At 32.7% G+C, this 57671-nt stretch carries 41 protein-coding genes (2 of these 41 cut by a window edge); 21 read left to right on the top strand and 20 right to left on the bottom strand.

Annotation, left to right across the window (positions count from 1 at the left end; genetic code table 11):
- The 5 genes from carB to asnB (H0V01_02445) all read left to right on the top strand — a co-directional run.
- Positions 1-1348 carry the final stretch of a carbamoyl-phosphate synthase large subunit gene (gene carB, locus H0V01_02465; protein MBA2582234.1) on the top strand. 1469 nt of this gene lie to the left of the window's left edge, so only the last 1348 of its 2817 coding nucleotides appear in the window; its start codon lies beyond the left edge, outside the window; it ends in the stop codon at positions 1346-1348.
- Between the two features lie 115 nt (positions 1349-1463).
- On the top strand, positions 1464-1646 hold the full coding sequence (locus H0V01_02460; protein MBA2582233.1) for a hypothetical protein: 183 nt from the start codon (positions 1464-1466) through the stop codon (positions 1644-1646).
- Between the two features lie 77 nt (positions 1647-1723).
- Positions 1724-4216 carry a YfhO family protein gene (locus H0V01_02455; GenBank protein ID MBA2582232.1) on the top strand — a complete coding sequence of 831 codons (2493 nt, stop codon included), beginning with the start codon at positions 1724-1726 and terminating at the stop codon, positions 4214-4216.
- On the top strand, positions 4213-5505 hold the full coding sequence (locus tag H0V01_02450) for a glycosyltransferase family 4 protein (GenBank protein ID MBA2582231.1): 1293 nt from the start codon (positions 4213-4215) through the stop codon (positions 5503-5505). Before H0V01_02455 ends, H0V01_02450 begins: the two co-directional genes overlap by 4 nt.
- A gap of 2 nt (positions 5506-5507) precedes the next feature.
- Positions 5508-7349, top strand: a complete 1842-nt coding sequence (gene asnB, locus H0V01_02445; protein ID MBA2582230.1) for an asparagine synthase (glutamine-hydrolyzing) — start codon at positions 5508-5510, stop codon at positions 7347-7349.
- An 83-nt stretch (positions 7350-7432) separates the two neighbouring features.
- Here asnB (H0V01_02445) and H0V01_02440 read toward each other — a convergent pair whose 3' ends face one another.
- Together H0V01_02440 and H0V01_02435 are read right to left on the bottom strand one after the other, a co-directional pair.
- On the bottom strand, positions 7433-8587 hold the full coding sequence (locus H0V01_02440) for a glycosyltransferase (protein ID MBA2582229.1): 1155 nt from the start codon (positions 8585-8587) through the stop codon (positions 7433-7435).
- Entirely contained in the window at positions 8587-9471 is an 885-nt protein-coding gene (locus H0V01_02435; protein ID MBA2582228.1) for an FkbM family methyltransferase, read from the bottom strand. Before H0V01_02435 ends, H0V01_02440 begins: the two co-directional genes overlap by 1 nt.
- A 58-nt stretch (positions 9472-9529) precedes the next feature.
- Here H0V01_02435 and H0V01_02430 point away from each other — a divergent pair, with 58 nt between their 5' ends.
- The 5 genes from H0V01_02430 (at position 9530) to H0V01_02410 (ending at position 14786) form a co-directional block, all read left to right on the top strand.
- Complete coding sequence (locus H0V01_02430; protein ID MBA2582227.1) at positions 9530-10996, top strand: polysaccharide biosynthesis C-terminal domain-containing protein; 1467 nt, start codon at positions 9530-9532, stop codon at positions 10994-10996.
- 76 nt (positions 10997-11072) lie between these two features.
- Positions 11073-11912 (top strand): hypothetical protein, encoded by an 840-nt coding sequence (locus H0V01_02425; GenBank protein MBA2582226.1) that lies wholly within the window; start codon positions 11073-11075, stop codon positions 11910-11912.
- 65 nt (positions 11913-11977) lie between these two features.
- Positions 11978-12973, top strand: coding sequence for a TRAP transporter substrate-binding protein DctP (gene dctP / locus H0V01_02420; GenBank protein ID MBA2582225.1), 996 nt, complete (start codon positions 11978-11980; stop codon positions 12971-12973).
- A gap of 5 nt (positions 12974-12978) precedes the next feature.
- Positions 12979-13512, top strand: a complete 534-nt coding sequence (locus H0V01_02415) for a TRAP transporter small permease (GenBank protein ID MBA2582224.1) — start codon at positions 12979-12981, stop codon at positions 13510-13512.
- The gene (locus H0V01_02410) at positions 13512-14786 is read left to right on the top strand and encodes a TRAP transporter large permease (protein MBA2582223.1); all 1275 of its coding nucleotides are present in this window, start codon (positions 13512-13514) and stop codon (positions 14784-14786) included. The genes H0V01_02415 and H0V01_02410 overlap by 1 nt, the downstream gene beginning before the upstream one ends.
- A gap of 90 nt (positions 14787-14876) precedes the next feature.
- Here H0V01_02410 and H0V01_02405 read toward each other — a convergent pair whose 3' ends face one another.
- From H0V01_02405 to H0V01_02390, 4 genes are all read right to left on the bottom strand, one after another.
- Positions 14877-18104 (bottom strand): M1 family metallopeptidase, encoded by a 3228-nt coding sequence (locus H0V01_02405; GenBank protein ID MBA2582222.1) that lies wholly within the window; start codon positions 18102-18104, stop codon positions 14877-14879.
- A gap of 141 nt (positions 18105-18245) precedes the next feature.
- On the bottom strand, positions 18246-19175 hold the full coding sequence (locus H0V01_02400) for a YihY/virulence factor BrkB family protein (GenBank protein MBA2582221.1): 930 nt from the start codon (positions 19173-19175) through the stop codon (positions 18246-18248).
- Entirely contained in the window at positions 19176-20021 is an 846-nt protein-coding gene (gene nadC / locus H0V01_02395; GenBank protein ID MBA2582220.1) for a carboxylating nicotinate-nucleotide diphosphorylase, read from the bottom strand.
- A 1-nt stretch (position 20022) separates the two neighbouring features.
- Positions 20023-20409, bottom strand: a complete 387-nt coding sequence (locus H0V01_02390; protein ID MBA2582219.1) for a DUF4783 domain-containing protein — start codon at positions 20407-20409, stop codon at positions 20023-20025.
- A gap of 103 nt (positions 20410-20512) precedes the next feature.
- On the opposite strand from H0V01_02390, the gene rlmH reads away from it, so the two are divergent.
- On the top strand, positions 20513-20986 hold the full coding sequence (rlmH, locus tag H0V01_02385; GenBank protein MBA2582218.1) for a 23S rRNA (pseudouridine(1915)-N(3))-methyltransferase RlmH: 474 nt from the start codon (positions 20513-20515) through the stop codon (positions 20984-20986).
- 208 nt (positions 20987-21194) lie between these two features.
- On the opposite strand, the gene H0V01_02380 is transcribed toward rlmH, so the two are convergent.
- The 3 genes from H0V01_02380 to H0V01_02370 form a co-directional block, all read right to left on the bottom strand.
- Entirely contained in the window at positions 21195-22766 is a 1572-nt protein-coding gene (locus H0V01_02380; protein ID MBA2582217.1) for a gliding motility-associated C-terminal domain-containing protein, read from the bottom strand.
- Between the two features lie 469 nt (positions 22767-23235).
- Positions 23236-24330 (bottom strand): glycosyltransferase family 4 protein, encoded by a 1095-nt coding sequence (locus H0V01_02375; protein MBA2582216.1) that lies wholly within the window; start codon positions 24328-24330, stop codon positions 23236-23238.
- Positions 24327-25517 (bottom strand): glycosyltransferase family 4 protein, encoded by a 1191-nt coding sequence (locus H0V01_02370; protein ID MBA2582215.1) that lies wholly within the window; start codon positions 25515-25517, stop codon positions 24327-24329. Before H0V01_02370 ends, H0V01_02375 begins: the two co-directional genes overlap by 4 nt.
- Positions 25518-25598: 81 nt before the next feature.
- Here H0V01_02370 and H0V01_02365 point away from each other — a divergent pair, with 81 nt between their 5' ends.
- A complete protein-coding gene (locus H0V01_02365) occupies positions 25599-26924 on the top strand; it encodes a hypothetical protein (protein ID MBA2582214.1) in 1326 nt (441 codons plus the stop codon).
- Positions 26925-26946: 22 nt separating this feature from the next.
- Here H0V01_02365 and asnB (H0V01_02360) read toward each other — a convergent pair whose 3' ends face one another.
- From asnB (H0V01_02360) to H0V01_02325, 8 genes are all read right to left on the bottom strand, one after another.
- Entirely contained in the window at positions 26947-28827 is a 1881-nt protein-coding gene (asnB, locus tag H0V01_02360) for an asparagine synthase (glutamine-hydrolyzing) (GenBank protein ID MBA2582213.1), read from the bottom strand.
- Between the two features lie 3 nt (positions 28828-28830).
- Positions 28831-29703: a glycosyltransferase family 2 protein gene (locus H0V01_02355; protein MBA2582212.1), complete on the bottom strand. Its 873-nt coding sequence runs from the start codon at positions 29701-29703 to the stop codon at positions 28831-28833.
- A gap of 178 nt (positions 29704-29881) precedes the next feature.
- Positions 29882-31015, bottom strand: coding sequence for a glycosyltransferase family 4 protein (locus H0V01_02350; protein MBA2582211.1), 1134 nt, complete (start codon positions 31013-31015; stop codon positions 29882-29884).
- Between the two features lie 120 nt (positions 31016-31135).
- Positions 31136-32008: an FkbM family methyltransferase gene (locus tag H0V01_02345; protein ID MBA2582210.1), complete on the bottom strand. Its 873-nt coding sequence runs from the start codon at positions 32006-32008 to the stop codon at positions 31136-31138.
- Positions 32009-32020: 12 nt separating this feature from the next.
- On the bottom strand, positions 32021-33127 hold the full coding sequence (locus H0V01_02340) for a hypothetical protein (protein ID MBA2582209.1): 1107 nt from the start codon (positions 33125-33127) through the stop codon (positions 32021-32023).
- Positions 33127-34953, bottom strand: a complete 1827-nt coding sequence (gene asnB, locus H0V01_02335; GenBank protein MBA2582208.1) for an asparagine synthase (glutamine-hydrolyzing) — start codon at positions 34951-34953, stop codon at positions 33127-33129. The genes H0V01_02340 and asnB (H0V01_02335) overlap by 1 nt, the downstream gene beginning before the upstream one ends.
- Positions 34954-34963: 10 nt before the next feature.
- Positions 34964-36103 (bottom strand): hypothetical protein, encoded by a 1140-nt coding sequence (locus tag H0V01_02330; protein MBA2582207.1) that lies wholly within the window; start codon positions 36101-36103, stop codon positions 34964-34966.
- The gene (locus tag H0V01_02325) at positions 36100-37449 is read right to left on the bottom strand and encodes an oligosaccharide flippase family protein (GenBank protein MBA2582206.1); all 1350 of its coding nucleotides are present in this window, start codon (positions 37447-37449) and stop codon (positions 36100-36102) included. Before H0V01_02325 ends, H0V01_02330 begins: the two co-directional genes overlap by 4 nt.
- Before the next feature lie 239 nt (positions 37450-37688).
- Here H0V01_02325 and H0V01_02320 point away from each other — a divergent pair, with 239 nt between their 5' ends.
- The 6 genes from H0V01_02320 (at position 37689) to H0V01_02295 (ending at position 48533) form a co-directional block, all read left to right on the top strand.
- Positions 37689-40883: a PKD domain-containing protein gene (locus tag H0V01_02320; GenBank protein ID MBA2582205.1), complete on the top strand. Its 3195-nt coding sequence runs from the start codon at positions 37689-37691 to the stop codon at positions 40881-40883.
- A gap of 3 nt (positions 40884-40886) precedes the next feature.
- On the top strand, positions 40887-41468 hold the full coding sequence (locus H0V01_02315) for a non-canonical purine NTP diphosphatase (GenBank protein ID MBA2582204.1): 582 nt from the start codon (positions 40887-40889) through the stop codon (positions 41466-41468).
- 234 nt (positions 41469-41702) lie between these two features.
- A complete protein-coding gene (locus H0V01_02310) occupies positions 41703-44378 on the top strand; it encodes a D-alanine--D-alanine ligase (protein ID MBA2582203.1) in 2676 nt (891 codons plus the stop codon).
- A gap of 118 nt (positions 44379-44496) precedes the next feature.
- On the top strand, positions 44497-45267 hold the full coding sequence (locus H0V01_02305) for a PASTA domain-containing protein (protein MBA2582202.1): 771 nt from the start codon (positions 44497-44499) through the stop codon (positions 45265-45267).
- A 7-nt stretch (positions 45268-45274) separates the two neighbouring features.
- Positions 45275-47476, top strand: a complete 2202-nt coding sequence (locus H0V01_02300; GenBank protein ID MBA2582201.1) for a T9SS type A sorting domain-containing protein — start codon at positions 45275-45277, stop codon at positions 47474-47476.
- A gap of 61 nt (positions 47477-47537) precedes the next feature.
- Entirely contained in the window at positions 47538-48533 is a 996-nt protein-coding gene (locus H0V01_02295; protein ID MBA2582200.1) for an RluA family pseudouridine synthase, read from the top strand.
- A gap of 37 nt (positions 48534-48570) precedes the next feature.
- On the opposite strand, the gene mqnE is transcribed toward H0V01_02295, so the two are convergent.
- Together mqnE and H0V01_02285 are read right to left on the bottom strand one after the other, a co-directional pair.
- Complete coding sequence (gene mqnE / locus H0V01_02290; protein MBA2582199.1) at positions 48571-49746, bottom strand: aminofutalosine synthase MqnE; 1176 nt, start codon at positions 49744-49746, stop codon at positions 48571-48573.
- A 106-nt stretch (positions 49747-49852) separates the two neighbouring features.
- On the bottom strand, positions 49853-52006 hold the full coding sequence (locus tag H0V01_02285) for a T9SS type A sorting domain-containing protein (protein ID MBA2582198.1): 2154 nt from the start codon (positions 52004-52006) through the stop codon (positions 49853-49855).
- A 318-nt stretch (positions 52007-52324) separates the two neighbouring features.
- Here H0V01_02285 and H0V01_02280 point away from each other — a divergent pair, with 318 nt between their 5' ends.
- Positions 52325-53014, top strand: a complete 690-nt coding sequence (locus tag H0V01_02280) for a response regulator transcription factor (GenBank protein ID MBA2582197.1) — start codon at positions 52325-52327, stop codon at positions 53012-53014.
- A gap of 17 nt (positions 53015-53031) precedes the next feature.
- Here H0V01_02280 and H0V01_02275 read toward each other — a convergent pair whose 3' ends face one another.
- Positions 53032-55908, bottom strand: a complete 2877-nt coding sequence (locus tag H0V01_02275) for a PD-(D/E)XK nuclease family protein (protein MBA2582196.1) — start codon at positions 55906-55908, stop codon at positions 53032-53034.
- 117 nt (positions 55909-56025) lie between these two features.
- Between H0V01_02275 and H0V01_02270 the strand changes: the two genes are divergently transcribed.
- The gene (locus H0V01_02270; GenBank protein ID MBA2582195.1) at positions 56026-57378 is read left to right on the top strand and encodes an MATE family efflux transporter; all 1353 of its coding nucleotides are present in this window, start codon (positions 56026-56028) and stop codon (positions 57376-57378) included.
- A gap of 106 nt (positions 57379-57484) precedes the next feature.
- Positions 57485-57671, top strand: the 5' end (the start) of a protein-coding gene (locus tag H0V01_02265) for an insulinase family protein (protein ID MBA2582194.1). Its footprint extends 2708 nt past the window's final position; 187 of the gene's 2895 nt are visible here — the first part of the coding sequence; the start codon lies at positions 57485-57487; its stop codon lies beyond the right edge, outside the window.

Below are 57671 nucleotides of genomic sequence, written 5' to 3'. Positions count from 1 at the left end.
AAAACAAAAGGGTTATGCTGACAGGCAAATTGCCCACTTGTTGGACTGCCTGGAGAGTAAGGTTTGGGAGAAAAGAAATGAATTGGGAATCAAGCGTGTTTACAAAATGGTAGATACTTGCGCTGCAGAATTTGAGGCCCAGACTCCTTATTTCTATTCTACCTTTGAGGAAGAAAATGAAGCAATTCCATCGGACAGGAAAAAAGTTATAATTCTTGGTTCAGGTCCTAATAGGATTGGGCAAGGAATTGAATTTGATTATTCTTGCGTGCATGGAGTATTTGCTGCTAAGGAATGTGGTTATGAAACCATAATGATAAATTGCAATCCTGAAACCGTATCTACCGATTTTGCTACAGCAGACAGGCTTTATTTTGAACCTGTTTTTTGGGAACATATCTACGATATAATTTTAAATGAAAAGCCTGAAGGAGTTATAGTGCAACTTGGTGGACAGACAGCTTTGAAACTAGCGGAAAAACTAGACAGGTATGGTATTAAAATTATAGGAACCAGTTATAAAGCATTGGATTTAGCTGAAGATAGGGGAAGCTTTTCAGCATTGTTAAAGCAGAACAATATTCCTTACCCTGATTTTGGTGTTATTGAGAGTGCTGAGGAGGCGGTAGAGCTTTCAAGGAAGCTTAACTTTCCTTTACTTGTTAGGCCTTCTTACGTTTTAGGTGGACAGGGGATGAAAATTGTTATCAATGAGGAAGAGCTTGAACAGCATGTTGTTAATATACTGAAAGACATTCCAGGAAATAAAGTACTTCTTGATCATTTTTTAGACAAGGCAATAGAGGCTGAATCTGATGCAATTTGTGACGGTACGGATGTTTATATTGTTGGAATTATGGAGCATATAGAGCCTGCAGGAATCCATTCTGGTGATTCTTATGCGGTTTTACCCCCTTTTAATTTAAGCGAAAATGTAATTAACCAAATAAAAACCTATACAAAAAAAATAGCCTTAGCTCTTGAAACAGTAGGCCTAATAAATATTCAATTTGCTATAAAAGATGAAGTGGTTTATATTATTGAAGCCAATCCAAGAGCTTCGAGAACCGTGCCTTTTATTGCCAAAGCCTATAATGAGCCTTATGTAAATTACGCTACAAAAGTTATGCTGGGACATAGCAAAGTGAAGGATTTTAATTTCAATCCACGTATGGAGGGATATGCAATTAAAATACCTGTATTTTCGTTTGATAAGTTTCCGAATGTGAATAAGGAATTAGGTCCAGAAATGAAATCTACAGGAGAAGCTATTCAATTCATAGACAATCTGCAAGATGAGTTTTTTGTGAAGATTTATTCAGAACGGAATTTATATTTAAGCAAGTAACAGACATTGAATTTTAGTCGCTTAATAGCATGGCTGAAATTCGAATTATTTTAATGAGATGGCATTTATAAAGACAATATTAATTTTTCTAACGATTTATTTTTTATTTAAACTCGTGGTAAGAACACTCCTGCCATATTTACTAAAAACATATATCCAAAAGAAGCAGCAAGAGTTTCAGCATCAGAGTTTTAATTCAAACAAGAAGCCTGAAGGAGAAATCACGATAGAATTTAATAAAGAGAAAAAAGCCAAGCGCAGTGATGGAGATTATGTGGATTATGAAGAAATCAAATAATAAATGAATCTCAAATACCTTTAGGTGTTTGAATTAAAAAACAAGAAAAAAGATTTAAAACGAATAAATTAGAATAAATGAATCTAAAATACTTTCAGCCGCATTTATTAGCTATTGTAACTTTTTTAATAGTAACAATGGCCTTTTTCGGGCCTTTATTACAAGGGAAACACCTTAAACAGGAAGATACAATGCGTTGGGAGGGAATGGCCAAAGAAATTATTGATTTCAGAAAGTCGGAAGGTGAGGAACCTTTATGGACAAATTCCATGTTTAGTGGAATGCCTGCCTTTCAAATTTCAGTTCTTTACCCTAATAATTTAATTTCCCATATTGATCAGGCGCTTGCAAAAATTTTTCCAGGTCCTTCAGAAATTATTTTCATTGCCTTGTTGACTTTTTATTTCCTGTTGATTTCATTTGGTTTAACGCCTCTGGCAGCTGTTGCAGGTGCTTTAGCCTTTGCTTTTTCATCGTATAATGTGATTATTATTGAAGCAGGACATAATACCAAGGGCTTTGCAATTGGCTACATGGCTATTGTGGTGATTGGGGTTGTGATGGCTTTTAGAGGTAAATATTTGTTGGGTAGCGCCCTGGCGGCCCTTGGTGTGGCTTTTCAGGTTAATGCAAATCATTTGCAAATTACTTATTATACCCTTGTTTTGTTGTTGGTTTTTGGCATTGTTGAAACAGTTAAAAACATTAAGGAAAAAACGTACAAACATTATTTTAAAGCAGTGTCTTTTCTTTTTATTGCTGCTGTTATTGGAGTTTTACCAAATATAACCTCCTTATTAATGACATGGGAATATGGAAAAGAAACAATTAGAGGTAAATCAGAATTAACATTAAATGCGGATGTTAAAACCTCCGGTCTTGACAAAGATTATGCAACCCAATGGAGCTATGGAATTGGAGAAACAATGACTCTTATGGTGCCTAATTTCAAAGGTGGGGGAAGTGGACAAATAGGAAATGATAAAAGTGTGATGAAAGTTGTAGATCCACAAATGAAGCAATATGTTTCCGGGATGGATAGGTATTTCGGAGATCAACCCTTTACTTCAGGCCCCGTTTATTTTGGAGCTATTGTTTGTTTCTTATTTATACTGGGTCTTTTTATTGTTCAGGGCCATCTAAAATGGTGGTTGTTGATTGCCACTTTGCTTTCAGTTATGTTAGCATGGGGAAAAAACTTTATGCCTTTAACTGATTTTTTTCTGGATTTTGTCCCAGGATATAATAAATTCAGAGCAGTTTCCATGACCCTTGTAATTGCTCAAATTGCCATGCCATTATTGGGGTTTCTTGCCATTAAAAAAATAATGGAACAGCCAGCTATTATTAAGGAAAAGCAAAAACAATTTTTAGTGGCATTCGGACTAACAGGTGGTTTGTCATTCCTTATGTATTTTATGCCAGGAATGTTTAATGATTTTTTCAAAGAAGGGGAGAATGCTAACCTTATGCAACAGTTAATTTCCAACAAATGGCCAGCTGACCAGGCAAATCTCCTGTTGGATAATTTAGAATCAGCAAGAAAAAGCATTTTTACCTCTGATGCTGCTAGAAGTGGGATTTTCATTTCTTTAAGTGCTTTGTTAGTATGGTTGTTTTCGCGCGGCCAATTAAAAAGCTTATATATGCTATCAGGATTGCTTGCCCTTATTACAATTGACCAATGGACAGTTGCCAAGCGCTATATGAATGAGGATAATTTTACGCGTAAAAATGTAAGAGCACAGACCTTTGAACCAAGTGAGGCCGATTTGCAGATATTACAAGATCCTGATCCTCATTACAGAGTTTTAAATGTTACTACAAGTACATTTAACGATGCAGCTACTTCTTATTTTCACAAATCGGTAGGAGGTTATCATGGAGCAAAGCTTAAAAGATACCAGGAGTTAATTGAATATCATTTAAGTCAAAACAATATGGATGTTATTAACATGTTAAACACTAAATATTTTATTGTTCCTGGACAGGATAAACGTCCTGTGGCGCAAAAAAATCCAGCACCTTTAGGGAATGCATGGTTTGTAAATGAGTATGAAATGGTAGCAAATGCAGATTCTGAAATTACCGCATTATCTTCCTTTACGCCCTCTGAGGTTGCGATAGTTGATCAGCGTTTTGATGCATACCTTAAGGGTTTGCAATTGAAAAATAAAGATGAAGGAAGTATTAAATTAACAAAATACCAGCCCAATTATTTATCCTATGAATCCACAACATCTGCTGAACAACTGGCCGTATTTTCTGAAGTTTATTACGATAAAGGCTGGAATGCCTATATTGATGATAAACTCGTAGATCATATTCGGGCTAATTATGTATTAAGGGCATTGAGGGTTCCTGAAGGAAAGCATAAAATTGAATTTAAATTTGAACCTGCATCTTATATTGTAGGAGAAAGAATAGCTCTTGCAGGTTCTATTTTTGCCTTTTTATTTATTGGATTTGCATTATATAGTGAACAGAAAAATGGAGCAAAAATAAAAAATGATCATTTAAGGGATAATGCGGAGAAAGAAAAACAAGCAACAGCTAAAATAAAAGTGTGAAGAAAGTCCTTGTAATTACATATTATTGGCCACCAAGTGGGGGAGCGGGAGTTCAAAGGTGGCTGAAGTTTGTAAAGTATCTTCCTGAATTTCAAATTGAGCCAATTGTGCTTACAGTAGATGAAAATGAAGCTTCTTATGCATTAGTGGATCATAAATTAACACAAGAGATTTCTCCTTCATTAAGAATAGTTAAAACAAAAACATTTGAACCCTTCGAGATTTACAAAAAAATTTCAGGAAAAAAAGAAATTCCTTTTGGAGGGTTTGCCAATGAAGGGAAAGCAGGATTTAAATCTAATTTTTTTCGATTCATAAGGGGAAACTTGTTTATTCCAGATGCAAGACGTGGTTGGAATAAATATGTGATTAAGAAAGCTTCTGAAATTATAGTAAATGAAGGAATTGACACTGTTATAACTACATCTCCTCCTCATTCAACACAACTTGTTGGTCTTTATTTAAAAAAGAAATTTAACATTAATTGGATTGCCGATATGCGCGATCCCTGGACCGACATCTACTTTTACAAGGAGCTTAACCATACAGCAATTGCCAGGAAAATAGATGCAGCTTTTGAGAAAAAGGTTTTATTGAATGCTGATAAGGTAATTGTGGTAAGTGAAGATATTAAAAGGATTTTTACAGAAAAAGACAAGAAAATTGATCCCTTAAATATTGTAGTTATTCCAAATGGCTTTGATGCCGAAGATTTTACAGCAGGCCAAAAGGAGGATAATGAATATTTTACAATAGCCTATACAGGTTCAATGACCTTAAAATATAGGCCACAAGCATTTTTTAAAGCAATAAAAAATTTAGCAGATTCAACTAATGGAAAAATAAAATTTATACTGGCAGGAAGCCCAGACCCGGATGTGGTTGAAGAGGCAGAAAAGGCAGGAATAAAATCAATCACAGAGTTTAAAGGATATATTAGCCATTCAGGATCCATTGAAATTATGCATAAAGCAGCTGTATTGTTCCTGTCTATTCCTGATGTAGAGAACAATAAAGGAATTTTAACTGGAAAATTATTTGAATATCTTGCAAGTCAGAGGCCAATTATTTGCACAGCCCCTAAGAATGGAGATGCAGCTAAAATTATAAATGATTGTGATGCAGGAGAAGTAGTTGATTATGATGAACAAAAAAAAATGGAGCAATTGCTTCAAAAACACTATCAATACTGGCTTTTAAAAAGTGGAGGCGAAACAAGGAAACAACACTATTTGAAGTTTTCAAGAAAAAATTTAACAGCTAGTTTGGCTAAAATCATTAAAAAATAATTATGTGCGGAATAGCAGGCTTTATTGATACTTCCTTAAGCACTTCAAAAGCAGATCATCTTATTAAAGAAATGCTTATGACTATAGCTCACCGTGGCCCTGATTTCAGTGGTCATTGGAGCGAGTTTCCCGTAACTCAAGGTCATAACCGACTAAGTATTATTGATCTTACCGAAAACTCTAATCAACCCTTACATTATGAGGATTATGTAATTTCTTTCAATGGAGAAATTTACAATTACCTGGAGATTAAAGAGGAGCTTTTAAGCCTTGGCTATAAATTCTCTACACATTCCGACACTGAAGTAATTCTTGCAGCATATAAAGCCTGGGGAGAAGATTGTGTTCAAAAATTCATGGGAATGTGGGCCTTTGCAATTTGGGATAAAGTAAGAAGGGTGCTTTTTTGTTCAAGGGATAGGTTTGGGATTAAGCCTTTTTATTATGTTTCCGGAGCCGGTGCTTTTTATTTTGCATCTGAAGTAAAAGCAATTAAAAAATCCCCATTATTTGATGGCCAGATAAATAACAGACAGGTAATTCGCCTTTTACAATTAGGTTGGGTTGATTATAAGAATGAGACCTTTTATGAATCAGTAAAATCCTTGCCAGAAGCATCAAATCTGATTTTCAAAAACGGCAAAGTAGAAATTAAACGATACTGGGATTTATCACAAAAGCAAATAATTTCTGAAGACAATTTTGAAGGAAGAAAAGAAAAATTTAAATCCCTTTTTGAAGATTCTATAAAAATGCATTTCAGAAGTGATGTTGAAGTTGGGGCAGCACTGAGTGGAGGGATTGATAGTTCTTCCATAGTGTCTGTGGCAGCCAAAATGTTTCCTGAAAAAAACATTAAAGCGTTCAATATATTTTATGAAGGTTCAGGTGCGGTTGATGAAAGACCTTTTGTTTACGAACTAGTAAAAAAGTATAAAAATATTGAGCCCTATTATTATTCTCCAAAAGATGATGAACTGGCCGATGCCCTTAATAAGGTTTTATTCCATCAGGATGCGCCAATTTCAGGCTCATCAGCGATATCACAATATTTTGTAATGAATCTTGCAAAACAAAATAAGGTTACTGTTTTGCTTGATGGGCAGGGGGCTGATGAGTACCTAGGGGGTTATATGCATACTTTTAACCGGATTATTGGAAGTCATTTCCATAATAGAGAGTTTTTCAAAGCCATTAAGCTTCTTCAGTTGCATAAAAAAGAACATGGGTTGTCAGGCAAAGAAGTTGCAATGACTTTGTTGAAATCCATTTACACCTCCAGTCATAATGAAGCTGGTGTTTTTAATTTTGAATTAAACCGAATCAAATCTTTATTGAATAGTAAATTCAAAGATATGAGTGGAATAATTGATCTTTTGGATGCACACCCAAATAAAATCGACAATTTTTTTTATAATCTGCTTTTTTCAACCAGCCTTCCATCTCTGTTACATTATGAAGATCGAAATTCAATGGCCTTTTCATTGGAATCAAGAGTTCCATTCCTTGATCATAGACTGGTAGAATATGGCTTTTCACTTCCATTGGAAGATAGGATTAGGGGTGCAGAAACAAAATATATTCTACGGAAATCATTAAGTGGAGTTTTGCCGGATGCCATTCGAGACAGAAAAGATAAAAAAGGTTTTGTAACCCCAGGGGAAAACAAATGGTTAAGGGGCCCCTTGAAGCATTTGCTGGATGAAGATTTCTCCAAACTTGAATATTGGTTTTCAAGGAAAGGTCTTTATGAAACCATTAAAAGGTATAAAGATGGTGACAATTCCAAAGCTAAACTAGTTTGGCGTATAGTTGTTTTGAATATGTGGTTGAAGAATAATTAATTATTGCTTAGATAGTTTCTGAGACTAATTACAGATTTTGAATATTAAATCAGAAGAGTAATATTCACATTCAAAATAAACGCTTAACCCTTAATCTTTTCTTGGTATAAGTTCACTAGCATTTGACTTATGTTTTCCTTTGAATAATTTCGATTTACAAAACTGTGCATTTCTGTTAAATTGTAGGAATTTAAATTCATTAAAATGCTTTTCATGGCATGGGCAATTTCTTCTATATTGTCTGTCTCACAAAGAATTCCATTGTTTTGGTTAATGAAATCCTCTGGTCCCCCACATTTTGTAGCTACAACAGGTACACCACAAGCAATGGCTTCCATATAAACAATGCCAAATGTTTCGAATTTACTGGGTAATGCAAAACATTTTGATTTGTGTAAGTAATTTCTAATTTCTATTCTGGTTAAATTGCCTGGGAAAATTATTTTTTCTTGTATAGCTAACTGAGTAGCTAATTCAATTAAATTTTCTTTCTCAGGCCCATCGCCTCCTATAACTAGTTTGTATGAAGGAATTGCAGGAGCAATTAATGCAAATGCTTTTATTAGAATATCTTGCCCTTTTGTTTTTATTAAGTTTCCCAAACTGAAAATCATATCTTCTTTGATTACGGAATAATCAGGTTTAAAAAAACTAGTATCAATCATATTTGGAATAATCCTTACTTCTTTATTATGTGTGTTTTTAATCACTTCCTTTTTTAAAGCAGAGCTCACTGTTATTATTGCAGATGATTTATCATAGGCTTTTGATATGGCCCTTAATTCATATCCATTGTATTTTTTTTCTACAAAATAGGAGGTGTGCTCAGTGATAATATAGGGTATTTTATATTTTTCATGTATTTTCATTGCTGCATAGCCTGACCATAGCCCAAAATGAGCATGAATTAATTGAGGTTTACCATACTTTTCAATATATTTTTCAAAAAGTTTTAATGAATTTAATGGAATATAATATTTAGGAAAGTAGTGAAGAAATGGAGTTAAATTTAATGCTGATTTTTTAAAAACCGGAATATCTTCCCTTGTATAAACTGTTTCTTCTGATTTTGCCAGAAATGGCTGTTTTACTATCTTGTTTAGCTTCTTAAGTTCTACGGTAATTACCCCAATTTTAATTTCTTTTTCTTTAAGGGCAATGGCTTGTTGTTCAATAAATATTCCAGGCAAATTGCTCTTCTGGTCAGGATATGCATTTGCAATTATAAGTACATGCATTATTTCTCTATTATGATGCCGGCAGGTAAATCCTTTTTTGCGTGTTTGAATAATAGAAGTCCACCTTCTTTTGGAACAAGTATTGGTTTAACCTTATCTGAAGAGATTATCTCAAAAGGGAAATAGTTAAATTTTTCCATGTAAGCATATACTTCTTCCTTATTCGTGTTTACTAAATTCAGCTTTTCATCCAATATTTCAATTAAAATGAATGGCTGGAATTCTGATAATACATATTTCATCCCCTTTAATACATGAAATTCACTTCCTTCAACATCTATTTTGATTAAGTCTATTTTATGAATTTCTTTATTGCTTTGAACAAATGAGTCTAAGGGCAAAGATTTTGCAATTTCTTTTTGACCCGAAAAATTGTGGTGGAGGGTAATGCTTGAAGTTCCGGTATTTAAATCATCAGCAACGAATAGTTCAATTTCGCCTTCAATATCAGAAATGGCAATGTTATTTATAAAAATGTTTTGGAAATTATTTAGCTGGATATTGTTTAATAACTTATTGAAAGTTGCTTTCACTGGTTCAAATGAATATATTTTTCCTTGTATTCCAGTTAGTTTTGAGGCAAGGAGACTATAGTATCCTATATTAGCTCCAATATCAAGGATTATAAACCCTGGTTTTATTATTTTTTTCCAAAAATAAGTTTCGGTTTTTTCAATCTCATAAATTCCAAAAAAATAAATTTGCTTTTGAATCCAATCATTCAGATTTACATTTACATTTATATTATCGTCAAATTTCACAGTTGCAGACACGTTCTTTGTTAATGAAAGCCTGTCTAATAGGTTTAAAATAGGTATTTTTCCTTTTCGAATTGGGAAATGCCTGAAATAGAATTTGAAAAAAGAAAGAATAAGTTGTTTCATTTAGTTAACTGCTTCGGAAATAATTACTACAATTGTAAGAAAAAATTGTAAAAGAACTGTGGGAATAATAAAAAAACAAGGAATACAGAACACAATAGTTACTTATTTTGGAATAATCCTGGGCTTTGCAAACTTACTTGTTTTCCAGCCCCTATTTTTAACAACAGAAGAAATAGGCTTAACACGCGTTTTGTTTTCTTTCTCTTCCCTTATTGCTGTGTTTCTTCCACTTGGCATTGGAAATATAACTGTTAAATATTTTCCTAAATTCAGGAATGCAGAGAAAAAACACCATGGCTATTTTGGTTTTATGTTGCTTTTTCCGGTTGCCGGTTTTTTAATAATCACAGCTGCACTCTATCTTTCCAGAGATTTTTTTATTGGTCAGTACATTGATCAATCAGCCCTTTTTGTTGAATTTTTTGATTATATATTCCCATTGTCGCTGTTCCTGGGATTAATAAATGTGCTTAATATTTATGCTTTTTCATTGTTTCGAACCACCTTTCCATCCGTACTCAATGATGTTGTTTCTAGAATTTTCACAATTCTTGTAATAGCAGCCTATTTTATTAAACTACTTAACCTAGAGCAGTTTGTTTTTTGTTTTGTATTTGTTTATGGCTTGCAGTTAATACTGCTGCTTATTTACATTTTTATTATTGACAAACCCGGTTTTAAAGTTGACTTTAAAATGGTTAAAAGTCAAAACTTAAATGAGATTTTACAATATGGATTTCTACTCTCTTTTGCCTCAATAGCTTCTCTAGGACTGAAATACCTGGATAGCATAATGATTGCTCGTTTTTTGCCTTTAACGGCAGTTGGTATATATACCATAGCAGCTTTTATACCCACAGTAATAGAAGCACCTCTTTTCGCTTTGGATAAAATAGCCGGAACAAAAATATCACAAGCCTTGTCAGTTAATAATCGAATAGAAATTCAGGAAATCTATTATAAATCCTCCCGTTATATGCTTTTAGCGGGAGGATTGCTATTTATAGGAATAAATATAAATATTAGTTCCCTGCTTTCTTTGCTTCCTGCTGATTTTGCACAAGGGGGAATGGTTGTACTCATTATAAGCATAGGCACTTTTTTCACAATGGCAGGAGGTTCAAATACTGCAATTATTTTCAATTCTGACAAATATAAATTTGGTGCTTTCCTGTTGATATTATTGGTTGTAATTGCCTTTGTAAGCAATGTTGTTTTAATTCCAATTTTGGGTATTGAAGGAGCGGCATTGGCTACTGCCATTTCCAGTTTTATTTACAATCTTTTAAAATATTTGTTTATTTGGAAGCAATTTAAAATGCAACCCTTTGATTTTAGCTCGCTTAAGGTTTTGAGCATTATTTTCCTTGTATTTTTTATTGGGTATTTTCTTCCTTTTTATTCCAATGCTGTTTTAACAATAATATATAAATCTATTCTTGTTACACTGATTTATGTTCTACTTGCGTTCTTTTGGAAAGTGGATAAGGAGTTAAACGACACTGTCAAGTCTTTTTTTAGATAAAGCCTCGTTTTTTTTAAACTTTTAACTTTAAAATTTAATTATTAATTTTAACCCTGAATAAAAAAAACAAACAAATATGCATTTAAAAAGTATTTTTCTGACACTAGTTTTATTGATTTCCTTAAATCATTCTCCAACTAAGGCTAATCCAAATGATAATCCAAACAAAGCTAAAGCCTTTGAGCTATTCAACCAGAGACAGGATAAAATTAAATTGGAGGAATCTATCCGTTTAATTGAAGATATTTTATTAAAAGGAAATGATTATGAACTTTCTGTTTTATTATCCAGAGCTTACTACTTTTTAGGAGAACATGCTGAAAACAATGTTCAAAAATTGGAAATATATGACAAGGGCGTTAAAGCTGGGGAGGTAGCAATGAATCAAGTTGAAATGTTTGCCAAATCTTTTAACCTTTCAAAAAAGGAGGAAGATGCAATTAAATTGGTAACCAAAGAAAATCTGGATGCTATTTATTGGACTGCTGCAAATATAGCCAAATGGGCTAAGTTTGCGCCTTTTACTAAGAAAGTGGCATCTAAGGCCAGAGTTAGATATTTATGGGATAGAGTAACTGAATTGGATCCGGACTATTTTTACGGAGGTTCTTACCGTTTTTTTGGGGGTTATTATGCCTTAGTCCCAACTATAACGGGTGATCAGGATCCCATTAAAGCCAAAGAAATGTTTGAAAAAGCGATTGCTGCATCTCCTGAATATTTGGAAACAAAGATTCTATTTGCAGAAGCCTATTGCACACATGCCAAAATAAAGGATCGCGAGTTGTTTAAAAAATTGCTAAATGATGTGGTGTCGGCTGATATTTCGGGCTATCCAGCTATTTATGCGGAAAATACAATTGCAAAAATCAAGGCTGAAAGACTTTTGAAAGATGAAAAAAGTTTGTTTGAATAAGTGAAAAAGCAATGAGAATTTCAAAATTGCTTATTCTCAAATTAATTATTTAATACTATTTGTTTATGAAAACATTCCTGGCCCTAATAGTTGTTGTTGTTTTTACAACCCAAGAATTCAAAGTTAAATTCGGAAGTGTAATTCCCAAGGATAGTCCCTGGGAAACCGGTTTGAATGAATACATCACTTATGCAGAGGGTAAAGCCCAAGGGGCTTTAAAGTTTAAAACCTATTTAGGTGGACAGCTTGGAGGCGAGGTTGAAATGATAAAAAGTGTAGCAATGGGCACACTTGAGGCTGGAGGATTTACAACCGCAGCCCTTGCAGAAGCTCTAGGAATTCCAGAATTACAAGTGTTTGAACTGCCTTTTCTTTTTGAATCTGATGCAGAAGCTGACCATGTAATGGACGCAATGTTCAAGCCCATGTCTGATATTTTAGAAAAAAAAGGCCTCATGCTGGTAATGTGGGGATCCAACGGTTGGAGGAGTTTTGGAACACGCCATAAACCAATAACAAAACCTGAGGATTTGAAAGGATTAAAAATGCGTTCCCAGGAATCAGATGTTTATATTAATTTTTACAAGTCACTTGGAGCTACCCCTGTGCCAATTTCAACTCCGGATGTTCTCGTTTCTTTAAAGTCAGGAATGGTTGATGGTTTTGATCAAACACCGATTTTTTCAATATCTACAGGCTGGACAACTGCAAGCAAACATTTTACTTTATCCAATCATATTTATCAACCAGGTGCTATTGTAATATCAAAGAAGTTCTATGATAAACTTCCCCCACATGCTCAAACTGCAATTATTGCCTCTGCTGCAAAAGTAAACCTTCAAAAAAGATCAAATAAATATGTGCGTGATGATGATGCAGAAATGGTAAACTCAATGGAGGAGATTTCAGGAGTTAAGTTAATCAGGCTTACTGATGCCCAAAGAGAGGAGTTTAAAAAAGCAACAAAGCCCGTTTATGCTATTATGGAAAAAAAGATTGGAACAGGTATTATGCAACGCATGAACAATGAAATTCAGAAATACAGGCAATCTAAAAAATAGAATATATGTCCTTAACAGGTTATTACCTGAAAGCGAATGCAAAATTTGAAATTTTCGAAAAATATTTTGCTGTTGCTGTTATTACTGCCATTGTAGTTATAGTTTTTGCCGGTACTGTTTCCCGGTATGCATTAAAAGAACCCTTATTCGGTGTTGACCGACTTGCTACTTATCTGATGGTATGGCTGGGTTTTATTGGATTTCAAATTGCGACATCCAAATTACGCCATGTTGAAATTGAATTTATAAAAGCCAAAGTAAAGCCTAAAACAAAATATTTAATGAATATTGTTACTTGTTTTTTGGCTTCAGTTTTCCTTTTTATTATTTGCTTACTTTCCTATGAATACATGCAAATTAGTAAAGAGATGAACGATATTGATGTTGTTCTGGGTATTCCAATATGGTGGATAATACTCATTGTACCGCTTAGTTTTTTGCTTTCTGCTATTCGATATGCCTTTTCAAGTCTTTTATGGTATGATGTATATTCCGGGCGAAGACAGGAAGAAGAAATAGTTCAAAAACAAATGATTTGATGGAACTGCTAATTGTTTTAGTTGCCCTATTGGTGCTGGTTTTTTTAGGCGCCCAGTTGTTTTTAGTCATTGGTGGAATTTCCCTGCTGCTTTTTTACCTTTATATTGATATCCCAATGTTTGCTGTAACCAAAACTATGTTTGATTCAGTAAATAAATCAGCGTTACTGGCAATTCCTTTGTATGTTTTTGCCGGGGCCATCATGGCGCGAGGAGTAATAGCAGGGCGATTGATCGATTTAGCCTTAAGCACTTTTGGATGGATGAAGGGTGGTTTAGCTGTTGCCAGCGTGATTGCTTGTATATTTTTTGCCGCCATTTCCGGTTCTTCCCCAGTAACCCTAATTGCAATTGGAACAATTATGTACCCAGCATTAATAAAAAATGGTTATCCCGAAAATCTTTCACTGGGAGCATTAACTGTTTCAGGTTCCCTTGGTATACTCATTCCCCCAAGCATTCCGCTTATTGTTTTTGCTATGGTAACCGGTGCCAACGTAAATAAATTATTCATAGCAGGTATTGTTCCTGGTGCAATTGCAGGGGTATTATTGATGATTATGTGTCTTTATTATGGATTTAAGCTTAATCTGCCTACGGTAAAGTTTTCTGCAAGGCTTGCTGCTGTTAGTTTTGCCAAGGGAATACCGGCTATTATGATGCCTGTAATTATTCTTGGTGGTATTTATGCTGGAATTTATACCGTTACCGAGGCCGCTGCAGTAGCTGCAGTTTATGCCATTATTATAGAAATGTTCGTGTTTAGAGAAATGAAAATTAAGGATTTAGTTCAAACTCTTTATGATTCTGTTATTGTTCTTGGAATTATTTTTATAATAATTGCCATGGCAACTGTCTTTAACTATTTTCTCACCCTTCAGGATATTCCATTCATGCTTGTTGATTTTATGACTGAAATGGTTACTTCTAAATACATGTTCCTGTTTCTTACAATTTTGGTTCTTTTAATAGCAGGACTATTTATGGATGTAATTTCCGCTATACTTATTCTTGCCCCTTTACTTGTTCCAACAGCCTTGTTTTATGATGTTGACCTGATTCATTTGGGTATTATTTTTATTCTCGCCCTTGAAATAGGCTATATGACACCTCCAATAGGAATTAATCTTTTTGTTTCCAGTGGTTTATTCAATAAGCCCTTTAATCAGGTTGTAACAGCTTCTCTTCCATTTATGCTTTGCCTGGTTTTAACCCTTGCTCTTGTTACTGTATTTCCAGATTTGGTGCTGTATTTTGCAGCTTTAGTGAAATAACAAAAACTGTTTTTGTCATTTAATTGTCATATTTTAAATGCTCAATGGTAAAAGGAGTTTTGAGCTACTTTTGTTGAGAAATAAAATAATTTAAAAAGCCCTGCTCACAGCAATTACCCATCTAAATCGAATGTAGTCTAAAGGTTCAATTGGTTCTGGATCAACTGCAGGAGTTCTATTAATAAAGAAAGGAACGTCAAAGCGAATGGTCAAAGGGTTTACCATTTGCAGTGGTCCCCATTTTTTAATAGTAAGGGCTGTGCCAATTCCTGCATCAGCTCTAAGGTAATCAAACCTAAGCCTTTCTCCCGGCAAGTTTGTATTAATCACTCCAGCATCAGCAAAAAGATATGAATCAATTTTAAAAGTATTTCTTAACCTTCTTGGCATAAGTGCAATTAATCTATCAAATTCAATTTCAATATTGAATGCCGCACCTGTAAGTCCTTTGTATGCCAAAACTAAATCCGTTTCATTATTTATTGCAGGAGCAACATATCCGGAATATCCTCTCAGGTTCAATCCGCCACCATGATGGAAGTGATTCGTAGTTACTCCGAATCCACCCCATTCGGGAGGGAAAATGCCTGCCGAACGCGTATATTTATTTTCCATTAATTCTTCAGGATTAGCACCGTATAAATACAAGGCAGATTCTCTGGGCAATGATCTTGCTGCGCCAAACTGAGCAAAAGTCCTTGTGTTTATATCAAATTTTCCCAATTTGTTGTAGTTTACCACATTTAAGGAGAGTATAGAATAATCATAATCCCCAAAAGCCGAGCTTTTTAAATTCAAATTGATCATTCCTTTACCTTTCTGATAAAAGTAGTTGTGATCCATTCCAAAATTAATGGTGTTATTGAATTTATTAGGAATCCATTCATTTGGAAATAAAAGGTAATAAGTATCACTTGTATCAGGCCTTACCATTGTTTTAAAATAGCTATAAACCCTGTTGTTCCCATGCTTGTTAAATCTTTCAACACCAGTGGTAAGCATGCGTAAACCATCAAGGGAGCGAGCAGACAAAAAGAAATTGCTTTTCTTAATTAATTTGTCAATTGAAGTTTTATAAGATAAACGAAAATTAATTAAATCATAATCATTTGGTGCAGGGCTGGCCATTTGCTGATTTTGTAAAATGCCAGTATTATACCAGGCAGACAAATCAAAAATATGATGTTTATTAAAATAATTTCCGTTTACATGAAAACCCGCTTTTATTCCGTCATAACCATTGTACCATACATCCGGACGAGCAAAAAGTTCATATTTTTTCCAACTCGGAGCATTGTATATCTTATGATCAAGTTTTAAAGAAACAGGAGTTTTTTTGCTGTTGTTTAGCATATAAACATCTGCAAGTCTTTCTGTAGGATCAATTACTATATTTTTTATTCCCCATGGAATACTTACCTGCGCTGTGTAATTTGGTTGTAATATATCCCATCCAATCCATCTGGGGAGAATTGTAGCAGTAGTTTGCTTTTCAAACCAATTATTAGGAATGTGAAAACTATAAACAGAGTCGTTTTTTGCAATTACATCAAAGTCTAAAGGCATTTGCATCCTCTCTTTTCTTTTAAAAGTAATCAGGTAGTTGTCTTTCCCATCTCCCTTTTTTATAGATTTTACTTTGTAATCAATCTTTTTTGTGGTTTCTAACCACTGGTCAAAAAACCAGTTCAAATCCACTTTAGTATAATTAATAATTGAATTACGAAAGTCCTCAGGATAGGGGTGAGCAAATTTCCATTGGTTAAAATAATGTTGCATAGCATTCCAAAACAAGCTATCCCCTAAAACATATTGCAGGTTGTAAAGCATGGTGGCTGTTTTATAATATACTTGCCTGTATCCTCCACCGTGCCTTAAAGCTCCGCCAAATTGATCAGAATGTGTATTTAAGCAAGCATCATCAGATGTAAGTATGGCATCTGCCATATAACCTGAATATACATTTCTGTCCATTGTGTTTGCTGGCTCCTTGAATTTTCTAACATAAGGAGATGCTGGGGGCGAAAGTGTCATTTCCTCCCCCTCGATTCGCCTTAAGCTCCATGAGGTTAGAAATTGAGTAAAGCCCTCATCCATGAAAGCCCTGTAGGTTTCATTACTTGCAACCATGCCATAAAACCAGTTATGGGCTATTTCATGAGCCAATAAACCATGATTATCAGGTTCGAATCCTCCATCTAAAGTCAACATAGGATATTCCATTCCATCCTGTGCATCAGCTACAATCATTTTAGGATAGGCATACATTCCAATATCCTCAGAATAAACCTGTATAACTTTGGCTGCAAATTCTGCTGCATTCTGCCATCTGGATGCATGGGGCTCCTGGGCAAGTGCAATAGTTTTTATACCATTCCATTCAGCTTCACCTATTCTATAAGTTGGGTCAGAGGTAAAAGCAAAATCATGAACGTTTTCAGCATGAAACTTCCAGGTCTTTCTTATGGTGCTGTCGTATGGAATAATCACTGAAGGAGTTTCATAAAGTGGTTTATCCTTAAAATTCCGGATATCTAACTTTTTAAGCAATTCGGAAGGAAGAACTTCATTCCTGTTTATTAAATTACCAGTGGCATCTAAAATAAAATTATTGGCAAAAGTAAGTTCAACATCATAGGTTCCAAAGTTTCCATAAAACTCCCTACCTAAATGTTGATCGGGCGACCAGCCAAATTTATTATCATAAACAGAAATTCGGGGATACCAATGCACTCCGTCATAGTGCTTGTAACCATAAGCATTAAATATTTTCATCCTTCTTCTTACATCCCCTCCCTTGTCGAAATAGGTTTTAAAATCAATATTAAACTTTATTGATTCTCCACTTTTTAAACCTTTTGGCAAATAAACTTTCAAAACTGTATTATCCAATTCGGTTTTAACCTCCTTGCCATCAACAGTAATTTTCGATATTTGGGTGCCTAACCTCTGGCTTTCGTATTTGCCATATTTGGGATTTACCTTATTTTCCTTGTGAAGTTTATCATAATAAGAATCAGGCTGAAATGCATTTTGAAAAAGATGAAAAAAAACAAAATTAAGTTCGTCCGGAGAATTATTCCAATATACCAATTCTTCAACAGCAGTAATTATATCTGTTTTCTCATCAATATTGGCCTTAATGGTATAATGTACATCCTGTTGCCAGTATGTTGGGTGAGGTTTTCGATTCTGCCAATAATAAGGATTGTCAGCATTCCTGTAAGTGTTAGGAGGCTGAAGGGCATCGTAAGTTTGTGAGAAAACACTTGTATGAAAGATTATTATTATAGCTAAGGATAGTAAAATTTTCTTCATTATGCCTGTGGGTTAAGATATTTACAGAGGCGAAGTTAATTTTTTTTTTTATCTAAGGGAAAACAAAAAGAAAAGAAATAAAATACTGTATATTATACCTGGAAATGGTATAATAGAGTAAAATAAAGGGAAATTAATACATTATTCCTCCCTATCTAACCTTCCTTGTTTAATGCTGGCATTCAATTCAAAACCAATAAGCAGGATAAGTGAATTAAACTGCATCCAAAGGAGGATAACAATAATGGTTCCGATAGAACCGTAAAGTTTATTGTACTGTCCGAAATTATTGACATAATAGGCAAAACCAATAGAAGTGAGTATAGAAAGCAGGGTGGAAAGTGAGGAGCCTGCAGAAATAAATCTAAACTTTGATTTTTTGCTCGGTCCAATATAATACATAAAGGAGAAACAAAAGAAAAGTAAGGCTACAATTACAAGCCATTTTCCTATATGTAGCAAGGATACATGGTAGTTATCCTGTAAAATTCCCTTCTCTAATAGGTAATTTAAAGTTAAACTGCTGAAAACAATGAAGGTAATGGCAATTAAGATTAATATCGTAATAATAAAAACAAGGGCAACAGAAATAATAAATTGCATGAGTGTACTTCTTGTTTCAGCAATATAAAAGGAATTGTTAAATGCATCAATCATTGAACTAAAACCATTGGTGGCAAAATAAACCGCAAGAAAAAAGCCAATGGAAAGTAGTCCTCCTCTTTGCCTGAGTACCAAATCTTCTATTGTTATTTTAATTGATTCATAGGCATTGTAAGGCAGAATGTCTTTCATTAAAAGCAGCAACTGATTTTGAAAATCATCAATGGGGATATAGGGAATTAGTGTGAAAAGAAATATGAGCCCTGGAAAAATGGCAATAAAGAAATTAAAAGCCAGAGCAGAGGCGCGGGTTGTTAGCGAACTTTTTTTGACACCCTGAATAAAAAACTTAATAACAGAATAAAGTGGTGTCCCGTCAAAGCCAGGAAGGATTAGGTGTTTACTCCAATCAATAGCAGCAGAAATTGTTCTGAGGCCTTTTAGGTAGTTGAAAATTTTTTGTTGCATTTATTTTATTGCCTTTAGGCTTAAATCAAGACTCTTAATATGGTGGGTAAGTGCACCTATAGAAATGTAATCAACACCTGATAAAGCATAATCCCTTATAGTTTCTTCGGTAATGCCTCCTGATGCTTCAGTTTCATATTCTTTATTTATCATCGCAATGGCTTTTTTTAAATCCAAGGGTGAAAAATTGTCCAACATTATTCTGTCAATTCCTCCTTGATTTAAAACCTGTTGGAGTTCATTTAAATTTCTGGTTTCAATTTCGATTTTTAAATTTTTACCTGTCCTCTTTAAATAATTATGTGTTAAATCAATTGCCTGTTTAATTCCTCCGGCATAATCAATATGGTTGTCTTTTATCATAATCATATCGTAAAGGCCAAATCTGTGATTTTCACCTCCACCGGCCTTAACAGATAATTTTTCAAAATAACGCATTCCCGGTGTGGTTTTTCTGGTATCTAAAACGCGGGTGTTTAAGCCTTCAAGCTTATTGACAATATTTCGTGTCTGAGTTGCTATTCCACTCATTCTTTGCAGGCAATTTAAAGCAATTCGCTCTGCTTTTAAAATAGCTTGTGTTTTTCCTATAACTAAAAACGCTATATCACCTGGTTTAATTATACTTCCATCTTTTATATAGGGAATAAACTGGATGTTTTGATCAGCATAAAAGAATATTTGTTCTGCAAGTTCCATTCCTGCCAATATCCCTTCTTCCTTGACAATAAGATTTGCTTTTCCAGTTGCTTCAAAAGGAATACATGCCAAAGAGGTGTGATCTCCATCCCCTGAATCTTCTTCAAAAGCACGTTTAATAAAATCCGTAATAGAAAAATGCTCCATTTTATTCCTCTTCAAATCTAAGTTCCTGAATAAAATAGGAATCGCTACTTTTTTTAAGGAAATAATTGATTCTGAAGGTTCCGTTTGCTGTAGTGAGTTGTCCTATAATATATTGGGCTCCGGCCTTGGAGGTTCCATTGTGAACTTCAACATAATTTTTTGGAGGGTTTTTTGTAAAAAAATCCTTAACTATGATTTCAGCTTGTGTTTTGCTGTAAACATCTTCCTTGTTAAAAACTTTAAGCTCAACATTTGGACTGAAATATTTGGATAGTTCCTTCGCGTTTCCAGATTTAAAAGCCTGTGCAATAGCCTCAGAATTCAAGGTTTGGGCTTTTATTGTTAAATGAGAAACAAATAAAATTGATATAAGAATAATGTTTTTCATGATTAAGACTGTTTTAACGTTTTCTTTTCTCAAATTTTAAGCCAAAGCTTGTGTTTTCTTTTACTTTTGTGAAAGTACAAAAATAATATATTGAGTTGATATAATGAATATAGTTTTAATTGTTGTGGGAAAAAATGATGAACAATGGCTGGAGCAAGGCTTTTTAATTTATACAAACAGGCTAAAGCATTACATTAATTTTGAAACACTTATTCTACCTGTAATAAAAAACGCTAAAAACCTTTCAATTGATATATTAAAGAAAAAAGAGGGGGAGATGATACTAGCAAATTTATCTTCTTCTGATATTGTTGTCCTTTTGGATGAACATGGAAAACACTATTCCTCCCTTGACTTTTCAGGTTACATAAATCAGAAAATGAATTCAGGAATAAAAAGATTTGTGTTTGTAACAGGCGGTCCTTTTGGTTTTTCACAGGATGTTTACAATAGGGCAAATGAAAAAATATCCCTATCGAAAATGACTTTTTCCCATCAAATGGTTCGACTTTTTTTTGTTGAACAATTGTACCGGGCCATGAGTATTTTAAAAGGGGAGAAGTACCATCATGAATGATACGATATAACCGTTAGGATGCTAGGGGATGAAATTATGAAACTTCAATATGGACAGCAAGCATATAGGAACGAAAATCCCTCGAGCAGAGCTTATTTCTTCAAACCCTGGTGCCTTCAATATTAAAAGCATGTGTTCTCACTTCAAGCCACCTGTTTTCAGGTAATGCTAAAATAGAATTTTTTAATTAGTTGTTTTTTTGTTATTATTATCGCAATAAAGAGACTGTGCCTTGAAAAAAATGTGGAGTTATTTCGTCACAAATCTCTATTTTAGATTGTACTACATAAAAATATACTCCTTCTGGAGATTTATTTCCCGAAGGAGTATCGCCCTTCCAGTAATCATCAATTCCACCTTGAAAAATCAAGGTTCCCCATCTAGTATAAATTTTTAAATCTAAATTTATTAAAACACCTTCATAATTAATTATAAATGTATCATTTATACCATCATCATTAGGTGTAAACACATTAGGTATTTGAAAATCATATTTATTCTCATCACTAATTATAAGTTCCACAGTTATAATTGAATCGCAACCGAAAGCTGTTGGAATAGTATCAAAATAAGTTCCTGAAGCTGTCCAGGTATAACTTCCGCTTGGGGATGTAAAACTTATACAGGTCGTTTTATATATTGTTACAGGGCTATTATTAATAATAAGATTGATTATTAGGATTGAATCACAACCTAAAGAAGTTTGAATAGTATCAAAATAAGTTCCTGAAGATGTCCAGCTATAGTTTCCGCTTGGGGAAGTAAAACTTATACAAGCCGTTTCATTCAGTGTTACAGGGCTATTATCAATAATCAGATTGATAATTAGGATAGAATCGCAACCGAATGAAGTTGGAATAGTGTCGGTAAATGTACCAGAAGTAGTCCATATATAGTTTCCACTTGGAGAAGTGTAACTGACACAGGCTGTTACGCTAATGGTTGAAATGACATTATTAATAGTCAAGTTGACAGTAATAATAGAATCACAACCGGAAGCACTGGAAATAGTATCAGTATAAGTACCTGAAGAAGACCAATAATAGTTGTTACTTGGCGAAGTGTAGTTGGCACAAACAGTTTTATTAATGGTCACAAAACTGTTGTCAATTACAATTAGATTTATTGTTATAACAGAATCGCATCCTGAATTATTTGGAATAGTATCAATATAAGAGCCTGTGGAGGTCCAAATATGATTACCGCTAGGAGAGGAGTAACTGGCACAAGCTGTTTCATTTATAATCACAGAACTATTGTCATTGATAGTTAGGTTTATAGTGATGACAGAATCACAACCAAAAGCAGTAGGAATTGTGTCAATATAGGAGCCTGAAATAGTCCAGATATAGTTGCCACTTGGTGAAGTGTAGCTATTACAAGCCATTTTATTAACAGTTACACTACTATTATTGATCGTCAGGTTAACAGTTAGGATAGAATCACAACCAGTAGAACTTGAAATAGTATCCATATAAATACCTGAAGAAGTCCAGACATAATTACCACTAGGAGAAGTATAACTGTTACAAGTCGTTGCATTTATAGTTGAACTGCTTATAGCAGCACAAACGCCATTCCAACCATTTACTAAAATACCATTATTAATTAGTAAACCATTCACAGCAAGAGAATTTGTCGCTAAGGACCCATTGATAGTCACTTGACCATAGATGCTAACTCCTTTTAATCGAGCACTCCCATTAATAATTACAAAAGATCCAGCATCAACATTAAGGGTAAAAAGTCCACATACCTCTGAGTTAGTTGAAATGCTCAAAAAATTGTTGATCAAACTAAGATTTGATGTTAATTTAACCTTGTGAATGATAAAAATAGAGTCTCCTGCTGTAGGTAAAGTTCCACCTTGCCATATATTTGGGTTGTCCCAATTTCCATTACATACTGTATAAATAGTATTACCGAAAGAATTGGAAACAGTAATAAAAAATACACATAAATTAAAACTATCAAAACCACTTTTTCTTTTTCAATTCTCATCTATCAAATTTAATCTTTTTATTAAGTTGATATACTTAATTGAACATACTTCAATAAAAAATGGAAAACAAAGGAAGGTAATTATTGGAAAAGAAAAGATTCAGAAGATTGCATTTGCTTTGTATTAAAAAATCACTTAATTTTTCAGAACCAATTGAATCACTTTTACTTGAATTAGTTATTGCTAAAAAAATTTTTTTAACTACACCATCCTGAAAAAGAACAACATAGGAATTGAATTCGAAATTCTATAGTTTTTTTGGCAGGTTGAAAACCTTATTAAATACTTCCAAATACCGCTCTTTTTGTGATTCAACCGAGTATTTTTCGATTACTGTTTCTCTTCCTTTTCTTCCGATTTCTTTTCGTAATTCTTCAGATTCGATAAGCTTAGATAGTTTTTCAATCCATTGAACATCATCTAAAGCAATGAAACCGTTTACTCCATCTTCAATTATTTCAGCATTAACACCAACAGGAGACATTACTGCAGGAATTTCAAGAGCCATATATTGCAGGCCCTTAAAACCACATTTACCTTTTGCCCACATATCGTCAGGTAAAGGCATTATTCCAATATCAATTTTTGAAAGATTCTCTATTTCTGTTTCTTTAGACCATTTAATAAATTCAATTTCTAAATCAGATGTCTTTGACGGTTTATTTGAGATAAGAAGAAAATTTACCTTTTGATCGTATTTTTCCTTTAATCGTTTAAGTATGGGGATAATAAGTTCAAAATGCCTTACTGTTGTTTCAGATCCAGTCCAACCAATTGTAATTCCTTTTTTATTCTCATGAACAAAAGGATGATGGTAAGAAGTGTCAATGGTAGTGGGAATAACACTTACATTATCATTAAATTTTTTAGCATAAGAAGCTAAATAATTGTTTCCTGCAATTACATGTCCTGAATATTTTATAATATGGGCTGTTTTTGAAGGTGATTTAAGCCAACCAAGTTTTTCGTTGGCATCAGATACATCATGAAGCCAGATGGAATCATCAAAATCATAGATAATTTTTTTATCGGAAAGATGAGCATACCATTTTTCAAAAATGGCAGGACCGATAAAACAAGTTTCCCTGTGGATAAAAATCAAATCATATTGATGAAGTTTAAAAAGGAGCAAAAAACGTTTTGTAATTCCCATGCAAACGCCCCATGTTTTCATGAATTTATTTCCTGGAGAATAAAAAACACTCCAGGTTTTTTTATTTAAAAAGGATTCAATTTTACAGGTAATTCCATTTTGCTCAAAAAAGTCCAGGTATTGCTCGAATCTGAACCTTTGGCTAGGAGCCTCTTTTTCGGGGTAGGGGGTTAAAAAAAGGATTTTCATTTTAGGCCAAGCTTTTTGTAAATGGTGTTATATGTTTCGATTCCTTTTTCTAAAGAAAACAATTCTTTAGCAGTGCTTCTGAGCTTTTCAACAGGGATTTCTAAAAGTGAATCAATTTCTTCTGCAACTTTTTTCAATTCATTTTCCTCAAAACTTTTTACAACAATGCCACAACCTGTTTCTTGAATTATTTCATCAATATCTCCGGTTCCTGAATTTGTAATCAATGGAATACCTGTAGCTATTATCTCTCCCATTTTTGTTGGTGAGGATGCTTTTTTTGAAAATACTGGTTTTATGAAAAAAATTGAAACATGGCTTTTAGATAATAAAGCTGGAACCTCTTTTCTCTCAGCAGGTTTAATTCTTATTAAATGCTCTGGAATATTTAATTCCCTGGCTTTAATTAAAATTTTTTCAGCAGGATCTTTTGTGATAAATAAAAAATTTGCCTGGGGTTTAAAAACCAACAAATGTTTAAAGAAAACAAGCATCTCTGTAAGCATATACCAAGTGCCTAATGAGCCAAGATAAGTAAGAGTGAATTCCTTGAATTTTTCAGTATTTATATCATTTGAGAATAAATTGAGGTCCGTACAGCAAGGTATTACTGAAATGTTTTCTGAGGGGATGTTTAACCCTTCCCATTGCAGTATTTCTCTTTTAGCAGCATGAGTTAAACTCACTATTTGATCGGCATTAGCAAGAAATTCATTCTCTTTTTCTTTAAAATAATAATATAAGAATTTATGAATTGGATTTGAAAGCCTCCAAATATCCCCTTCCAATCTTTCATCTGCCCAAAATCCGCGCATATCAAATATGAATTTTGTTCCATATTTTTTTTTCAATTCCAAACCGATTAAAGAGACCATATAACTTCTGCAATGGACAATATCAAAACCTTGGTTTTTATAGGTGGTAAAAACCTTTTTTTTTAAACTCAGAAATGTTAAAGCTTGGGAAAATATCGGATATTTATTTGAATAGGGAATAGGAATCCAGAATATGTTATTTGAAATAATTGATTCAATGTTCTTTCTCCCTTTTTGAAAAGTTGATGGTTTCTCGCAGCTAATTAAAGTTATTTTATATCCCTTTCCCGACAAACCCATAAGATATGGCAGTACTTGAGATTGACCCAATTGGTCTGTCATCCCGTCATAAGAAATATAGAGAATATTCATTCGTTTATAATTATCAAGAACAATAATAATAATAATCTATTACATTTGTTAGTAGAAAAAACAGCTTTAAATTATTAATAAATGGTTTTTACCTTTTGGGATGTTTTACTAACGCCTTTTTATTTAGGTTTAATTCTAGCTGTTTCCTGGTATATTAGAAAAAAAAATCAACACAATCCTATTTATCAATATTACATCCCCGGGCTATTAGCAAAATTGTTCGGGGCATTAATGTTAGGTCTTATTTACAATTTTTATTATACAGGGGGAGATACTTTAAATTATTTTCTTTCTGCAAGGGCACTGATTAATCTTATGTATTTCAATTTCTCTTGTTTTTGGGAAATTGTTACAACTGGTTATACAATAGAAACCAATGCATGCTTCAATTATGATACTGGTTATATTATTTATGCTCCACGTGACTATCATGCTGTTTTTGTGGTTAAATTTTTAACTCCATTTGTTTTTTTGGGCTTAAAAAGCTATTTAGTTTCTTCCTTTTTATTGGCTTGGTTGTGTTATACTGGAATTTGGAAATTATATCAAGTCTTTTGTTCAGAATTTCCTCATCTGTATAAAAAGTTTGCTATTGCCATTTTGTTTGTTCCTTCAGTTGTTTTTTGGGGTTCAGGCATATTAAAAGATACAATAACTTTAGCTGCCGTTGGATGGTTTACATATGCCTTTTATACCTCTGTAATTAAAAGAGAAGATTTGGCAAAAAGTATAGTCTTTCTGGTAATTAGTAGTTGGCTTATTTTAGCAATTAAACCCTATATATTATTTGCGCTATTACCAGGTTGTTTAATCTGGATGTCTAATCAAATATCATCAAGATTTGAAAGTAAAATAATGATTGCATTAACATCCCCGTTTTTGATTTTAATTGGTTCAGCCATGGGGTATTTCGCATTGTTGCAAATGAGTGATTTGCTTGGATTATACGCCATGGATAGTGTTATGGAAAGAGCAACCATTACACAGAATGACATGAAACAGGATTATTATGGGGGTAATACATTTGATATTGGCGATTTTGATGCAAGCATTGGAGGTATGTTTTTAAAAGCACCCCAGGCTTTATTTGCAGCGTATTTCCGGCCTACATTGTTAGATGTTAGAAATCCTGTTATGTTAATTTCTGCTCTTGAGAACACCTACATAATGTTCCTGACGATATTTCTTTTGATAAAGCTGAAATTTATAGGGTTTTTTAGTATAATCTGGAAAAACCCCCTGATGTTGTTCGCAGTTTTGTTTTCCCTTTTCTTTGCATTTTCAGTGGGCATATCCATATCCAATTTCGGTTCCCTTGTTCGATTGAAAATTCCGGCAATACCATTTTTTGTTGCAAGTCTGTTTCTTCTTAATGATTTTTATCTCAAGGCAAAAAAACCAAACTAAAGAAATTTAGTTCACTCTTTGTTCAATTGTGGTTTTGTTTTAACCACTTATGGAGGGTAATAAGTAACCAAATCCTCTGGTACAAATAGTCTTCCCCATTTTTAAAACGAAAAATAAGCTCTTTTACCTTAAGATGATTAACAATACCAAAATGTTTCACTGTTTCTTCTGATAAATACATTTCTATCAAATTACTAAATAATCCCCCTTTCAACCATTTTCCCAATGGAATAGAAAACCCTTGTTTTGGACGGTTAAATAGTTCTTTAGGAAGGTATTGATACAATATTTCCTTTAATAAATATTTAGAAACACCATTTTTAATTTTCAATTCAGGTGAAATATTTAAAGCAAATTCAACAACCCTATGATCAAGAAAAGGAACCCTTGTTTCAACTGAATATTTCATGCTTGCCCTGTCAACCTTGGTTAAAAGGTCATCTTGCAGATAATATTCCAAATCAAATAAGGCTTGTTTTTCAGATGCCTGCAACTTCCTTTTATTTAGTTTTATATAAGGGTTTTCATTCAAGTCCCAGGAAATGTTTTTGTAATTCTTTTCTAATAATGAAGTAATCTCTTTATCTGAAAAATTATATTGCTCCTGAGAAAATATATGCCTCATAATTCGAGCATTACTTGAATAATTAAATAGATTAACAGCCCGCTTTAATCTATTGTTACTAGTTTTATTTAGAACAGGATATAAGGACTTACCTATATTTCGGACTATTGAATTATCTAATCTTTCTGCCCATTTATAGGAGCCATAACCAAAAAACAATTCATCACCCCCTTCTCCCGAAAGTGTTACGGTAACTGAACCTTTAGCTAATTTCGATATAATCATTGCCGGAATTGCAGAGGAATCAGAAAAAGGTTCATCATAAACTGAAGTTAATTCTTCAAAATATCCAAATGCTTCTTTCTCAGAAACAATCAGATCAGAATGGCAAGTCTTAAGCTGTTGGGCAACTTTTCGGGCATAAGGTGTTTCATTGCTCTTATTGTTTTCAAAACCAATTGAAAAAGTATTAATTTGAGTGGAAGATAAACCTGCTGCTTGAGCTGCTATTAAACTTGAATCAATTCCACCACTTAAAAAAATTCCAACCGGAACATCGCTTTTTAATTGATATTGCACCGAACTTACAAGAAGATCACTCAATAAAATAAGAGCCTTTTTTTCCTCATGGATTACCTCGTCAGTAAGTTGAGAATATAGGTTCCAGTACTTAATTGATTCGGAACCTGCTGAATTTATTTTGAGATAACAGCCGGATTGCAATTTTTTTATTTCATTGTAAATGGAATGGGGAGCAGGGATGTAACCTAGATTGAGGAAATTGAAAATAGCTGCTTTGTTAAGTGTTTTAGGGATAAAATCCAAGGACTGAATAGCTTTTAATTCAGAGGAAAATACAATTGTATCTTCATGTAAGCAGTAATAAAGAGGTTTTATTCCTAGCCGATCTCTGAAAAGAAATAATTCTTTATCAATGGTGTCATAGATTGCTATTGAAAACATGCCATTTAATCTATGAACAAATTCAGGGCCCCATAAAACAAAAGCTTCCAGAATTACTTCAGTGTCAGAGGATGAATTGAAAAGGATAGTATCCTCTTGTGAAGTATGCGTTTTTATTTCATTTGCAATATCCCTGTAATTGTAAATTTCACCGTTGTAAACCATCACAAACCTTCCATTATGCGAGGTCATGGGCTGGTTTCCACTTGCTGAGAGATCAAGAATACTTAACCGGGTATGACCCAAAAAAATCGAATCATCGGAAAAAACTCCTTGGGAATCAGGACCCCGATGAATCAACAGATCGTTGAATTTTTTGAAATCAACTTCCGGAAGGCTCCCCTTAAATGCATAAAATCCAGTTATTCCACACATATGTTAGGATATTATCAGGTGTTTTAATATTCCCAAAAACCTTCTGGTTAAGATTGTTTCAGGACAAATTTTTATTGAATTATATAAATAAAACAATCCCCTTATTTTATTTTTAGAAAGCATTAAATGCAGCGCAATGTATGAATCGCAATATGCTTCCATTGTATTTCTATAACGAGAAAAAACTCTTTTAACATCAATATCTGAAAAGGCAGAATTAATTGCCAATTCCTTTCTTGTTACTAATTCCTTTTCTGAGAAATTAAAAACACTCCTATCATTGTGATTAAACAAACAAGCTGAAATGTCATTTCCTGTAATTAATCCATATTTAGAAAAAATCCTGAGCCATAATTCCCAATCTTCTGATCCTGATAAAAGCCTGTTTTCGTTAAACAATTTTGCTAAAAACGCATTCTTTTCAACAATTATCCCAATACAACTTAAAGGATTCCCTTTAGCTAAAAATAGTGGAGAATCAGGATTTGGAATAAATATTTTTTTTGTATTGTTTTTTGATTTAATGGCATAAGGCAAATGAAAAAAAGAATTTTGCGGATTTTTTTGGATCAATTCAAATGCATTTTTTAAATAGTTGTTATATAAAAGGTCATCTGAATCTAAAAAAGTCAAGAATTTTCCATTTGCCTTTTTCGCTCCATAATTTCTTGCGGCAGCCCTTTCGCTATTTGAAATTTTAAAGTATCTGATTCTTTCATCAATTATTTTTTTAACAGTTTCTTCTGTATTATCAATACTCCCATCATCTACAATAATTATTTCAAAATCCTTGAAATTTTGATTAATTGCAGATTCAATTGCCTTTTGAATAAAACTTGCCCGATTATAAGTTGGGATAATGATTGAAAAAAACATTTATTTCATTTAACTGTTTGTACAACAAAATTATTACAATGATGGAGATTATGAACATTTTTAGTTATTTTCTGTTTTTGGTTTTTTTATTTATTGCTATCCATTTTTCTTCCCTGAGGATTATTTACCAACAATCAAGGGTGTGATAATAAAACAAATCTTTAAATTAATTTTCTTTTTATTGGTTATTACTGCTATACAATTGGGTTAATGAATCAATAAATCTTTCAATGTTAAATGGGTTTATTGATATAAGTCCTTTATTTGTAAGATCAATTGCTAATTCTTTATCTGATAAAATAAGTTCAATAGCTTTATATATTTGATCAGAATTTGCATAATCAACAATAAGGGCATTTTGTTTATGGGTAATAAATTCGGGCGCTATTCCAGAAAGGGTAAACACAGAAGGGATTTTTGCTGCTAATGCCTCTACATATGTTTGGCCAAATGCTTCGACTTGCTTATTGATTGGGACATGAATAAATAAATCAAAGCTTTTATATAAGGCAAAAATATCTTCTTCGAAAATTATTTCCAGGTAATTCTCAGTTGGTATTTGTTTCAATAAAAGTTTTATTTCTTTTTCATATGAACCCTTAGCGTTTGCTAAAATCAGTAGTGCATGAGGATATTTAACAAGAATGTTTTTAAATGCAGGAATTATATATTGAATACCTTTTAGATTCAAATATCTTGATATAACTCCAATTACTGGTCTCATGGAATCCTTTAGGTTATACTTTTCTCTTATTTTGTTTATGCGTTCCTCCGAAACACTATTAAACCCTTTTAGGTCAAATCCATGACGTATTAAATGTATTTTTTTCTCAGGAACTTTTTCTAAATCAGTTAAAACAAGTTTAACATTTTCGCTAATTGCAATAATATCTGTTGAAAGATAATTGATAAGCCGATCTATTTTAACATGTTTAGGGTGATATTGGTGGTGAAAGGTTGAATGGTGCCTTGTGTGTATTCTTTTGGGAACCCTTAAGATAAACGAAATAAATATTCCGAGTAAGTTGGCTTCATATAAATGGGTATGTACTACGCTTGGCTTTATTTTTCTCAACATAAAAAAAAGTCGGGGCAATACAAAGAAAAAATCAAGTTTTGAACTAAATTTAATGAAATTAGATGGTATATTGTTTTGCACCATGAAATGATGCAACTGAGGAACTTTGTTATTTAAAAAAATAAAGTAAAATTGAATCTTTTCCGTGGATGTTAAAGTTGCAATCCATTCAAATGCCAATGCTTTATCAATACCAGAAATAATTTTAACTACGGTTATTTTATCATTTTTCATGGAAGCAGATTTTTTATAAAAATCCATCATTTTTTTTTGAAAGTGTTGTCTTCCTATTAATTAAAGCGTTTTTCTGCAATAAAATTATTGGGAATTAAACTGTTTTTTTGTCCTGTTTTTTTAACAATTAGAGGTACTAATAATATCAAAATGACAATCTTTAAAATTATAATTGCTGTTAATTGGCTTGTTTGATACAGCTTCTACACTAGTGTAATTGTTTTTTTCTAAAAAGTCGAGAAGTTCTTGAGCAGATGATTTTTGATCTCTAAGGTTATTGTCATCAATTTCAATAAACAAAGTTGGTTTAAATTTTTGAATGGTTTCTTTTGCTCCTATTAATACTTTCATTTCGTACCCTTCTACATCAATTTTCACTAAATCAACCTTTTTTAAATTAAAATCAAAAAACACATCATCCAACCTTTTTACACTAACCTGTTTTTGCCCTTGCGTTAATTTCTCGTTGATCCTATTTCCACTAATGTTTGAATCTATAAGGCTTTCAATAAAAAAAGAAGAATTATTATCTCCAAATCCAATATTGTGAACCTTGAGATTTTCAAAACTGTTTAATTCTAAATTTTTCATGCATAATTGGTATGTTTCCGGGTCTGGTTCAAAGCCAATAACTCTGCCTGCCGCTTTAACTTTGTCTGCAAATAATAAAGCAGTATTTCCAATATTAGTACCGATATCCAAAACACTATAATTCTCCTCAACTAATTTTAATAATGCATCTTGCGATTGGTCCTTGTATCCAAAATAAATGTAATGGCCTAAATAGTCATGTAAATCAACTGATAATTTTATGTTGTTATTAAGGCGTGCAATTCTATATGTGCCTTTTTTGTATTGATAATTATTCGGAGCCATTTTACCTATAAATGAATCGTGTTTTTTTCCCCTTATTAAACGAGAATAATATCTATCCAAAGAAGTAAATATTAAAACAGTTCTAAATAAATCAAAAATTTTATTTCCTTTTACCATAATTTTTATTGTTTAATTCACATTCCAAGCGTCCAATAAAATTTTATTGTTGTTTTCAATAGTATGATGTTTTTCAACCCATTTCAAGTTGTTTTTGGCAATTTCTGATTTATTCCTGTTTCCATTTGAAATTACTTCTTCAAGAACCTGTTCAAAATTCAAAGTATTTATATTAATTACCGGGCATTCATCAAAGGAATATTTTTTCAAATCATCCTCAATATAACACAGTACATGATTTCCTGTCAGTAATCCCTCTATGGATTGCAAACCATACCAACCAATAATAATCTGATCTATTACTATATCCGATTCAATGAAAAGCTTAAACAATTCATATCTTGAAACCGAATATAGTTTTTTTGAATTCATAATATTTTCTCCAGGCAACATCAATTGGATTTTATTTTGATTTTTGTTTTTGAATTCAGACAGTTTTTTATGGATTGAATTAGTTCCTTTTACAGCTGTGTTTGATGGAGCATGGAGGATATTATAAGTTTTACAGTTTTCCTTGATTTCCACCTTGCCCACTTCAGTAAAGAATTTATCTAAATCAATTACCACAGGATAAAACTTTGCAGTAGGAATAATTTTTAATAAATCAGGAGTTGAAACTAAAATTTCATCTGCATATTTTAAACTGTCTTTTATTAATTTATCCTGCCATTTCAATGTTAAGGGAATTGGTTTTTTCCCTTTTAGGAATTCGTCAATATTTTTTTCTTTCCATATTAAATAATTCGGGTTTCTAATATCCGCGCCAACAAAATGCATTATAATTCTCTTACCTAATAATTTGTATATAAAAAATTCAAATCTTCTTAATTTTCTTGTAAGGATGGTTTCGCCTGAAAAAAAGTGAAAAATATCATATTTGAATAGACTAAAAATAAAAAATATAAAAGAGTATGAATATAGGATCCAGGGATGTGTTTTGTCAATAGGACAAGTGTATGTATATTGAGTTTTGTAGTGTTCTTTTGGAAGAACGTATTTTGAAAAAGAATCTGCCTGGAGCTGACCATCAAGGTTTTTCTCAATAAAATTTGTGTAAACTTCTATTCTATAACCAATATCAACCGCAGCAAAAAGTATTTTTTTTCTTTTTTTTAACATTAATTAAAAGATTTTTTCAGTAAATAAATCATCAAGTATGACCAGTTTAGCATGTCTGATTCTTTTGTAATTATTCTGTCCTTTTTTAAGTCTTCCGCAGCTTCCTTAAACAAGCTCTGAAAAGCATTTTTATTTAACCATTCTTGTTGAGGAGGTTCATAACCTATTTTATCTTTTCTCCATGTTATTTCATCGGGGAGAATGCCTTCCATGCTTTTTCTTAGAATATACTTTGTCCAGCCATTATTTATTTTAAAATCATCATTCAAGCTAAATACAAATTCTACAAGTTTATGTGACAAGAAAGGGAGTCTTACTTCAATGGAGTTTGCCATTGAATTTCTATCCGCATATCTCAACAAATTGGCCAGGTCAGTTTTGAGCGTTGACTGGTATAGTTGTTTCTTGAGATGAGGTGGTTTGTATAAAGGATTTCTTCCAGACTGATATTGTCTTGTGATTTCAGGATTTAAACCCATAAAATAATCCGAAGAAGGATTTTTATACCTACGCATAATATCTCCATATTTTTTATAAGCAGCATAGCTATATGTTTTTAGCTTAAAATCAAAATTTTGTTCTAAGCTATCAAAATTATGAAGAGATTTTAAATGTTGATTTACCTGATGAAATTTATTTCTGTTTTCACGATATAACTGCATTAAATAAGAAGGCCAGTAATTTGAATAGCCTGCAAGATATTCATCCGCACCTTGCCCATCCAAAAGTACTGTTACTTTATTTTCTCTGGCAAGTTTCATTACCTCGTATTGTGCTGCAATGCTGGTACTGCCAAAGGGCATTTCCTGATGGTACATTATTTTTTGAAGATTCTCTAACGCTGATTCAGCAGTTGGGTAAACATAATGTGGTTCAACCTTGCTATTTTTAATTACCATTTCCATAAATTTCCCCTCATCTTTTTCGAAATTATGAAATCTTGCTGAAAAGGTTTTTTGAATTTGGCCCGTTCCTTTCAATCGATCAATCATCATTACTATACTGGAGGAATCAATTCCTCCTGACAAGCTGCTTCCAACAGTCACATCGCTTCGAAGCCTTCTGGTAATGGATTGGGTGAATAAAGAGATGAATTTTTCTTTAGCTTCTTCTATTGAATAATTTACCTGGTAATTTAAATCAACATCCCAATACTTTCTTCCAGTCATATTATTATTGCTGTCAATAACTATATAATGTGCTGGAGGGAGCTGATGAATATCCTGAAAAAAGGTTGTAGTTGGATTATTCGGATCTTCAATAATACTATACAGAAAATAATTGTAAATATGTTTGTTGTCAATATTTCTTTTACCAATAAATTGAAAAAGGGCTTTCATTTCCGAAGCAAATGAAAAAGTACTTTTATCACGGTGATAAAAGAAAGGCTTTTCACCAAACCTGTCCCTTGCACAAAATAAAGTTTGTTCCTTTTCATCCCAAATTGCAAAAGCAAACATCCCATCCAAATCTTCCAGCGCCTTTTCTTTTTTATACTCATAAAGAGCAAGTAACACTTCTGTATCAGAATTTGATACAAATTTAAAACCTTGTTTTATTAAGTTTTCTCTAATTTCTATATAATTATATATTTCTCCATTAAAAGTAATAGAATACCGACCATTACAATAATGCATGGGCTGCTTTCCTGAATCAGTTAAATCTATAATTGAAAGCCGTTTATGCCCTAATCCTACCTGCTGTTTTTCATTTAACCAGATACCTTCTCCATCAGGGCCTCTATGATCAAGTGTATCAATCATTTTCTTTAAAGATACAGCTTCAATTTTTTTGTTGAAAGATAATATTCCGGAAATTCCACACATGCTTTTGAAATTATTTATTATTAATTAAACTTTCTACAATATCATTCATTTTAACAAAATTCTTTTCAGCAGAAATATTATTAGCTGCAATGTGAGCATTATTTTTAAAATTGGATATTTTATCTTCATTTAACTCATTTATAACTTGTGCCATGGCTTTCGGAGTATATTCTTTTGATACTACACCTAAATTATTAGTACGCACTAAATTAGCCATTTCCGGAGATGGTGATACCGCTATACATAATCTTGCTTGAATAAACTCAAATATTTTATTTGGTAGGGCAAATTTGTAATTTAAATTTACAGGGGGTAAAAGAAAGACTCCTATATCATAGGGATTTAACAAATTGCAAATTTGACTAAATTCGACAGGTGGTATGAAACGAATATTTTTATTTTTTTTAGACAATTTCCTTAATTCGTTTATATACTTTAAATCACTTCCTGTTAATATGAAATCAATAGTAAATCGATTATCTAGAAAAGACATCATTTGGATCATTAATTCTATTTTCCTTGAACGTATTGCTGCTCCATGATGAACTAATTTAATATTATTTTTTTTAGTAATAAAAGGCTTTAGTTGTATTCTATTGGATGCATTGGTAATAATCTGAGGTAAAATGCCTATGTAATTAAAGTATTCCTGGGCTATTCCATCGCAAACAGTCGAAAAAACTTGTGCATGAGGAATATATTTTTTACATAGATGACTTATATACTTTTGATACAAAACTCTCCATTTCCAATTATCTTCGAATTCCCTTGGATGAAACTCATGAGCATCAAACCATACTTTAGCATTTGTTTTATCAGCAATTTTTAAAGCTAAGGGTAATGTCATAATATCATTTGAAACAATCACATTAAACTGTTCCTTTATTATTTTCTTGTAAAAAGAAATTTTTCCTGCATCCCAATAATAAAGATCATATCTTCTAAATAAAAATTGTACAAATCTTTTCATCTTTCTTTTTAAAGAAAAAGGTGGCGCAGAATAAATAGGAAAAAATTGTACATTTTTTTCTTGTACAGATGAATATCCAGCTATTGAAATTTCATTATCACTTTTGAGAGCAGAAATTTGCCTTATAACCCTAGGGTCGCTATTAAGATTTGAATATGATAGAATTAAAATCTTTCTCATTTAGGAGTTTTGAAAATGTTTAATTTTAAATTAGCAGAAAGTTTCTTTTTTACTTCTACAAAATCCAGTTTTTTAACTATTAATAAATCAGATAAACTTGCATTGGTATAATTGATATAAATTACCAAAGGGTATATAAAGCCTAGAGTATAGCTTAAGACATTAGTAATAGAGGCGCCAACTGTTCCGAAAGAATTTATAAGAAAATAATCACCTGTAATGGTCAAAATAAATACAATAAAGGCAAAAATAAGATTATGTTTAACCAAACCTCGACCACTAAAAAAAGAAAGAACAATATTAGTTGCAGCAAATGGTATTAATCCAAAAATTAATATTTTTAATATAGTAGAAGCCTCAGAAAACTCATTACCATAAATAAATGGAATAAATAGATCAATTAAAGGTAAGCTAAAAGCGATAATAACAACAATCATGAAAATAGTTGTTCTTGTTAATTTATTTATGTTAATAGTTGACCTGCTTAATTCATCTGTTGCATTATAAGGAATAAGAATTGTTGAAATCGAGACTGGCAAAACCCAAAACATTCTTGTTAAGTTAGTTGCGAGAGAATAAACTCCTAATTGGCTTTTGCCTAAATAAAAGTCTACAAATGAAATGTCGATTTTATAAGTTAAAAATTGAAATAAATTTGCAAGGTATGCTGTTAAAGAGAACGCTATTAAAAATTTAAAATCTTTAAAATTTAAAAATGAAATATTAAAAGAAATTGGAGTTTCCTTAAAAAAAAAATATAAGGTAATAATCAGTATTATTATCTGGGTAAAGGTGTAAAAATAAAGAAAATCGTTAAATTGAATCTGGACAGTGGGTGAAACATAAACTTTTATAAAAAAATATCCTCCAAAAAGTATAATATTTAAAATTGAAAATAGGATAGAAAGTAATTGTTGTAATTTGAAAATTTTCAAACCTGCCATAACAGCATTTATTATACTTATAAAAAGGTAAATGGTAAATCCTAATATCATTAAAGCGTTTGCTGTAATTGATTCATTGGAAAAAAGGAAGTTTGAATGAAATAAAAATTCAGTCCAGAAAAAAATAATATTAACAAAAATAAGTCCTAGCGAAAAAAGCAAACAAGTGTAAAATATTTTGTCTATGGGAAATTTGTTTGAAGAAATTGCATATAAAATACTATGATTTATACTTAAACTTAAGAATATAGAGATAAAGGTAAGGGAAGTTACAAAAACAGCAAATTCACCCCTTCCTGCTGGCCCTAATATTTTAGCAATTATTATAGAAATGAAAAACCCAGAAATAATTCCTGTTGATTGGACTATAAACTGATTGATTATATTTTTACTTATTGACAATCTTAAGAGGGTTAACTATCAGTTTTGTTTAACAATTATTATAGAGGTTTTAGCAAAATTACTATTAAAATATCAATGATAGTGGTTTTTAAAGTGAAAATTGACTTTTTCTTTTATAACTCTTATATACTTAATATAGTGTATATATTATTTTAAGCTATATTTGTAATAAACAATTTTTTAAGATTAAAAAAAAGATGAAAAGGTAAGGTAACCAGTTTTGTTTAAATTTAAATTTAATGTTTCTATTTGAGTTTCCTAATAAGTTTTTTTTGACAATAACAGGAGTTTTATTCTTGTATTTTTTTAATGTTTCAGCGCTTTTTTCTCAGCCAAATACAATCTTTGGCTTATCTTTATGGTTAAGATCAGATAGTGGAATAACATTAAATGGTTCTGAAGTTAGTAGCTGGAATGATATGTCTGGGAACAACAATCATGCTATTCAAAACGACCCTGCAAGCCAACCTAAATGGGTTACTAATATTGATATGCTTGCAGATAATTCTGCACTGCGTTTTGATGGGAATGATTTTTTAACTATTAATTCATCTTCGGTAGTAGGTTCTATTTTTGTAGTTTTTAATTGGAATGGAGCATTATCAAATTACCCAATAAATATCGGGATACTTACTCAACAAGTTTTTACTTCTAATACAGTAGCCTTGGGAGTGAAAGGCTCTTCAACTAATTTGTATGATGTTCAAGCAGATATTAGTTTTAATATCTCAGATTATAAAATTAACAATGTTCAAACAATCAACTCTTCTCCTATAGAAAATTATAAAATAGCATCAGCTGTTACTAGTTCTAATCCAGTCACATTCGCAGATTTTATTGTTGGACGTCTTTGCCAGTTTCCTTCCTATTTAACAGGTGATATAGCTGAAATTATTTTATATGATCACCCGCTTAATCAGGTTGAACATGATGAAGTTTTTAATTATTTAAAAAATAAATATGCCCCCCCTGTTAATTTAGGTTCGGATATTGTTCTAAAAAATTTTTGTGATACAGTTCTATCTGCTCCAAAACATTTTATAGATTATTTATGGTCAACAGGCAGCACGGCGGATTCAATAATCATCTCTACACCAGGTAAATACTGGTTAACCGTAACCGATGTTTTCGGCCTACAATCATTAGATACCATTGAGTTTTCATACAATTATAATATCAATCAGATCGCAGATACAATTCTTTGCCCTGGTCAAACACTTCTTTGGAATACCAATTTGGATAAAACAAGTTTTACTTTTATTTGGCCTGATTTATCTTCAGATAGTTTATTAAATATTAATCAAGCCAGTCAATATTGGGTTAATGTAACTGATACTTTTGGTTGTTCGTTGACCTCAGATACTATCGATGTCGTTTTTGACAATATTCAACAACAAATCTCCCTTGGCTCCGACACTGTCCTCTGCCAAGGTAATGTAATTAAATTAATTCAAGGAGAGTCCCTGGTTCAATCATATATTTGGAATGATAATTCCAATCTGCCATACTTTGAAATTATGAATGCCGGACAATATTGGGTTCAGGTATCCAGCAATAACGATTGTATTGCCTCAGACACCATTAATGTAACCATCCAGGGAATTGCCCCTGAAGCTCTATTCAGTTTCAGCAATGTGTGTCTTGGTGATTCTATGCGTTTTATTGATGGTTCCGTTCCTCCTTCTGGAGAGACTATTGAACTATGGAATTGGGATTTTGGAGATGGAAACTTATCCATAGATAAAAATCCCGTACATTTTTTTAATGCACCAGGAAATTACCTTGTAAAATTAGTTGCAACTACTGCAACAGGATGCCAGGATGAATATCTGCAAACTGTAATGGTACACTATTTACCAAAAGTGGGTTTTAGTTCTCCTTTGGCTTGTTCAGGATTTGAAGTTCAATTTACAGATACAAGTTCAGCTTTAAATAACACAGTTGTTCAATGGAATTGGAATTTTGGTAATGCACCCTCTGGTCTGGAAAATTTTTCAAATGATCAAAATCCATTTCATGCATATCAGCTTCCCGGAGTTTATAATGTTAAACTAATTGTTACAACCCTTTTCGGATGTGTTGATTCCACAATCAAACCAATAGTAGTTTATGAAAGTCCAATAGCTGATTTTACTTTTCAATCCGTTTGTTCGGGTACTCCTATTGATTTCATTAATAATTCATCCCTAACATTACCTTCTATTATTAGTTCTTATAATTGGGATTTTGGCAATACAGCCTCAAGCAGTGCAAATCCTTCGTTTCTTTTTGATGCTCCGGGTATGCATAATGTTTCGCTTGTGGTTTCGGCAAATAATGGTTGTGTTTCAGAAATTCAAAAAGCGGTGGAAGTTTATCATAAACCAACTGCATGGTTTGAACCTGTTGATGTATGCGTTAATTCAGCAGTTGAATTCAAAGATTTAAGCATCATTGCAGATAATTCAATTAATTCATGGATTTGGAATTTTAACGATCTTCAGAGCTTTTCAATAAAAAACCCAATAGTAAATTTCGAAGAAGTAGATGTTTATTTCGTTTCTTTAAAAGTTAATACTATAAATGAGTGTAAGGATTCAGTTGTAAGGGTGGTTAAAATACATCCACTTCCAATTCCTTTGTTTACTATTGAACCACAGGTTGTTATTCCTGGGCAACCAATGAAATTAAAAAATCTTTCAAATGGAGCCCAAAATTACAGTTGGGGATTAGGAGATGGAACAAGTAGTAATTTAATTGATTTGGAGCATACTTATTCTTTTGAAAACACTTATCAAATAATTCTTTCTGCCCAAAGCCAATATGGATGTAATCAATCTTTTTCAAGAACCTTAAATGTTATAACAGCTAATTTAGATATTGCAGTAACCAATATTTTTGTAATTACAAAAGGTAATTATTTAAATATTACAGCTGAATTAACAAATTATGGTACAGTAGCAATTCAGGAAATCGACCTTATCCTGGAACAAAAGAATGGCAGAAGAATTAAGGAATTGTGGACTGGGGATTTTCATTCAGGAAAAAAACTTTTGTATGAATTTAAGGCCGAAATTAATCCATTAAATGAAAACATTCAGGATTATGTTTGTGTTTTAGCCCTGAATCCCAATAAATCAAATGATACAAATTTTGAAAATAACGAATATTGTAAACTTTTAGGAAACAATGACCTTGTTTTAATGGATCCTTTCCCTAATCCTGTTAATGATCAATTAACAATAAGGTTTTTTCTGCCTGTTGCAAGTGAAATTAAACTCGAAATTTTAAACCATCAGGGTAAAATGATTAACAGTAATTTACCAAACACTGGATCAAAAGGCATTAATACTCTTTACTTTAATGCAAATTCTTTGCAAGCGGGTTCATATACAATTAAATTGACTTATAACGGCCAGGTTTTTACCCGTAAATTTATAAAAGGAGATAATTAAATTATGCAATTGGTTTTTGCTACAAACAACAAAAACAAAGTAAAAGAAGTAGCTGCAATTTTAAACCAAAATATAGGCATTCTTAGTCTTGAGGAAATAAATTGCAAGGAAGAAATTCCTGAAACATCTGCAACCATCGAGGGAAATGCGATTCAAAAGGCCAAGTATGTTTTTGAAAAATATGGTTATAATTGCTTTGCTGATGATACAGGCCTTGAGGTAGAGGCTCTAGAAGGCAGGCCAGGAGTGTATTCGGCTCGTTATGCCGGAGAGGGGAAGGATTCAGAGGATAACATGAACAAATTATTGAATGAGTTAGAGGGTAAAGAAAACCGGAAGGCCCGATTTATTACTGTTGTGTCATTAATAATAGGGGGAGAAATACATACTTTCCAAGGGCTTGTAAACGGTGAAATCACACAAAAGAAAGAAGGTGAAGAGGGTTTCGGTTATGATCCTGTTTTTAAACCTGAAGGTTATCCACTAACTTTTGCTCAAATGCCAGCAGAGGTAAAAAATGAGATCAGCCACAGAGCATTGGCTATAAATAAGATGGTTGTATATTTAAATTCTATTGTAGAATAATTTTTACCGATTTAATAATCAGGGATCCAACAGTTATTCACAATTTACCTGTGAAAATTATAATCATTCATGCAATTCCTTTATAATTTAGCACACCCTTATTGATTATCTTTGCCTTGATATTTTGATAATTAAGGTACAATAATAAATATAGATCAATGTTTTGTTTTGAAAAAACAACTATTTAAACAGTAGGTTTCCATTGATTAGAAAAAAATAAATAGCTAAATGAAAATTAAAACAGGAATTTTTTTCGGTGGTAGTTCAAAAGAACGGGAAATTTCCTTTGCCGGTGGCAGAACTGTTTATGACAACCTGAATAAATCATTATTTGATGCTGTACCTGTTTTCATTGACAGTTTTGACAATTTTGTTCTACTAAACTGGGAATTTATTTACAAAGGAAGTATTCGGGATTTTTATCCTCCTGTGGATTGCATCCCTTATTCTAATGGTGATTTCCAGGTGTATTCTGAATGCCTAGGTGATTTAAGCCTTGAAAAACAAGAAGAACTTATTAATAAAATAGGAAAACGCATTCCTGTTGAGCAATTGAGTAATTACATCGATTTCGCTTTTCTTGCTTTACATGGCCCAATGGGAGAGGATGGAAAAATTCAGGGATTGTTGGATTATATTGGAATGCCTTATTCAGGTTCAGGAATTTTGCCCTCCGCAATAGGAATCGACAAGGTTATTCAAAAGAGTCTGATGAGGGATGGAGGTTTTGCTGGTCCAGAATTTTTTATTATTGATAGGCACGAATGGTTTAGATCTGGTAGCAAATCTTTTTTTGAAAAAGCCAAAGAAAAAATAGCTTTTCCTTTGGTTGTAAAATCAGCAACGCAAGGCTCTTCAATTGGAGTGAGTATTATTAATGCCAGTAATGAAATTGAATTCGAACAGGCTGTAAACAGAAGCTTTTTTACTTCTGAATTAAGCGGGAATGCGTGGAGCAAATTAAATGATTCAGAGAAAATAGAATTTATCCGGGTTTTAACTGATATTCGTGAAGGAATCGGAATTCCTGTAAGAGTAGGGGAGGTGGTTATTTATCACCCAGATGAGCTGATTGATTTCTTAAATAAGAATCTGGATGAACAAGAAAATATTTTACTCGAAGCACTTGATGGGGAAGCAGAGGTTATTATTGAGCAGTTTATAAAAGGGAAAGAGTTTTCCTGCATAGTTATTCAAAACGAGGGAGAAGGTAAAAAGGCAATTGCACTTCCACCAACCGAAATCAGAAAAGGGAATGAGCTGTTTGATTACCGCAGTAAATACCTGCCTGGCTTATCCAGGAAAATTACACCAATCGATGTTCCTGCCGATCAAATACAGGCTATAAGACAGGAATGTGAAAGGCTATTTCATTATTTAAATTTTGATGTTTATGCCCGCATTGATGGCTTTATTTCAAACGATAAAGTTTTCCTGAATGACCCAAACACAACTTCTGGAATGATGCCTTCTTCATTCTTTTTTCACCAGGCTGCTGAAATAGGACTAAACCCTTCACAATTTCTTAGTTATATTATCCGCACTTCCCTCCTGCAACGTTCCTTAAAAGGCAAGCATGCGTTAAATGCAAAAAAACTGTTACACAAGCTTGATAAGGCACTGAATACTGAAACCTCTGGAGAGGAAAAAAAGAAAATTGCGGTTTTACTCGGAGGCTTTTCCTCTGAAAGACATATTTCAGTGGAAAGCGGCAGAAATATTTATGAAAAACTTGCATCATCCATAAAATATGATCCGCTCCCAATATTCTTAACAGGAGATGAAAACGAACATAAGTTATATCAGATTCCTGTAAACATTCTTTTAAAGGATAATGCGGATGATATTAAAGAAAAAATTGATCATTATGAAACGCATGCTACGATAGCCGAAATTATTGAAGAATGCAAAACAATTACCAATCGTTATTCTTCTGCCGGAAGTCTTGCTAAACCTTCGAAAATAAATTACAAAGAATTGGCTGAAAGAGCAGATGCTGTATTTATAGCCCTTCATGGAAGACCAGGGGAGGATGGAGCAGTACAAGTGGAATTAAACAGGGTGAATTTACCCTTTAATGGTTCAGATGTGGAGAGTTCGCAAATAACAATTAATAAATTTGTTACGAATGAAATTTTAAAACAAAATGGATTTCTTATTGCTGAACATTTGTTGGTGCAAAAGCAGGATTGGGAGAATAATCCACAGCAAGAAATAGAGAAAATAGCGGCCAGGATTGAATTCCCTTTTATTGCCAAACCTGTTGACGATGGATGTAGTTCAGCTGTAAAAAAAATAAAAAACAAAGATGAATTATTGGCCTTTGCCAAGCTGATTTTCAGGAACGAAAATGAATTTGATTCCCAAAGTGCATTTCTATTGCAAATAAAACCAAAGGAAGAATTTCCTGTAAAAAATGTATTTCTGGTTGAAGAATTAATTTCAAGGAAAGATTCAAAGCATTTTTTGGAAATTACAGGAGGGATGTTAACTAAATTTGATGATTCTGGAAAGATCATTTATGAAGTGTTTGAAGCATCTGAAGCGCTTTCAGAAGGAGAAGTATTGTCCCTTGAGGAAAAATTCCTTGCAGGACAAGGTCAGAATATAACACCGGCTCGATATGCCTCTAACCCTTTGGAACGACAGGCAATTTCTGAAATAGTTAAGGAGAAATTAGGTTCAGCCGCCAGAATACTAAATATTCAGGGATATTGTAGAATAGATGCCTTTGTTAGGATATACAACAGCAGTAAAGTAGAAGTAGTTTTTATTGAAGTAAATTCCTTGCCTGGAATGACTCCCGCTACTTGTATTTTTCATCAGAGCGCATTAAATCATTATAAACCCATTGATTTTATTGATAAAATAATTGAGTTTGCTTTTAGTAAACAGGCATTGTTAAAGTAGTATAAATGAAGTTCTGATAATTTCATTTATCTTTATACAATGAATTCATTTTTCATCAAAAAAAAACAATAATTAATCAATAAAGCTGTTTAATTTAAGCAGTTTTTAATTCAGTCCTATGAATTTTTTTAGATTTTTAATTAGTAAGATCTTTTTTATTAATCTTTTTGCTGCTCTCTTTTTATTGGCTACGCTTTCCTGGGTAGTGCTTCAGTTCCTTAGTTCCTATACTTTGCATGGTGAAACAATTACAGTTCCTGAATTAAGGGGATATCAAGCAGAGGAATTGGATCAAATATTAAATCAAAAAGGTTTTAGATATATCATTGTAGACTCTGTTTACGACAGCAAAAGCAAACCGGGGATAGTAATTGATCAGGAGCCAAAGGCCGATTTGCAGGTTAAGGAACAGCGGATGCTTTATTTAACCATTAATACAAAAACACCACCAAAAGTTAAAATGCCTGATCTTATTGATTTTTCATTAAGACAAGCAATTGCAATTATTGAATCTGCAGGTTTGGTTGTAGGAAATTTAAAGTACATTCCTGATATTGCCCACAATGCAGTGCTATCACAAGAATTTAAAGGAATGAAAATTGAACCGGGGAAAGAAATCTTCCGGGGTTCTTCCATTGATCTTGTTTTAGGCAAAGGAGTAAGTGATGAAATGGTTTTATTACCAAACTTATTAAATCTTACCTATGCAGAGGCTATTGAAGCCTTATTTGCCAGTTCCTTAAACCTGGGTTCCGTAATAAAAGATGAAACGGTAAAAGATTCTACCCAAGCAAGAGTATATAAGCAAATTCCACAATTTAGCAGTGAATCAATGATAAACATGGGCTCTCCTGTAGATATTTTCATCACTCAGTCACCTGAAAAATAGAATAAGAATGAGAAATAAAGCATCAGGTTTGTTTTTTTGTTTTCTCTGCTTTGCCTTAAATGCTTATAGTCAGGGCGAATATTTAATTGACATTGATTATAACCTTGATTTAATAAAAAACACACCGCAGCTAGAATTAAAATCTTCCCGATCAGCCCATAAACAATATTTTATTATTGATACCTTGAATCTACCATTTGTGGATGATTTCTCTGTTGATCGGTTTACCTATTATTATCTGCCAATTTACCTTGCTGATCAAACCGCAGATTCTGTGGCAGTGAATTTCAAAATAGATGGAAATATAGTAGATAGCCTAAAATACATTGAAACCGTAAGTTGGGATTATACCTATGATTCAATAACCAATGAAATTGATTCTACTGCTAAACCTTCATTTCAGTTATCATTTTATGAAGAAGGCCCTTTTCCGAATAATCCTTTTATTCCTTCAAAAATAATTACTGCCTGGCCTGCTTATTCAAGAGCTTATATTAATTCCCAAAATGAACTGGATTATGCGTTTGTTCCTTTTAAAGTACTTATCCTAGATACAATTGTAAATAAGGTTGCCTTTGTAAGTGCCAAAAACAGTTTATGGCTTGACAATGATGTTTATATTAATACTTCTTTTGCGATTTCTCCGCCAACCATTGGCGTTGTAACTTTTGATGGCCTTTCTAGCAATGGTTCAGCATATGCGCCTGGTCAGGTACTTGCTCATGGCATTGCTGATCACTTAACATCAAAGCCTATCTTTTTGAATTTTCCAGCTTCAGATTCTCTTTACTTTTCTTTTTATTATCAACCACAAGGAATTGGAAATATGCCAGAATCGAATGATTCGCTTGTATTGGAATTCTACTCTCCACTTGATTCGCTTTGGAAGCGAATATGGAGCGCAAAAGGAGAAGCAAATCATGTTTTCAAACAAGTTCTGATTCCTATTATGCAACAGGGATTTCTTCAGGATGGTTTTCAATTTCGTTTTAAAAACTATGCAAACCTTTCAGGAAATTTAGATCATTGGAACCTTGATTATGTAAGGCTTGAAAAAGGTCTTAATGCTCATGTTAATCCTGAAGACGTGGCTTTTGTTTCTCCTGCTAATACAATCCTTAAAAATTTCAGGGAAATGCCCTGGAAGCAGTTTGTGGCAAACCCTGGAAATGAAATGGCAAGCGATATAACCGTAAATTTAAACAACTTAAGCAGTATAGGCAAAGTTATTAATTACACCTATAACATTAAGGATAGAAGTGGCAATACACTATTAACAAATACCTCCGCAGGTAGTGAATCCCCTAATACTAATTTTACCTACAGTAATACTCCAGGTTTTATATTTCCTATTAATAACAATTTATATGAGGAATTTGAAATTTCAAATTCAATTTATTCTGTTATTGATGTTAACCGCAGTAATGACACTATCAGACACCTTCAAAGGTTTGATAATTATTATGCTTATGATGATGGTGTTCCTGAGTCTGGTTTTGGACTTAACAAAATGGGAGCTAAACTGGCCTATAAATTTACGCTCAATACCCTGGATACACTAACTGCTGTTGCCATGCATTTTACCCCTGTAAATAGTAACGTACAGTATGCCCCTTTTAAACTTACTGTTTGGAGTAATCTTAATCCTGAAACCATACTTTATCAGGATGATAATTTTTCTTACCCTGGTACTGCAGGAAACATAAATGGCTTTAATGAGTATGTTTTATCAACACCCCTTGTCGCCTCAGGTATTATTTATGTTGGGTGGGTGCAGGTAAATGCTACTGAATTAAATATTGGCTTTGATAAAAACAACAATCAGAAGGATAAAATATTTTATAACCTCAATGGAAATTGGCAAAATACCCAGTTTAACGGATCTCTGTTAATGCGACCAGTTTTTGGGGTTTCCAGGGATCCTTCAGTAGGAATTGATGAACCTTTTCAAAATGCATCCAATGAAGAAAAATTAATCACAATATTCCCTAATCCTGCAAATAACCACTTGTTTTTTGACGGAATTTCGGATTACAGCCATACCAGAATAAATATATTTGATATGTATGGAAAAAATGTTTTTATACATGAAAATCAGGAATTAACATTTATTGATGTTTCTGGTTTTTCTAATGGAATTTATATTGTAAAAATTGATAATTCTTTAACAGGAAAAAGTCAAAGTCAAAAAATAATAATTTCGAATTAATTCCCCAATTAAATTGATTGAAGAAGAATATACAGAAGATATTGCCCAGGAAGATGATGAAATGTATGAACATTTTAGAATTAAAGTAGATCCAGGACAAGATATGCTCAGGATTGATAAATTCCTGATGAACCGAATACAAAATGCAAGTCGCAGTAAGATTCAAAGTGCAGCATTAGCTGGAAATGTTTTGGTAAACGGAAAAGCTGTTAAGCCAAATTACAGGATAAAGCCTCTCGATGTTATTACCATTGTTTTGGCTCAACCTCCTAGAGATAGAGAAATAATACCCCAGAACATACCCCTTAACATTGTATATGAAGATAATTGGCTTGTTGTAGTTAATAAACAACCAGGCCTTGTTGTTCATCCCGGATACGGAAATTATTCAGGTACTCTGGTTAATGGATTAATGTACCATTTTAGTAATTTACCCATGTTTAAAACTCAGGATCCGCGTCCTGGCCTTGTTCATCGATTGGATAAAAATACTTCAGGTATTATGGTGCTGGCCACCAATGAAATTGCCCTGGCTAAATTGGCTAAACAATTTTTTGACAGAACTACAAAAAGGACTTATTTTGCACTTGTTTGGGGCGATATAAAAGAAGATGAAGGAACAATTGTAGGCAATATTGGAAGAAATATAAAGGATAGAAAAAAGATGGATGTTTTCCCCGAAGGAGACTTGGGCAAACATGCTGTTTCTCATTACAAAGTTTTGGAAAGATTTGGCTATGTTACTTTGGTGCAATGTAAGCTTGAAACAGGAAGAACACATCAAATTAGAGTTCATTTCAAACACCTTGGACATCCCTTGTTCAATGATGAATTATATGGAGGAGATAAAATATTAAAAGGCACAACTTTTACAAAATACAAGCAGTTTATTGAAAACTGCTTTAAAATTATGCCTCGTCATGCACTCCACGCAAAATCATTGGGCTTTGTACACCCCGACACTGGAAAGGATATGTTTTTTGATTCTGAAATTCCTGATGATATGCAACAGGTTATTGAAAAATGGAGAATTTATTCCGTTGCGAGCATTACATAAAAGCTGAGTGAAACTCATTTTAAAAAGTTCATCAAACTTATACAATGCTTTCTTTTAACTCTTCCTTTTCAAAATCATAGCAATTGTAATCAGTAACAACATTGTATAAAGTATCCCTTTCAATTGGATGTCTCCCGTTATCTTTAATAAGTTGAACTAAATCCTTAGTGCTCATTGCAGGAGTTTGTTCCTCTGATCCAGCCATAGTATATATTTTTGTGGAATCATCAATTGTACCATCTATATCATCCACTCCAAATGCCATGGATAAAGCTGCAGTCTCTCTTCCAATCATTGGCCAATATGCTTTTATGTGTTGGAAGTTATCCATAAAAATTCTGGAAATAGCATAGTTTCTCAAATCTTCAATAATAGAAACCTCATTAATATGCGACATTTGATTGTCCTTGTTTCTGAATTTAAGAGGAATAAAAGTATTAAAGCCCCTGGTCTTATCTTGTAATGTTCGCAACCGTTGCATATGATCAATGCGGTGCTCATAATTTTCTATATGTCCGTAAAGAATTGTCGCATTAGAGGGCATACCTAATTTATGTGCTGTTTCATGAATTTCTAACCACTCAGCTGAACTACATTTATCATCACAAATTTCACTTCTAATTTTTTCATCAAAAATTTCAGCGCCACCACCGGGTAAAGAATCCTGACCATGTTCCTTGAGAATTGAAAGCCCTTCATGAAAACTAACCTTGGCTTTGCGGCACATATATTCAAGTTCTACCGCAGTAAAAGCTTTTACGTGGATTTCCGGTCTTATTTTCTTTATGTTTTGGATCATCTTTGCAAAATAAAGCAGCCCCATTTTTGGATGCACACCTCCTACAATATGAACCTCTGTAACAGGTTTGCCATCATAGCTTCGGATAATCTCATAAATTTTTTCTTCAGATAATTCCCAGGCTTCACCTTTATGCTTGAAGTTTTTAGAATAAGAACAAAATTTGCAATCAAAAACACAGAGGTTGGTTGGTTCTACATGGAAATTGCGATTAAAATAGGTGAAGTTTCCATTTTTGTTTTCTCTTACAAAATTGGCTAGCAAACCCAAAAGTCCCAAATCCGCTTGCTTATATAAAAGCACGCCTTCATTAAAATCCAACCTTTCATTGTTTAAAACTTTAAGGCTTGTAATTTTTAATTCCGGTGATAATTTCCCTTTATCAATAAGTGCTTTTAAATGTGTTGTATCCATTTCTAAATGATTTTAGGACGAAGTTAATCCTAAAAGCCTGAATAACAAAAAAAGGCATCCTGCTTTTCTGCAGAATGCCTTTTTTGTTTGCTGAAACAGCAAAAAATTACTTGGCCAAAATCATTTTTTTGACTGTAACTCCTTTAGAAGTTTCAATATTTATCAAATAAATTCCATTTGGATAATTGTTCATGTCAAAATAATAATTTCCTGATTTGTTATTGCTGTTGCTTTCATTGGCAATAATTTCACCCAGTGTATTAAATATGCTTATTTTAACTGCATTCTTATCTTCATTATCAGTTTGAATAAACAATTGTCCCTTACTAGGATTAGGATAAACTGAAACTCCCTTAACGGACTGGCTTTTTTCCATTCCTGTAATAGAAGATTCATTAACTGCTATATCATCAATGTATAAGTTGTTTCCCCATCCGCTTTTTGCTTGAAATGAAATTCTTACATTAGGATTCCCAACATATGCATTTAGATTAATTGATTCGGCTCTCCACTGTGAAGCTGTTGGAACAAAAAGATTTGTGTCATTTGCACCTCCATTTGTTGCAAGACCCAGATTGCCTTTTGCAAAGATTCTTGACCAGGTTCCGCCACAATCAGTACTTAAGTTTACAATTAGAGAATCATGATAAGTATTGCTCCATCTTGCATAGGCTACGCTAAAATCAAGAGTTATTGGTAATTGTGCCGAGCTCAGGTTGAAAAAGGGTGTGTACAAATAATCACTTTGTCCTGAAATATTTGCAGTAGAAGTAAAATTATCCATTTTGGCACTCGATGGTGTATTTGCAAATCCACCTGCCGCAGCTGATTTTGTCCAGGTTAAATTATTGTCAGGGTTTACTAATTGCCATCCTGATGGTACGAATGTGCCTTCAAAACTTTCAAGATAAGGCAATGCTACGGACGTTGCACCTCCTAAAATTGTAAAAATGGCTGAGAAGTTGTCGTTGGAACTTTGTGAATCAGCAACACCATTTGGCATTGTGGTAAATGCATTAAAAGTATGGTTTCCTGCATTTGTTGTCATACTAGTTAAAGTAATGTTTACAGTAGCCTGAGATGCAAGTGTTCCACTATAATTGAATGTTTGGTTAGTGCCTCCGTCAATATTGAAATTTATTATTGCAGATGTAAGTGTGTTTGAACCAAAATTTTTCAAAGTAACAACTGGAATAAAAGTAAGATCACAAGAAGATCCTGAAGGTGATATAATTGCAGAAATTCCGGCATCATTTAGGGCCAAATTAACAGGCTGGCAACCGATCGAATTTTTTAAACCAACACGCGATGCAAGATTTAATGATGCTTGCATTCTTGTTCCCTGTCCTACAGAAAAAGCATTCATACATCCATCATCTGAATAATCCATGTAATTCATGAACATGTCTCCATTTGAATTTGTAGTTGAACATGAATTAGGACTTAAAGGATAAGTTGGACAACCATAATTTTCATCCTGTTGAACCGGTGTATCAGCTACCTGATCATTCCCACAATTCGCATCTCCCCAAATATGCCTCAAATTGAAAAAATGGCCAACTTCATGAGTTGCAGTCCTACCCTTGTTAAAAGGAGCTGTAGCGCCTGTTTTTCCTGTGTATTTATAATGACATACAACTCCATCAGTTGCAGCAGCTCCACCTGGAAACTGGGCATAACCTAACAAACTGTTACCTAAATTACAAACCCATATATTTAAATATTTATTTCTGTCCCAAACATCTTTTCCGCCTTGTGCATTAAATTTTACCGCATCATTAGTGTTGAATGCAGTTACAGTGGTAAGTGTTCTGGTAATTCCTGTTGAAGGGTTTCCTAGTGGGTCTTGTTGGGCAAGGCAAAATTCAATTTCTGTATCTCCGGCAATTCCTAGAAATCCTGCAGGAGTGTTTGTCTTGTCTGCGTTTAATCTCCTGAAATCTTCTGTTAATATATTTAATTGCTCAATTAACCTTGCATCTGAAATATTCTCTGTAGCGGTTCTGTAAACAACATGAAATACAACAGGAATTGTAAATACAGCTCTTGATCCTGAATTGTTGCCCTTAATATTCTTAATATCATTTTCCATTTCTTCCATTCTCATTTTCAGGCCAGGATCTTGTTGCATTCGCATTTCAAGGTTTTCCATAGTACCACAGGTTCTTTGTCCGAAAGAGAAGGAAGTGGAAAAAAAGAGTATTGCTGATAGAAAAAATAATTTTTTCAAGGTTGAAAATTGAGTAAGGGTTCTTTTCATGTTGTTGCTATTAGAGGTTATTTTATTTTTTGTTATAATATGAAGGAATAATATTATACGTTAGTACTTGAGTATAAAAACAAAAGTTAAATTAAAAATGGTGAAATTTGATTTAATTTACGGTAATTAATTTCTGTTTTATAAATTTCAAACCTACATTTTATATCCCTTAAAAACAAAATTTTTTTTAATTAAAATTGGGATCTTAAAATTTAAAGCATCGAATAATTGGATTATTAGGGTAAAAAATCTAATTCATCCCTGCAATTATAGTTTTCTTTTTTTTAAAATTTACCTTTACAAAAAAAATACGAATCATTGAAAATGGAAAATAAAATATTGTTGGTTGAGGATGAAGAGAATTTAAGTGAAATCATTGCATTGAATTTACAATTGGAAGGACATAAAGTAGATGTTTGCTCCAATGGGAAAGATGCATTGTCTTTGTTTTGCCAAAACAAGTATAATCTTTTGATTTTAGATGTTATGCTTCCAGAAATTTCTGGTTTTGAAATTTGTGAAGAGATAAGAAAAACAGATGTTTCAACACCTGTTTTGTTTTTAACAGCAAAAAGCTCAGGTGAAGACAGGGTAAAGGGGCTTAAGTTGGGTGCGGATGATTATTTAACAAAACCATTTAATTTAGAGGAGCTTTTATTAAGAGTGAATATTTTGCTAAAAAGAGCTTCAAAAGAAAAGGAATTTACAATGTTTCATTTCGGTGATAATTTCATTAATTTTCAAACCTATCAGGTAAAGGATAAATACGGAAAAATTTTTTCAATCAACAAAAAAGAACTCCAATTACTCAAATTATTAATCGAAAGAAACAATATGGTTGTTTCACGGAACGAAATATTAGATGAAATTTGGGGAGATGATGTTTACCCATCCTCAAGGACAATTGATAATTATATATTAGCTTTTAGAAAATACTTTGAAGAAAACACTAAAAAAGCTAGATACTTCCACTCTATAAGAGGAGTAGGGTATAAGTTTACAAGTTGATCTTTTTTTAATCAAATTCAACAAGCACAAAAAGGACAATATAAAGAATCGGGGTGATGTTCAAAAGCAATTTCTTTGTCAAATAAAAAATTGATTATTTTCGATAATTCACTTTCGAAATTTTCAATTAATTCTTTATTGATAGTAGTTTCTCCGGCTAAGGAGAAATTCATTACTCCTGCACTTAGCTTTTTAAAACTAATTATTCCGGAGTTTACACTTGAATCAGGATTTTTGCTTAAAAATAACAGAGAATATAGCAAAAGTTGAAGGCTCTTTGATTTTTCCCTATTTGAAATTTCACTTAAATCATCCATTTTTAATTCTTTTTCATCTACAAAACCTGTTTTGTAATCTATTACTCTTGAAATATTTCCTATTTGGTCTACTCTGTCTGTAACCCCTTTAAATTTTATTGTTTTATCTGTTTGGCCTACTTTAACAATAATGTGCGCTTCTGTTTTCTCTTCCAGTGATTTAATGATCATAGGAATGTTTTTTGCTTCCAGGTTTTTAATATTTTCTTTTTCTTTATTAAGGAAATTAAGTATGAGGTTTTTTGCCACATTAAGGGTTAAGAGATTTTTCCCTTGATTCATTTCATTGAGGGCATATTTCGCAGAAAAAGCTTTGGTTACTGCATTTCCAACCTTATCTTTCATGCTTTCTATATCCTTGCTGCTTATCTTTTTTTCAATAAAAGGTTTAAAAAGTTCAAATAAGGCATCATGAATAAAGGTTCCAATGCTTGCTGCCTCAATTGTTTCCTCTACCTCTGTTTCCTCTCTTAAACCAACAATGTATTTATAATAAAAATCAAGAGGACAATTGGTGAAAGTGTTAATTGCAGAAGGAGAAAAACCTGTTTCACATAACTTTTCAATTTTTTCAATTATATCATCTGTCTTAATAATTGATGTGGTAACAGGTATTTCATTAGCAACTGGAATTGAAAGGACCTGTTCACGAATACTAACATTTGCATTTATTTTAGGCAGTTCGTAAATGAGTTGAGTAACAAATCTGCTTTTTTCCCCGCTTCCAAATTCATCAGTTTCAGTATTGTAAAGAACAAATATATTTTTTGCCCTTTGAATTAATCGATAAAAATGATAAGCGAAAATTGCGTCTTTCTCTGTATGGGTAGGTATTTTAAACAGTTTTTTTATTTCATAGGGTATAAAAGAATTTTGGCTTTTTCCAGAGGGAAGAATTCCTTCATTTGCAGAAAGCAAAATAATAGTGTCAAAATCCAGTGTACGTGTTTCAAGCATACCCATTAATTGCAGTCCTTTTAGAGGCTCTCCATAAAAGGGAAGGGTTTGAGCAGAAACCAACTGAATAAAAATTGCTTTAAGTGTTTTTAAATCAGATATTCCATCATAATCCTTAAGCAAGGTTTTTAACTGCCTTACTATCCTTGCATAATAGTATAAATATTCAGCCTCAATAGATTTTTCATTGGAATTATTGAATTTTTCTATTTCTACCGCAAGTATATTAATTAAGTCAAGAATATTCTCAAGTGCTGCTCCAGGATTATTGTTCCAGCTTATAAAGAAAGGTTTAATAGAATCATAAGTTTCACCAAAGTGGCTTGATATTGTGTTTATTTCAGAAGGCTTTAAAAAGACACTGTTTTTAGTTTTAATCTCAGAAATAATTTTTTCAAATAATTCCTTATGTTTTAAAGAGATGTTTTTTATATAATTCAGGTAAGGGTGGTTAAGGAATTTAAGGATGTCTTTATGGTAAAATGTTAAATTGTTTATTGAACTATTCATTCTCAATGAATTTTCCTGAAGTTGAAAAATCGCTTCAATAAGTCCTGAGAAAGGAGTGTTTCTCAGGGGATAGCCCATGGTTACATTTACTTGTGAAACTTGTTGAGGTAATGAATTCAAAACAGGCAGTAGCAATTGTTCATCAGCCAGAACAAGGGCGGTATCTTTATAATTATCTGTAGTGTGAAGCTTAGAAAGTATGTGTCCTGCTGTTTTTGCCTGGCCAGTTTTTTGTGGCACACCAATAATGTTTATTTCTTTTTTTTGATTTTCAATTAAATTTTCAATCCATAAAATTTTATTGTTGCTGGATTCTTTGGCAAAAAGTGCTGTGTTATTCTTTATAACCTCTTTTCCAATAAATTTCCTTAAAAATTTTCCTGCTTCTTGATTTTTGTCATTTAAATAATAGCTGTCGGAATCCCAAAGGATTTCTGCTTTGCCTATTTCCAATAATGCTCTGATTATTTTTTCCTCCGCTTGGTTTAATGCATTGAATCCTACAAAAATTATTTTTTTATATTTCCTGGTTTCTTCATGTTTCTCAAGATGTTTAACTATGTCTTCAGAAGCAATGCGAAAAACAAGGCCTTGATATGCCTGATTTCTACTTGTTAAATCTTGTTTTAATTTCTGGTAATAAATTCCTAAGGATTTCCAGAACTTCAGGTAATTTTTTTGAAAATCGGTAGGGGAGGAGCCATCCGGATTCCAAACCTCCATAGCCCTTGTTTCATCAATATAGCTAAACAACTTTTCAGTATCTGCCAAATAACCATCAATTTCATTAAAATCATGCAAAAGCACTTGTGCCCATTTTACAAACTCATCAAAAGCTTGTGCATTTTCCCCCTCCAATTCTTTGTAAATTGCATAAAAACGAAAAGTAAGACTTATGTTATCGCAAATTGTAATACCAGTAATTTGGGAAAGAAAATCTTCAACAGAAAAAATTTCAGGAGCCCAAAAAGGCTTATCATGTAAAGCGGCAAGGTGGGTTTTTAAAAATAATCCAGCTCTTCTATTAGGCAGTACAATACATATTTCACTAATATCACTTCCATGTTTTTCGAAAAGATAACGGGCTGTCTGAGCTAAAAATGGTTCCATGGGAAAATTGGATTTTAAACCTGCAAAATAAGCAATTTTAAATGTCGGTAAAAATTTAACAACAAGAATAAAAAGATATTGTTGCTCGTTTCTTTCTGTTAAATTTGCCACGCTTTTATGAGAGAAGATTATTTAATACAATTTAAAAAAACATGGAAGCTGGCATATCCAATATGTCTTAGCCACCTTGGGCATGTATTGGTTGGAGTGGCTGATAGTATTATGGTTGGGAATTACGGAGGTGAGGGAAGCCCAATCGGAGCTATATCTTTGGCTGCTGCTTCCCTTGCCAATGGTATCTTTTCAGTAGTACTTGTTTTTGGAATCGGTGTTTCTTTTGCAATTTCTACCCTTGTTGCATCAGCCGATGGCGAAAACAATAAAAGTAAAATTATGGAATTGCTTAAGCACTCCATCCTAATTTGCACTATTTTAGGTTTGTTATTGTTTCTTATTCTTTTTTTAGGCTCACCTGCCTTAAATTATTTTGGGCAAACTCCTGCTGTGGTGGAGCTTGCAATACCCTATTTTAGTATACTTGGTTTTTCCATGCTTCCACTTATGGTCTTTATGGCATTTAAAAATTTTGCCGAAGGTTTATCCTTTACTCGACAGGCAATGTATATTAGTATAATATCAAATCTTTTAAATGTTTTTCTAAATTATTTACTGATTTACGGGAAAATGGGATTTCCTGAAATGGGGCTAAATGGAGCGGGTTGGGCAACATTTATTTCCAGGGTATTAATGGCAGTAGCAATGTTTGTTTATATTTATAAATCCCCTCTTTTTTCTCCTTATAAAAAGGGTTTTAGCATCAGTAATTATTCATTTGAAATTATAAGAAAAATTACAAGGTTAGGAATTCCTATCGGACTTCAGTTTACTTTTGAGGTTGGTGCATTTGCCTTTGCTGCCATAATGATTGGATGGATTGGTGCAATTCAACTTGCTTCCCATCAAATTGCAATTACCCTTGCCTCTGTAACTTATATGCTGGCAAGTGGGATATCAGCAGCAACTACTGTAAGGGTTGGAAACCAATTTGGGGCAGGTAGTTTAAGTGGAGTCCGAATGGCTGGTTTTAGTGGTTTTATTTTATCTTTTGCATTTATGTTTACCGCTGCTTGTATATTTATTGTTTTTAGTAATTATTTGCCTCCACTTTTCAATCAACACGAAAAGGTTATTCAGTTAGCCTCTTCCCTTATTGTCATTGCCGCCTTGTTTCAGCTCTCTGATGGGGTGCAGGTTGTGGGACTAGGGGCATTAAGAGGAATGTCTGATGTTAAAGTACCAACTTTTATCACTGTAATTGCTTATTGGGGCTTAGCCTTGCCTTTATCCTACTTCTTAGGATTTACTTTAAACTTTGGCGCCCGAGGAATTTGGGTGGGATTATTAATTGGTTTATCAGTTGCTGCCGTTTTACTTTTTTCAAGATTTAACACAAAAAGTAAAGCTATATAATATGCCGTTGATCATTTGAATTTGCCATTTAAAAAAAAGTGTAATTTTATTGTATATTGTGAGTTAAATTTAAATCTTAGAAGTTTTTTGTATAAATAAATTTAAAATGAAAAATCAATTTTTTTTCTTCCTTTTCTTACTGATTAATTTTACTTCTATAAATGCTCAATCTTTTAGCATTTATGAGGATGATCCAATTAAGGTAAAAAAATATGTATTATCTAATGGGCTAACAGTTATGCTGAGTGAAAACCATGATTTGCCTCAGGTATATGGAATGGTTGTAGTTAAAG

It is taken from the genome of Bacteroidota bacterium (genome assembly GCA_013696965.1).
In the GTDB taxonomy this organism is placed as follows: domain Bacteria; phylum Bacteroidota; class Bacteroidia; order JACCXN01; family JACCXN01; genus JACCXN01.
The sequence above is the reverse complement of the archived record's forward strand: the minus strand, read 5'-3'. Positions and strand labels throughout refer to the sequence as shown.

Excerpts from the sequence above, each read along its gene's own strand:
- H0V01_02455 (MBA2582232.1), top strand. The coding sequence starts at position 1,724 with ATGAATCTAAAATACTTTCAGCCGCATTTATTAGCTATTGTAACTTTT.
- asnB (MBA2582230.1), top strand. The coding sequence starts at position 5,508 with ATGTGCGGAATAGCAGGCTTTATTGATACTTCCTTAAGCACTTCAAAA.
- H0V01_02440 (MBA2582229.1), bottom strand. The coding sequence starts at position 8,587 with ATGCATGTACTTATAATTGCAAATGCATATCCTGACCAGAAGAGCAAT.
- H0V01_02435 (MBA2582228.1), bottom strand. The coding sequence starts at position 9,471 with ATGAAACAACTTATTCTTTCTTTTTTCAAATTCTATTTCAGGCATTTC.
- H0V01_02425 (MBA2582226.1), top strand. The coding sequence starts at position 11,073 with ATGCATTTAAAAAGTATTTTTCTGACACTAGTTTTATTGATTTCCTTA.
- dctP (MBA2582225.1), top strand. The coding sequence starts at position 11,978 with ATGAAAACATTCCTGGCCCTAATAGTTGTTGTTGTTTTTACAACCCAA.
- H0V01_02415 (MBA2582224.1), top strand. The coding sequence starts at position 12,979 with ATGTCCTTAACAGGTTATTACCTGAAAGCGAATGCAAAATTTGAAATT.
- H0V01_02410 (MBA2582223.1), top strand. The coding sequence starts at position 13,512 with ATGGAACTGCTAATTGTTTTAGTTGCCCTATTGGTGCTGGTTTTTTTA.
- H0V01_02405 (MBA2582222.1), bottom strand. The coding sequence starts at position 18,104 with ATGAAGAAAATTTTACTATCCTTAGCTATAATAATAATCTTTCATACA.
- H0V01_02400 (MBA2582221.1), bottom strand. The coding sequence starts at position 19,175 with ATGCAACAAAAAATTTTCAACTACCTAAAAGGCCTCAGAACAATTTCT.
- nadC (MBA2582220.1), bottom strand. The coding sequence starts at position 20,021 with ATGGAGCATTTTTCTATTACGGATTTTATTAAACGTGCTTTTGAAGAA.
- H0V01_02390 (MBA2582219.1), bottom strand. The coding sequence starts at position 20,409 with ATGAAAAACATTATTCTTATATCAATTTTATTTGTTTCTCATTTAACA.
- rlmH (MBA2582218.1), top strand. The coding sequence starts at position 20,513 with ATGAATATAGTTTTAATTGTTGTGGGAAAAAATGATGAACAATGGCTG.
- H0V01_02375 (MBA2582216.1), bottom strand. The coding sequence starts at position 24,330 with ATGAAAATCCTTTTTTTAACCCCCTACCCCGAAAAAGAGGCTCCTAGC.
- H0V01_02370 (MBA2582215.1), bottom strand. The coding sequence starts at position 25,517 with ATGAATATTCTCTATATTTCTTATGACGGGATGACAGACCAATTGGGT.
- H0V01_02365 (MBA2582214.1), top strand. The coding sequence starts at position 25,599 with ATGGTTTTTACCTTTTGGGATGTTTTACTAACGCCTTTTTATTTAGGT.
- asnB (MBA2582213.1), bottom strand. The coding sequence starts at position 28,827 with ATGTGTGGAATAACTGGATTTTATGCATTTAAGGGGAGCCTTCCGGAA.
- H0V01_02355 (MBA2582212.1), bottom strand. The coding sequence starts at position 29,703 with ATGTTTTTTTCAATCATTATCCCAACTTATAATCGGGCAAGTTTTATT.
- H0V01_02350 (MBA2582211.1), bottom strand. The coding sequence starts at position 31,015 with ATGAAAAATGATAAAATAACCGTAGTTAAAATTATTTCTGGTATTGAT.
- H0V01_02345 (MBA2582210.1), bottom strand. The coding sequence starts at position 32,008 with ATGGTAAAAGGAAATAAAATTTTTGATTTATTTAGAACTGTTTTAATA.
- H0V01_02340 (MBA2582209.1), bottom strand. The coding sequence starts at position 33,127 with ATGTTAAAAAAAAGAAAAAAAATACTTTTTGCTGCGGTTGATATTGGT.
- asnB (MBA2582208.1), bottom strand. The coding sequence starts at position 34,953 with ATGTGTGGAATTTCCGGAATATTATCTTTCAACAAAAAAATTGAAGCT.
- H0V01_02330 (MBA2582207.1), bottom strand. The coding sequence starts at position 36,103 with ATGAGAAAGATTTTAATTCTATCATATTCAAATCTTAATAGCGACCCT.
- H0V01_02320 (MBA2582205.1), top strand. The coding sequence starts at position 37,689 with ATGTTTCTATTTGAGTTTCCTAATAAGTTTTTTTTGACAATAACAGGA.
- H0V01_02315 (MBA2582204.1), top strand. The coding sequence starts at position 40,887 with ATGCAATTGGTTTTTGCTACAAACAACAAAAACAAAGTAAAAGAAGTA.
- H0V01_02305 (MBA2582202.1), top strand. The coding sequence starts at position 44,497 with ATGAATTTTTTTAGATTTTTAATTAGTAAGATCTTTTTTATTAATCTT.
- H0V01_02300 (MBA2582201.1), top strand. The coding sequence starts at position 45,275 with ATGAGAAATAAAGCATCAGGTTTGTTTTTTTGTTTTCTCTGCTTTGCC.
- H0V01_02295 (MBA2582200.1), top strand. The coding sequence starts at position 47,538 with ATGTATGAACATTTTAGAATTAAAGTAGATCCAGGACAAGATATGCTC.
- mqnE (MBA2582199.1), bottom strand. The coding sequence starts at position 49,746 with ATGGATACAACACATTTAAAAGCACTTATTGATAAAGGGAAATTATCA.
- H0V01_02285 (MBA2582198.1), bottom strand. The coding sequence starts at position 52,006 with ATGAAAAGAACCCTTACTCAATTTTCAACCTTGAAAAAATTATTTTTT.
- H0V01_02275 (MBA2582196.1), bottom strand. The coding sequence starts at position 55,908 with ATGGAACCATTTTTAGCTCAGACAGCCCGTTATCTTTTCGAAAAACAT.
- H0V01_02270 (MBA2582195.1), top strand. The coding sequence starts at position 56,026 with ATGAGAGAAGATTATTTAATACAATTTAAAAAAACATGGAAGCTGGCA.